Below are 44,254 nucleotides of genomic sequence, written 5' to 3'. Positions count from 1 at the left end.
GGTTGATAGGCCGGATATGGAAGCCCAGTAATGGGTGGAGTTGACCGGTACTAATAGGCCGAGGGCTTGTCCTCAGTTGCTCGCGTCCACTGTGTGGTTCCCGGGTTGCGAACAGTCGCACCGGTTGAACCAGTTTCACTTACTTAATTGAAGAGTGTGCTTGTTCGCTAGAACCCGATAGGGTTTCGGTGGTCATAGCGTTAGGGAAACGCCCGGTTACATTCCGAACCCGGAAGCTAAGCCTTTCAGCGCCGATGGTACTGCAGGGGGGACCCTGTGGGAGAGTAGGACGCCGCCGAACAATCTTTCAAGGACCCTTGGTCCCAGCGTGCATGCTGGGACCAAGGGTCCTTTTGTAATTGTGCGGGATTTTCCCGAAGCGTGTCGGACGGCCGACTGCGCGAGAATGACTGCGGTACCCGAATGACAGGAGCCATGCCCATGTCCACCAACTCCTCCGACGATCGTCCGGAGCGCGAGCCGCGTCGCAGGGACGGTGGCGAGCGGGGCGGCTTCCGGCGCGATGACCGCGGGCCGCGTCGTGATGACAACCGTGGCGGCGGCGGTGGCTTCCGCCGCGACGAACGACGCGATGACCGCCCGGCGTTCCGGCGGGATGACCGGCGTGACGCTCCGCGTGACGACCGTCGCGACGACCGTGACCGTGGGCCCCGTCGTACCGACGACCGGGGCGGCTTCGGGCGCCGTGACGACCGGGGCGCGGCGCGTCCTTCCGGCGGTGGTTTCCGCCGTGACGACCGACGGGATGAGCGTCGGGACGACAACCGTGGCGGTGGCGGTGGCTTCCGCCGCGACGACCGCCGTGACGACCGGGCGCCGCGGCGCGAGGACAACCGCGGTGGCGGCTTCCGTCGTGACGATCGGCGGGATGAGCGTCGGGACGACAACCGTGGCGGTGGCGGCGGTTTCCGCCGGGACGACCGGCGTGACGACCGGGCGCCGCGGCGCGAGGACAACCGCGGCGGCGGCTTCCGCCGGGATGACAACCGTGGTGGTGGCTTCCGTCGTGATGACCGCCGTGACGATCGGCCGGCGTACCAGCGCGATGACAATCGCGGTGGCGGTTTCCGTCGTGACGACCGGCGCGATGACCGACCGGCGTACCAGCGCGATGACAACCGTGGCGGTGGCTTCCGTCGTGACGACCGGCGAGACGAGCGCCCGGCGTTCCGTCGCGACGACCGCCGTGATGCTCCGCGCGACGACCGCGACCGTGGCGGGTTCCGTCGCGATGACCGGCGTGACGACAACCGTGGCGCCGGTTTCCGTCGGGACGACCGGCCGGCGTTCCCCAGGGACGACCGGGCTCCGCGGCGTGACGACCGGGACCGTGGTGGGTTCCGTCGCGATGACCGGCGCGACGACCGCGACCGTGACCGCGGCACCTTCCCGCGCGACGACCGCATGCAGCGGCGGGACGACCGGCGCGATGACCGTCGTGACGACCGGCCCGGGTTCCGGCGGGACGACCGGGCGCGTGGGCCCCGTCGGGATGACCGGCGTGACGACCGGCGTGGTGGCGGCGGTGGCGGCTACCGGGGGCGGGACGACCGCGGTGGGTTCCGGCGCGAGGACCGGGACCGGGAGCCCATCAAGCGGCTGCCCATCCCGGCGGACGTCACCGGCGACGAGATCGACAAGGACGTGCGGCAGGAGCTCATGAGCCTGCCGAAGACGCTCGCCGAGGACGTCGCCAGGAACCTCGTGATGGTCGCCAAGCTCATCGACGAGGACCCGGAGCAGGCGTACGCGTACTCGCGCATCGCGCTGCGGCTCGCCTCGCGCGTGGCCGCGGTGCGGGAGGCCGCCGGCTTCGCCGCGTACGCCACGCAGAAGTACGCCGAGGCCCTGGCCGAGTTCCGGGCGGCGCGGCGGATGACCGGCAGCGTGGAGCTGTGGCCCGTCATGGCGGACTGCGAGCGTGGGCTGGGCCGGCCGGAGCGGGCCATGGCGATGGCCGGTGAGCCCGAGGTGCAGAAGCTCGACAAGGCCGGCCAGGTCGAGATGCGGCTCGTGGCCGCCGGGGCCCGCCGGGACATGGGGCAGCTCGACGCCGCCATCGTGACCCTGCAGAGCCCCGAGCTGGCCTCGAACTCCATCCAGCCGTGGACCGCGCGCCTGCGGTACGCCTACGCCGACGCGCTGCTGGAGGCGGGCCGCGAGGACGAGGCGCGGGAGTGGTTCGCCAAGGCGCTGGAGGCCGACAAGGACGGCAGCACCGACGCCTCCGACCGGCTCGCCGAGATGGACGGCGTCGAGTTCGTCGACGCAGCCGTGACCGACGAGGACCTCGACGAGGACGCGGAGAACGACGCGGACGAGCCGGACGCCGAGGACGACGGGGACGGCGACCAGAGCGACCAGCGCTGATGACGAAAGGGCGGCACCCCATCCCGGGGTGCCGCCCTTTTTCGCGTTTCAGCCCAGTGTGAGGCTGCGGAGCACCAGGCCCGTCGCGGGCTTCGGGCCGAACGACGTCGACTTGCGGGGCATCGTGACGCCCTGGCGGGCGAGGTCGCGTACGACCTCTTCGCGTACCGGATGCATCAGGACCGCCGTGCCGCCGCCTCGACGGGCGGCGAGGGTGACGGCGGCCTCGGTGTCGTGGATGTACGCGATGTGTTCCGGCGTGTCCGGGACCCGCCAGATGTGGTCGATCAGGGTGGCGTGCAGGACCGTGGCGTCGAGCGTGCGCCATGCCTCCGGGCGGTCGGCGGGCACCGTCCGGGCCAGTAGGGCGGGGTCCGGGCGGTCGATGAGGTGAAGGCGGCCGTCGTCGCCGGTGAGGAGGAAGGCGTTGCCCTCGGCGGCGGCGGAGGCGAGGGCCTCCATGGCCGCCGGAAGCGGGGTTCCTTCGTCCAGGGTGCGTATCCGGAAGTGGGCGTCGAGGGCGGCGAGCGCGTCGGTGACGGGCAGGCGGTTCAGCAGGCGGTGGATGGCGCGGACCTGGAGAGGGTAGCGGGCCGTGTCGACGAGGAGGACCAGGCCGTAGTTCCAGGGGCCGGGGGAGGGGTGTTCCTCGCGCAGGCGCAGATAGGTCGCCCAGCGGTGGTGGCCGTCCGCGATCAGGGCCTGGTGCTGGGCGAGGTCGGCGGCGATGCGGTCCATGTCGGCCGGGTCGGTGATGGCCCACAGGCGGTGGCTGAAGCCGTCCTCCGTGGTGGTGGCGAGGAGGGGGGCGCGCAGGGTGGTGCGTTCGATGACGGCGGTCGCGCCGGTGGCACTGCCGTTGCCGCGGTAGGTGAGGAGCAGGGGCTCCAGGTTGGCGGCGGTCGTGCGCATCAGGGCCGCGCGGTCCTCGATGACGTGCGGCATCACGTCCTCGTGCGGCAGGACGACGCCCTCGGCGGGGGCGGAGAGCTCCAGGGCGCCGATGAGGCCGCGTTGGAGGAGGTCGCCCTTGCGCTGCTCGTACACGTACAGGGCGGGCTCGGTCTCCGGGGCGAGGACGCCGTCGGCGAGCCACGCGTCGAGGGTCTCGGCGGCCTGGCGGTGGCGGGCGCCGTTGGTGGCGGCCTGCGGGAGGATCAGCCGGACGATGTTGTGGGGGTCGGCCGACTCCAGGTGGTTCAGGCCGTCGGGCCGTACGACGACGTCGTACGGCGGGGAGGTCACCGCGGCGAGGCTGCCGACCCGTTGGGCGTCGTAGCGCAGCCCACGGAAGGGGAGCAGGTGCAGACCGTCGTTGGCCGCAGGACCTGTGCTGTTCATCCCAGCATCGTATGTGGGACGCGCCATGAGCGATGATCGAGGGAGTGGATTCGCAGGGAGGACGACGGACATGGCGCAGCAGCGGCACGGCGACGGCACGGACGGAACGGACGGCACGGACCGGGCGGCGCAGGCTCCGGCGGCCGGGGCGGCCCGGACGCGGCCGAGCGGAAGCGCGACCGCGCTGAGCGAGGCGTACGACACCGCGCTGCTGGACCTGGACGGGGTGGTGTACGCGGGCGGAGAGGCGATCGCGTACGCCGTCGACGCGTTGGAGGCGGCACGGGCCGGTGGCATGCACCTGGCGTACGTCACCAACAACGCGTTGCGGACCCCGGAAGCCGTGGCGGCGCACCTGACGGAGCTGGGCGTGCCGGCGGAGGCGACGGACGTGGTCACCTCCGCGCAGGCCGTCGCGCGGCTGATCGCCGAGCAGGTGCCGCAGGGGTCGCGGGTGCTGGTGATCGGCGGTGAGGGGCTGCGGGTCGCGCTGCGCGAGCGCGGGCTGGTGCCCGTGGAGTCCGCGGACGACGACCCGGCGGCGGTGGTGCAGGGGTACGGGGGGCCGGAGCTGCCGTGGGGGCGGTTCGCGGAGGCGGCGTACGCCGTCGCGCGCGGGGTTCCGTGGTTCGCGTCCAACACCGACCTCACCATCCCCGGCCCGCGGGGCATCGCGCCCGGGAACGGCGCGGCGGTGGAGGTCGTCCGCATCGCGACGGGCGCGGAGCCGCAGGTCGCCGGCAAGCCGCTGACGCCGATGCACCGCGAGACGATCCTGCGGACGGGCGCGGAGCGTCCGCTGGTGGTCGGGGACCGGCTCGACACGGACATCGAGGGCGCCGTCAACGGGGGCGTGGACTCGCTGCTCGTGCTGACCGGCGTGACCGACCCGGCGCAGCTGCTCGCGGCCGTGCCGGAGCACCGGCCGACGTACGTGGACGCGGATCTGCGAGGGCTGCTCACCGGGCAGCCCGAGGTGACGGGGTCGGCGGCGGACGGGTTCGCCTGCGGGGACTGGACCGCGTCGGTGAGCGGGGGCGGCGCGCTGGCCCTGGAGGGCGAGGGCGAGAACCTGGACGGGCTGCGGGCCCTGTGCGCGGCGGCGTGGGCGCAGGCGGGTGCGGGTGCGTGCGGGCTGGACGCCGGGAAGGCGCTGGCGCGGCTGGGGTGGTGAGGGTTCGTCAGGGGAACGATCCCTCGCGGGGCGGGCGGTCGCGTGAGCGGCCGGACGTGGGACCGGGGCTCTTCGGCGCGGCCCCGCCGTGGCCCGCCGGTCCGGGTGGTCCGGTCGGCGGCCGTTCGTTGTTCCGGTGGTCCGGTGGTCCGGTGGTCCGGTCGGCGGCCGTTCTTCGTGCCGCCGGTGGTCCGGTGGCCCGGTCGGCGGCCGTTCGTTGTTCCGGTGGCCGGTGGTCCGGCCGTCGGCCGTTCTTCGTGCCGCCGGTGGGACGGTGGTTCGGTCGGCGGCCGTTCGTTGTTCCGGTGGTCCGGGGGCCCGGTCGGCGGCCGTTCTTCGTGCCGCCGGTGGTGCGCCGGTTCCGCCGTGCGTCCCTTCCGTCTGTTTCCAGGCGTTGGTTCCGTATTCCCCTCGGCTGCCACGTCGCGGCTGTGCAGGTCAGGGGGCTGGTGGCGAAAGGAGGATAGGCTAACCTAACCGGGTGTTGGTCGAGAGTCCTTCCGAAGTGAGCGCGGAGCCGATACCCGCCGCCCAGCCGCGCAGGCGCCATTCGGTGCGTGCGCTGGGGCTGCTGGGGGCCGTCGGTGTCCTGCTGCTGGTGTGTGTCGCGAGCATCGTGATCGGTGCCAAACCGGTTCCCGTCGGGGATGTGTGGCACGGCGTGTTCCATAACTCCGGTACCGGCAACGACGTCGTCATCGCCGAGCTGCGTGTGCCGCGCACCCTGATGGGACTGCTCGTCGGTGTCGCGCTCGGGCTGTCCGGGGCCGTCATGCAGGCGCTGACCCGCAACCCGCTCGCCGAGCCGGGACTCATGGGCGTCAACGCGGGCGCCGCCGCCGCCGTCGTCACCGCCATCAGCTTCTTCGGGATCACCTCCCTGTCCGGGTACGTGTGGTTCGCGTTCGCCGGGGCGGCGCTCGTCTCCGTCGTCGTGTACGTCCTCGGCGGCAGCCGCAGCGCCACGCCCGTGCGCCTCGCGCTCGCCGGGACCGCCGCCACCTTCGCGCTGTACGGCTACGTCAACGCCGTACAGCTGCTGGATTCGGCGGCGCTGGACCGGCTGCGGTTCTGGACCGTGGGTTCGCTGGCCACCGCCGACATGGCGACCGTCGGCAAGGTCGCGCCGTTCGTCGTGGTCGGGGTCGTCCTCGCGCTGCTGATCGCGCGGCCGCTCAACGCCATGGAGATGGGCGACGACACCGCCCGCGCGCTGGGCGCGAACCTCAACCGCACGCGCGTGCTCGCGATGGTCGCGGTGACGCTGCTGTGCGGCGCCGCGACCGCCGCCTGCGGGCCCATCGTCTTCGTCGGGCTCGCGGTGCCGTATCTCGTACGGGCGCTCACCGGCCCGGACATGCGGTGGATCCTGCCGTACGCGGCCGTCCTCTCGCCGGTGCTGCTGCTCGGCGCCGACGTCATCGGGCGGGTCGTGGCCCGGCCGGCCGAGCTCCAGGTGGGCATCGTCACCGCGGTCATCGGCGGGCCCGTCTTCATCCACCTCGTACGCCGCAAGAGGATGGCCCAGCTGTGAAAGCGACACGCGTGATACGCATGCCCGGCGGGCTCTCCGTACGGGTCGAGCCGCGCGGCCTCGGCGTCGCCCTCGGCCTGCTCCTGGTGACGCTCGCGGCCGGCGTCGTCCTCATCGGCAGCGGTGACTTCCCCCTCGCCCCCGGCGACGTCGTCGCCACGCTCCTCGGCGACGGCACGGTGGTGCAGGACTTCGTCGTGTGGGACCTGCGGCTGCCGCGCGTCCTCGTGGCGGTCCTCGTCGGGGCGGGGCTCGGCCTGGGCGGCGCGGTGTTCCAGTCCCTCACCCGCAACCCGCTCGGCAGCCCCGACATGATCGGCTTCGGGCAGGGTGCGACCGTCGGCGCGCTCACCGTGATCGTGCTCTTCGACGGCGACTCCGCCGCCGTCGCGGCCGGGGCCGTCGTCGGCGGCCTGCTGACCGGCGCGGCCGTGTACCTGCTCGCCTGGAAGCGGGGCGTCCACGGATTCCGGCTCGTCCTCGTCGGCATCGGTGTGGCGGCCATGCTCACCGCCGTCATCCACTACCTGATCACCAAGGCGAACCTGGTGGACGCCACCCGCGCCACCGTCTGGATGACCGGCTCGCTGGAAGGGCGCGACTGGACCCAGTTCTGGCCGCTGCTCGCCGTGTCCTGCGTGCTGATCCCCGTGGTCCTCGCGTACGGGCGGCCGCTGCGGATGCTGGAGATGGGCGACGACGCGGCGTACGCCCTCGGCGTGAAGGTGGAGCGCACGCGCGTGGCGCTCACGGCCTCCGCCGTCCTGCTGGTCTCCGTCGCCACCGCCGCCGCCGGACCCATCACCTTCGTCGCGCTCAGCGCCCCGCAGGTCGCCCGCCGGCTCACCCGCTCGCCCGGGCCGAACCTGGGCGCCGCCATGCTCACCGGTGCCGCGCTGCTGCTGATCGCGGACTGGACCGCCACGAACGCCTTCGGGGACCGGCAGCTTCCGGTGGGCGTGGTGACCGGCGTCGTCGGCGGCGTGTACCTGCTGTGGCTGCTGGTCACGGAGCGCAGGGCAGGCCGGATATGACCCCCACGAACCACGAGAACGCCAGGAGTACGTCCATGCAGCGCCAGCACCAGCGGCTCAGCGCCGAGTCGGTCACGCTCGCCTACGAGCAGCGGACCATCGCCCGCGACCTGTCGGTCGAGATCCCGGACAACTCCTTCACGGTGATCGTCGGCCCCAACGCCTGCGGCAAGTCGACGCTGCTGCGCGCGCTGTCCCGGATGCTGAAGCCCACCGAGGGCCGTGTGCTCCTCGACGGCCAGGCCATCCACTCCATGCCCGCCAAGAAGGTCGCCCGCACGCTGGGCCTGCTGCCGCAGTCGTCCATCGCGCCCGACGGCATCACCGTCGCCGACCTCGTCGCCCGGGGCCGCTACCCGCACCAGGGGCTGCTGCGGCAGTGGTCCCCGGAGGACGAGCGGATCGTCCAGGAGTCGATGGACGCGACCGGCGTCGGCGAGCTCGGCGACCGGTACGTCGACGAGCTCTCCGGCGGCCAGCGCCAGCGCGTGTGGATCGCGATGGCGCTCGCCCAGCAGACGCCGCTGCTGCTGCTCGACGAGCCCACGACGTTCCTCGACATCCAGCACCAGATCGACGTGCTGGACCTGTGTGCCGAGCTGCACGAGACGCAGGGCCGCACCCTGGTCGCCGTCCTGCACGACCTGAACCACGCGGCGCGGTACGCCACGCACCTCATCGCCGTACGCGGCGGGGAGATCATCGCCGAGGGCCCGCCGAGCGAGATCGTCACCGCGGAGCTGGTCGAGCGGGTCTTCGGCCTGCGCTGCCAGGTCATCGAGGACCCGGAGACCGGGACTCCGCTGGTGGTGCCGGCCGCCCGCAAGGCCCGGGTGGCGCCCGCGCTACAGAAGTGAGCGCAGCCGCAGCACGTCGCGGAAGCCGGCCTCCAGCCTGACGCGGCCGGAGGCCCAGGCCCTGGCGAAGTTCAGCCCGCCGTCCACCAGCGCCACCAGGTCGTCACCGGTCATCGCCAGCCGGATCTCGGCGCGCTCCTGTGGCGGCCCTTCGACCTGGTCGCCGACCTCGATCCGGCCGCCCGCGAGGCGGCCGGTGAAGGTGACGTCGAGGTCCGTGATGTGGCAGCTGAGCGTGCGGTCGAGGGCGGTGGCGTCGCGCACCTCGCCGTTCGCCCGCGTGAGGCTGTCGGAAAGTCTGTCGAGTGCGCTGCGGCACTCCTCGATCGTGGCCATCGCCACCGACCGTACCCCAGCGCTTCGCGGTAGCGTCTGGGCATGAGCGACGTGATGCCCGAGGAGGGGGACCCGGGGACGGCCCCGGCGACGGGCCCGGTGACGCCCGCGCCGGTGGTGACGCCCGCGCCGGCGGAGGCGTACGAGCCCGACGCGCACGACTCCGGCGCGCACGACCCCGAGGCGCAGGACCCGGAGGCGTACGAGCCGGCGGCGCCCGCGCCGCTCGGCGTGGAGCGCGTGCCCACCGGCCATCCCGGGGTCGACGCCGGTCTCGAGCGGCTGGGCGACGCCGACCACCTCCCTGCGGACGGTCACCTCGAGGTGTACGAGGATGTACACAGGGGGCTGCGGGACGCGCTGACCGCGCTCGACGCGCGCCCGCCGATGCCTTCGCCGTACGAACACAGGAGCTGAACCGAACGTGGCAGGAGTCGCACGCCGCCGTCTCGACGCCGAGCTGGTACGCCGCAAGCTCGCCCGCTCGCGCGAGCACGCGAGCCAGCTGATCGCGGCGGGGCGGGTGACCGTCGGCGGCGCCACCGCCACCAAGGCCGCCACCCAGGTGGAGACCGCGGCCGCGATCGTGGTCGCCCAGGACGACACCGACCCCGACTACGTCTCGCGCGGCGGGCACAAGCTGGCCGGGGCGCTGGAGGCGTTCGTACCGCGCGGGCTGAAGGTCGAGGGACGGCGGGCGCTGGACGCCGGCGCGTCCACCGGCGGCTTCACCGACGTGCTGCTGCGCGCCGGGGCCGCGCACGTCGTCGCCGTCGACGTCGGGTACGGGCAGCTCGCCTGGTCGCTGCAGAGCGATGAACGCGTCACCGTCAAGGACCGTACGAACGTACGTGAGCTGACGCTGGACGCGATCGACGGAGAGCCGGTGGACCTGGTCGTGGGAGACCTCTCCTTCATTCCCCTGGGGCTCGTGCTGCCCGCCCTGGTGCGGGTCTGCGCGCCCGACGCCGACCTGGTGCTGATGGTGAAGCCGCAGTTCGAGGTGGGCAAGGAGCGGCTGGGCAGCGGGGGAGTGGTCCGCAGCCCGGAGCTGCGCGCGGAGGCGGTGCGGGGCGTGGCGCGCCACGCCGCCGAACTGGGGCTCGGTGTGCTGGGCGTGACGGCGAGCCCGCTGCCCGGGCCGTCCGGCAACGTCGAGTACTTTCTGTGGCTGCGGGCGGGGGCGCCCGCCCTGGATCCGGCGGATGTGGACCGGGCTGTGGCGGAGGGACCTCGGTGACATCGACGACAGCGGCACCGCAAGCGACGACCGGACGGACCGTCTTCCTGCTCGCGCACACCGGCCGGCCGGCTGCGGTGCGCAGCGCCGAGCTGGTCGTCCTCGGGCTGCTGCGCAGCGGCATCGGCGTACGCGTCCTGGCGGCGGAGGCGGCGGACCTGCCGCTGCCACCGACGGTGGAGACCGTCCCCGAGGCGACACCCGGCGTGCTCGACGGCTGCGAGCTGCTGATCGTGCTCGGCGGTGACGGGACGCTGCTGCGCGGCGCCGAGTTCGCGCGCGCCTCCGGCGTGCCGATGCTCGGCGTCAACCTGGGGCGGGTCGGCTTCCTCGCCGAGGCCGAGCGCGACGACCTCGACAAGGTCGTGGACCGGGTGGTGACACGGGCGTACGAGGTCGAGGAGCGCATGACCCTCGACGTCGCCGTGTACGAGAACGGCGACGTGCTGCACACCGACTGGGCGCTCAACGAGGCCGCCGTCCAGAAGGTGTCGGCCGAGCGCATGCTGGAGGTCGTCCTCGCGATCGACGGGCGGCCGGTGACCGGGTTCGGCTGCGACGGCGTGATCTGCGCGACGCCGACCGGCTCGACTGCGTACGCCTTCTCTGCGGGTGGGCCGGTGATCTGGCCCGAGGTGGAGGCGCTGCTGATGGTGCCGATCGGGGCGCACGCGCTCTTCGCCAAGCCGCTGGTGACCACGCCCGACTCGGTGCTCGCGGTGGAGGTCGAGCCGCACACGCCGCACGGCGTGCTGTGGTGCGACGGGCGCCGCACCGTCGAACTGCCCGCCGGCGCGCGGGTGGAGGTCCGCCGGGGCGCCGTGCCCGTACGGCTGGCGCGGCTGCACCACGCGTCGTTCACCGACCGGCTGGTGGCGAAGTTCGCCCTGCCGGTGTCGGGGTGGCGGGGGGCGCCGCACTAGCGCCTGATCCGGAAGACGGGTCCCAGGGGGCGGCGGCCCTGTCCGGGGCCTGCTCCGGGCCCGTGCCGGATGTCCCGGAGATCGCGGCTCCCGGCTGCGCGGAGGCGTGCCACCGGGGCGGCGGCGGGACTGCCTCGGGCGGGTGTGCGCCGCGCGAGGGCGATGGCGCAGACTTTCGGGCGGGCGCGGTCGTACGAGCGAAGTGAGGATCCGATGGCGAAGGTCGCCGTGGTGGGCGTGGGCATCATGGGCGGGGGCATGGCCGAGAACCTGCTCCGGCACGGGCACGAGGTGGTGGTGTGGAACCGCAGCCCCCGGCGCGTCGAAGGACTCGCCGCCGCCGGCGCGGTGATCGCCGCCACCCCGGCCGAGGCCGCCGCCCGGGCCGACGTCGTCTTCGAGGTGACGGCCGACGACGCCTCGTCCCGGCAGGTGTGGCAGGGGCCGGACGGCATCCTGGCGGGAGCGCGGGAGGACGCGGTGCTCGTCGCCTCGGCGACGCTCTCCGTGGGCTGGGTGGAGGAGTTGGCCGCCGTGTGCGAGCGGCAGGGCGCGGTCTTCTTCGACATGCCGCTGACGGGCGGGGCCGCCGGCGCCAGGACCGGGAACCTGGTGCTGCTCGCCGGAGGGGACGCCTCCCGGCTCCCCGGGCTGCAGGAGGTGTTCGACGCCATCGCCAAGGAGGTCAAGCACTTCGGCCCGGCCGGTGCGGGCACCCGCTTCAAGCTGGTCCTCAACGCCCTCCAGGCCGTCCACCTCGCCGGACTGGGCGAGGCCCTGCGTCTGGCGGAGGCGGTGGGCCTCGACCCGCTCCAGGTCGGGCCCGCGCTGGTGGAGCGCCCCGGCGGTGTGGTCACCCGGCTCGCCTGGGACAGCTACCTCAGCCCGCCGGAGCCCGCCAACTTCCAGGTGGAGTGGGCCCACAAGGACCTCACCTACGCCGCCCGCATGGCCGGGGAAGCCGGTGAGGACCGGCACCCGCTCCTCGACGGCGTGCTGGCGCAGTTCGACGCCGCGCTCGCCGCGGGCCGCGGACAGCGCGACTGGAGCGCGGTCAACCCGGTGCACTCCGGTGGCGCCGCCGGCCCCCGCCACTCCGTGGAGTGACATCCGGGGAGCACGTGGGTTGACCGGGGCCCGGATGACGCGGGCGCGACCTGCGGGATCGGCGACGCGGGGCGGGGGCCGTCGCACTCCGGGCTCCGGACCTCGTAAGGTCTTCTCCGTGCTGGAGGAGATGCGGATACGGTCGCTCGGAGTCATCGACGACGCGGTGGTCGAGCTGTCACCCGGTTTCACCGCGGTGACCGGCGAGACCGGTGCGGGCAAGACCATGGTGGTGACGAGCCTCGGGCTGCTGCTCGGCGGGCGCGCCGACCCGGCCCTGGTGCGGATCGGCTCGCCGTCGGCCGTCGTCGAGGGCCGGATCAGCGTGGCGCCGGGCGACGCCGCGGCGGTACGGGCCGAGGAGGCGGGCGCCGAGCTCGACGACGGCACCCTCATCGTCAGCCGCACCATCTCGGCGGAGGGCCGCTCGCGGGCGCACCTGGGCGGGCGCTCCGTGCCCGTCGGCGTCCTCGCCGAGCTCGCCGACGACCTCGTCGCCGTACACGGCCAGACCGACCAGCAGGGCCTGCTCAAGCCGGCCCGGCAGCGGGGCGCGCTCGACCGGTACGCGGGGGAGGCGGTCGCCGGGCCGCTCGCCACGTACAGCGCTGCGTACCGGCGGCTGCGGGCCGTCTCCGCCGAGCTGGAGGAGCTGACCACGCGGGCGCGGGAGCGGGCCCAGGAGGCCGATCTGCTGCGCTTCGGGCTCGCCGAGATCGAGGCGGTCGAGCCCCGCGCCGGTGAGGACGCCGAGCTGGCCGCCGAGGCCGAGCGGCTCGGCCACGCCGAGGCCCTCGCGTCCGCCGCCGCGCTCGCGCACGGCGCGCTCGCCGGCAACCCGGAGGACCCGGAGGCGGTCGACGCGACCACCCTCGTCGCGGGCGCGGGCCGGGCCCTGGAGGCCGTACGGTCGCACGACCCCGCGCTGGCGGCGCTCGCCGACCGGATCGGCGAGATCTCGATCCTCCTCGCGGACGTGGCGGGCGAGCTCGCCGGATACGCCGACAACCTGGACGCCGACCCGCGGCGGCTGGCCGCCGTCGAGGAGCGGCGGGCCGCGCTCACCTCGCTCACCCGCAAGTACGGCGAGAACATCGACGCCGTACTGGCGTGGGCGGAGGACGGTGTCGCCCGGCTCACCGAACTGGACGGCGACGACGACCGGATCGGCGAGCTGACGGCCGAGCGGGACGCCCTGCGCGACGAGCTCTCCGGGCTGGCGCAGGCGCTCACGGACGCGCGCACCGAGGCGGCGGCGCGGTTCGCCGACGCGGTCACGGCGGAGCTGGCGTCGCTCGCCATGCCGCACGCGCGGGTGTCCTTCGCCATCCGGCAGACCGAGGATCCGGAGGGCGTGGAGGTCAACGGCCGGACGGTGGCGTACGGGCCGCACGGCGCCGACGAGGTCGAGCTGCTGCTCGCCCCGCACCCGGGCGCGCCGCCCCGGCCGATCGCCAAGGGCGCCTCGGGCGGTGAGCTCTCGCGCGTGATGCTCGCGGTCGAGGTGGTCTTCGCCGGCACGGACCCGGTGCCGACGTACCTCTTCGACGAGGTCGACGCGGGCGTCGGCGGTAAGGCGGCGGTGGAGATCGGGCGGCGGCTGGCCAAGCTCGCCAAGTCGGCGCAGGTCGTGGTCGTCACGCACCTGCCGCAGGTGGCGGCCTTCGCCGACCGCCAGCTGCTGGTCGAGAAGACCAACGACGGCTCCGTGACCCGCTCCGGCGTCACCGTCCTGGAGGGCGAGGACCGGGTGCGGGAGCTGTCGCGGATGCTGGCCGGCCAGGAGGACTCCGAGACGGCGCGGGCGCACGCGGAGGAGCTGCTGGCGGCGGCACGGGTGGACGGCTGAGCGGCGCCCGGCGGGGCCTGCGGGTCCCGCCGGGCCCGCCCGGCCTCCTGCCGCGCCGACGACAGGTGCTTCCTTGAACTGAACCGCGTCATGGTGGGTCCTCCTCACGGACCGATCGGTACGTTACAGAGAGTGACAGACGCCACTGACAACGGGCCCTGGCCGGGTCCTAGGCTGGCACTCATGATCGAGAACTTGCGCAGGAGCGCCGTCGCGTTCGGGCTCGCCGCCGGGGCCACCCGTGCCGTCTACGCCGGGCTGCGGCGCCGCCGGGGCGGCGACCGGCGGTGGGAGCGGACCAACTACGCCGGACGGGCCGTCGATCTGTACGCCGGGCCCGCGGTGGCCGTGGGCGCCGCCCTCGGCGCGCTGCCCGCCCCCACGCGCGCCGCCGCCGCGCCGGCCGTTCTCGCGGCCGGGGTCTGCGGCGCGTACGACGACCACAACGGCGACCACCGGCGCGGCTTCCGCGCCCACCTCGGGGCCCTGCGGGACGGGGAGGTCACCAGCGGCGCCGTCAAACTCTTCGGGATCGGGGCCGCCGGGCTCGCCGCGGGCGCACTGCTCAAGGCGCGGCCCGTCGACAAGGTCCTCGCGGGCGTGGTCATCGCCGGTACCGCGCACCTCGTCAACCTCATCGACGTACGCCCCGGGCGGGCCGCCCTCGCCGTGCTCACGCTCAGTACGCCGGGGCTGCTGCGCGGGCCCGAACCGCTCGCCCTCGCGTCCATGGGGGCCGCCGCGGCCATCGTCGGCGACGACCTGGGGGAGCGCACCATGCTCGGCGACGCGGGCGCCCACGCGCTGGGCGCGACGCTCGGCACCGCGATCGCCGCCGCCAACGGCCGGGTGGGGCTGGTGATCCACGCGGCCGGAGTCGTCGCGGCGGCGGTCTACGGGGACCAAGTCAGCCGACGTATCGCAGGTTCACCCATGTGAGTGATACGGGCTGCGGGGTTACGCCACCGGACACGGGAACGGGGCCTCGCTGGTGCCGGAACGCGCGTACGGACTGGCATTCTTGGGCGCGTGACACAGCTGCGTACGGTCCAAGTGCTCGGCGGCGGCAGCGCGGGCAGCAGCGCTCATGTCAGATCACTGGCCGCCGGGCTGGTGGCGAGGGGCGTGCGGGTGACCGTGTGCGCCCCGGCCGAACTCGACCACGACTACGACTACCTCGGCACCGGCGCGCACTTCGTGCCCGTGCCGCGGCGCAGTGACCCCCTCGCCATCGCGGTGCTGCGCGCCGCGTGCGCCGGCGCGGACGTGGTGCACGCGCACGGCGTGCACGCCGGAGTGCGGGCGGCGCTGGCGCTCGGCTCGCAGGCCCAGCAGCGCCGCGGCGTGCCGCTCGTCGTCACTTGGCACACGCGTACGCTCGCGGACGGACCCGCCCGGGCGAGGCTGCTCCGGCTGATGGAGCGCAAGGCCGTGCGAGCGGCGGCCGTCGTGCTCGGTACGTCGTCCGAGCTGGTGGACCGCGCGCGGCGGCGGGGCGCCCGCGACGCCCGCCTCGGTCCCGTTTCGATCCCCGCGCCCCGGCGCGGCTCCGACGCCGTGGACGGCAAGGCCCGCGCGGACCTCGGCGCGATGGACCGGCCGCTGCTCATGGCGGTCGGCGCGCTCGAAGCCCACCGGGGCTACGGCACCCTGCTGGACGCGTCCCGGCTGTGGCTGCGCCACGACCCCGTGCCGCTGGTCGCCGTCGCCGGCGAGGGGCGGCAGCGGGGCGCGCTGCAGCGGCGCATCGACACCGACGGCCTGCCGGTACGGCTGCTCGGGCGCCGCGACGACGTCACGTCCCTGCTCGCCGCCGCGGACGTGGCGCTCCTCCCCAGCCGCTGGGAGGCCCGCGCCCCGCTGGCCCAGGAGGCCCTGCGCCTCGGCGTCCCGCTGGTCGCGACGGCGGTGGGCGGAGTGCCGGAACTCGTTGGCGACGCGGCGGTCCTGGTGCCGTACGGGGACGCGGGCGCGCTGGCCGAGGCGGTGTCGGGGCTCCTCGCCGACCCGGTGCGGCGGGCGGAGCTGGCGGCGGCGGGGCGGGTGCAGGCGGGGACGTGGCCGACGGAGGACGAGACGGTGGTGCAGGTGCTGAGCGTGTACGACGAGCTGTGCGCGGGTTCATGAATACGTAGAGAGCGCCCCTAGAGCCCCTGACGAGGGCGCGCGCCCCCGCTGTGCGCCCCTGCCCTGTGCGCCGCGGGCGGGCGGGGCGAGGGCGGTCCGCACCGGCGGGACGGGCAGGACCGAGGACCGCGTGGGGATACGCCCTCCCCCAGGGGGCACATGGCAGGCACCAATCCATGCGGTGCGGACTGCCGCACGCGGGAAGACTGCCGGCGCCTCGGCGGAAGGGACGACATGGGCACGGTCGTGCATGTGCCGCAGACGCGGGACATGGTCGGGGAGGAGCTCTCCGGTGACGAGGCGTTCACCGCGCTGCGACACTACGGAGGACGCGAGCTGTTCCTCGACGCCTTCGTTCGTTTCCGGTACGCGGACGGCTTCAGCTTCGCCCGTTCCCTGGGGTACCAGGTCGTTCTCGGCATCGTGCCGTTCACCATCGCCCTGGTGGGAGTGGCCACGACCATGCACACGGAGGGCCTCGGGCAGGCCATCGAACTGGCGTTGGCGAGGATCGTGCCGGGAAGCAGTGCGGACCTGGTCCGGCAGGCCCTGAGCGACACCCGGCGCAGCGCCGGGGCGGACATCGCGGGCGCCGTCGCCATGTGGCTGGGGCTCGGTTTCGCCATCCTCAACCTCGCCTCCGCCATGGGGCAGATCGAGCGTGGCTGCAACCGGATCTACGGCATCGAACGCGATCGCCCCTTCCTCGCCAAGTACGGCCGGGGTGTGCTGCTGGCCGTGTGCGCGGGGCTCCCCCTGGGCGGCGGCTTCCTGGCCATCGTCGCCGGCCGGGACATCGGCGAGTCGGTGGTCCAGGCGTTGCACTGGTCCCCGTCGCTGCTCGACTGGTGGCGGCCACTGCACATTCCGGTCGGGGTACTGCTCGCGGCGCTGGCCTCGGCCGTGATCTTCCGCTGGGCACCCCGCCGCGACCAGCCCGGCTACACCTGGCTCGTCTTCGGTTCGGGTGTCCACCTGCTGCTCTGGGTCGTTGCCACCTGGCTGCTCGCCCTCTACATCGGCAGGAGCGGCTCGTTCGGCGCCGTGTACGGCCCCCTCACGGCTTTCGTCGCGCTGCTGCTGTGGGCCAACGTGACCGGCATCGCCCTCTTCCTCGGTATCGCCTTCGCCGCTCAGCTCGAAGCCGCCAGGGCGGGCATCAAGGAGCCGGTCCACCCGGACCCGGGACCCGGCGCCTGACGGTACGCGGCGACTCGGCCGGGCCCCCGCCGGAGGCGCGGGACTCCCCCCGCCCTCGGGAGATGCCGCGCCGGGCCCGCATCAGGAGGTGTGCCGCCGGGCCCGCAGGGCCAGGGAGAGGGCCAGGACCGTCTGGGGGTCGTCGAGGTCCGTGCCCAGGAGGTCGCCTATGCGGGCCAGGCGGTTGTAGAGGGTCTGGCGGTTGAGGTGGAGTTCGCGGGCCGTCTCCGCCTTGCGGCCCGCGTGGGCCAGGTACGTCTCCAGGGTGGGCAGCAGGGGCGGGCGGGAGGTGCGGTCGTGGTCGCGGAGGGGGCCGATCGCGCGGTCCACGAAGGCGGCCAGGGCTGCGCCCTCGCCGTGGTGGCTCAGGCGCCACAGGAGCAGGTCGATGTCGAGGCGCCGCGCGTCGTACCAGGGGCGGTCCGGGAGGCCCTGCGCGGCCGTCGCGGTCTCGGCGGCGTGGCGCAGGCCCGCCGAGGCCGCGGCCCAGTTGCCCGGGACGCCCACCACGACGACCGGCGCCCCGGCGCCCGTGGGTTCGAGGCCCGCGCGGGAGACGCCCGCCCGCAGCGCGGCCGCCACGCGGTCGGCGACCGCCGTGCGCTCGGACTCCGTGCGCAGGCCCAGCAGCAGCGGCACCCGGCCCTCGACCGGGCGGACGCCCAGCAGTACGGGGACGCCCACCGCGCCCAGCTCCTCCAGGACGGCCCGGGTCAGCAGGGACCAGTTCCCGGCGGGCGGCGACGCCGAGGCCAGGCGCATGACGACCGGCAGCAGGGGGCCGTCGCCCGGCTTGAAGCCGAGCACCCGGGCCTGCGCCGGCGCCTCCTCGGCGGGGATCCGGCCCTCCGCGAGGTCCGTCAGGAAGTCGCCCCGGCCCCGCGCCGCGAGCTCCTCCTCCTGCCGGGCCTGCATCAGCACCACCGCCAGGATGCCCGCCGCGCGCTCGGCCGCCATGCGGTGCACGGGGGACAGCACCCCCGAGACGGACAGGATCACCAGCCGGGCCCGGACGGCCGCCGCGCCCGGGCCGCCGCCCGGCACGTCCACCAGCACCGCGCCCGCCGGCGGCTCCGCCTCCCGCGCCGCCCGCTGGCCGCGCAGCCCGTCCCACACCTGCAGCGGATCGGCGCACGAAGGGCCGGACTCGGTCCCGGCGGCGTACAGCAACTGCCCGTCCGCCGTCTCCAGGAAGACCGGGTTGGCGGCGAAGTCGGCCAGGATGGAGAGCACCTGCGGCACCCCGCCCCCGCCCAGCAGCGCCTCCGTGCACCGCCGGTGCACCTCCTCGGCCTGCCGCAGCATCGCGTAGTGGCCGTTGACGATCTCGGTGTGGACCTCCTCCGTGACGGAGACGAAGGGCACCTCCCGGTGCAGCTGCACCAGCGGCAGGCCCGCCGCCCGGGCCGTCTCCACGATCGTCGCCGGCAGTCGCGAGAACCTCGGCCCCAGCTCCACCACCAGCGCCGCGATGCCCCGCTCCGCCAGCCGCCGCACGAACGCGCGCTGCTCGGCCGGGCGCGTACCCAGGCCGAGGCCCGTCGTGAGCAGCAGCTCGCCGCCCTTCAGCAGCGACGCGATGTTCGGCACCTCACCGGCGTGCACCCAGCGCACCGTGCGGTGCAGCCGTTCCGCGCCCGCCACCACCTCCGGCAGGCCACCGCGCAGACCGGGCAGCTCCAGCGCGCGCCGCACGGTGATCCCGCCACCGTGATCGCCCCGGCTGCCCTGACCATCCATCGAGCTCATGCAGCCGGACGCTACCGGCCCCGCCGCCGCGCCGACATCACGCGCCGGTGACGACCTGCCGCACCCCTCGACAAGTCGTCGCCCCGGCACGGCATTTGTATGACCGCATGTCGCTTGTGGCGTACGTCACGTTGGAGGAGGGTCTCCCGGCATGGCAGAGAACCACACCCCCGAAGCGCACCAGGTGCAACGGCTCAAGGCGAACTCCGTCGGACTGGTCGGCGTCGTCTTCATGGCGGTCGCCACCGCCGCACCGATCACCGCGATGACCGGAAACCTCCCCATCGCGGTCGGCTTCGGCAACGGCACCGGCGCCCCGGCCGGTTACCTCTTCGCGACGCTCGTCCTGACCGTCTTCTCCGTCGGGTACGTCGCCATGGCGAAGCGGATCACCGCGGCCGGCGCCTTCTACGGCTACATCTCGCACGGCCTCGGCCGGATCGCCGGCATGGCCTCCGGCATGCTGGCCGTCCTCGCGTACATCGTCTTCGAGGCGTCCATCGTCGGCGTCTTCGCCTACTTCACCAAGACGACCGTCGCCGACCAACTGGGCGTGGACCTCCCGTGGATCCTGTACGCGGCCGGGATGCTCGCGGTCACCGCCGTCCTCGCGTACTTCGACATCAACCTCACCGCCAAGGCGCTCGGGGTGATGCTCGTCGCAGAGATCGCCGTCCTGTTCGCCGTCGCCACGGCGGTGCTCCTCGCGGGCGGCGGCCCCGACGGCATACCCACCGAGCCCATCAACCCGGCCAACGCCTTCACCGGCACCTCCGCCGGACTCGGCCTCTTCTTCGCCTTCTGGTCCTGGGTCGGCTTCGAATCCACGGCGATGTACGGCGAGGAGTCCCGCGACCCCAAGCGGGTCATCCCCCGCGCCACGCTCGTCTCCGTCATCGGCGTCGGCCTCTTCTACATCTACGTGTCCTGGATGACCATCGCGGGCAACGGCCTCAAGGGCGCCGTCGAGGTCTCCGCCTCCGCCACCCCGCTCGACCTGTTCTTCCACCCCACCCAGGCGTACATCGGCGCCTGGGCCGTCGACGCCTTCCAGTGGCTGCTGCTCACCGGCTCCTTCGCCTGCGGCATGGCCTTCCACCAGTGCGCCTCGCGCTACCTGTACGCCATCGGCCGTGAGGGCTTCCTCCACCCCGCCCTCGGCCGTACGCACGCCAAGCACGGCTCGCCGTACATCGCCTCGTACGTCCAGAGCGCCATCGCCGTCGCGCTCGTGGGCGCCTTCTGGCTCACCGGCCAGGACCCGTACATCCACCTCTACACCCTGCTCGCGATCCTCGGCACGATGGCGATCCTCATCGTCCAGACCCTCTGCTCCTTCGCCGTCATCGGCTACTTCCGCAAGAACCACCCCGAGGACCGGCACTGGTTCAAGACCTTCACCGCGCCCCTCCTCGGCGGCATCGGCATGACGGCGGTCGTCGTGCTGCTGGTACTCAACATGGAGACCGCCGCCGGCCTCGCCGCCGACTCCGTCTTCTTCACCCTCATCCCGTGGATCGTCGGCCTCGTCTTCTTCGGCGGCCTCGGTCTCGGCTGCTACCTGCGGGCCAAGCAGCCCCGGCGCTACGAGATCATCGGCCGGATCGTCCTCGAGGACGCGGCCGAGCGCGACGACGAAGACCAGCAGCACGGCGACGAACAGCACGACGGCCGGCCCGCCGCCACCGTCTGAGCCCCCGCCACCGTCTGAGCCCGCGCCACCCCCGCTACCCGCCACCCCCCGCCGTCCGAGTCACCCCGCCACCGTCCGGGCGGATCCCCCCTCCGAGGAGCCCCCATGTCCCGTACGCCCCTGATGCGCGCCCTGCGCGACATCGCCGCCCACCGCGCCGCCGCCGAGCGGCTCGACATGCCCGTCGCCGAAGTCCGCGGCTCCACCCGCCGCCAACTGCTCCAGCGCGCCGCCGCCCTCGGCCTCGCGGCGGGTGTCGGCACCGCCGTGGCCGCCAAGCCGACGCAGGCGCACGCCGCGACCACGGCCGCGACCGCGCCCCGCATCGCCGTCGTCGGCGCCGGCATCGCCGGCCTCACCGCCGCCCTCACCCTCCGCGACGCGGGCCTCAACTGCACGCTCTACGAAGCCAACCCCACCCGCGTCGGCGGCCGCATGTGGACGCAGCGCGACCACTGGGCGTACGGCCAGATCTCCGAGATCGGCGGCGAGCTGATCGACACCAGCCACAAGAAGATCCAGGAGCTCTGCCGCCGCTTCGGCCTGCCCCTGGAGGACTTCCTCGGCGGCGGCCCCACCGGCGCCGAGGAGGTGCTGTGGTTCAACGGCACCTACTACCCGCGCCACCAGGCCGACGAGGACTTCAAGGCGGTCTACCAGCAGCTCCACCGGGACCTTCAGGAAGCCGGCGAGGTGAAGTGGAACCAGACCACTCCGCACGGCACCGCCCTGGACAACATGTCGATATACGACTGGATCGAGAGCCGCGTCCCCGGCGGGCACTCCTCACCGCTCGGCCGCTTCATCGACGTCGCCTACAACGTCGAGTACGGCGCCGAGACCACCGAACAGTCGTCCCTCGCGCTCGTCCTGCTGATGGGCTACCAGACCAACCCGGGCAACTTCAACGTCTGGGGCCTGTCCAACGAGCGCTACCACATCACCGGCGGCAACGACCAACTCCCGCGCGCCATCGCCGCCTCACTGCCCTCCGGCACCCTGCGCATGGGCTGGTCGCTGACGGCCGTACGCGCCAACGCCGACGGCACCCAGACCCTCACCTTCACCGAGGGCGGCACCACCCGCACGGTCACCGCCGACCACACCGTCCTGTGCGTGCCGCTCCCGGTCCTGCAGCGGCTCGACACCACCCAGGCGGGCTTCGACCCGCGCATGCGGGACCTGCTGCGCGACGCGCGCATGGGCCACTGCACCAAGCTCAACATGCAGTTCGGCACCCGCCCCTGGCGCGGCACCGGGCCCTGGCCGGGCGTCTCCGCGGGCGACTGCTTCACCGACACCGACGTCCAGCAGACCTGGGACACCACCAAGATCCAGCCGGGCACGGGCGGCATCCTCATCCAGTACGCCGGCGGCACCCTCGCCAGGACCCTCACCCCGGCCGGGCCGTTCTCCACCGAGTCCGACCCGTACGTCCGCGACCTCGTCGCCCGCCGCCTGCGCGGCATCGACGCCTTCTTCCCCGGCACCTCCAAGGCGTGGACGGGCCGCGCCCAGCTCTCCGCCTGGCACCGCAACCCGTACACGCTCGGCGCCTACTCGATGTGGCCCGTCGGCTACCTGCACCGGTACGCGGGCTACGAGGGCACCCCCCAGGGCCCCGGCGGCCGCATCCACATCGGCGGCGAGCACTGCTCCTACGACTTCCAGGGCTTCATGGAAGGCGGCGCGACCGAGGGTGAGCGCGCCGCCCGCGAGGTGATCGCCGCCTGTTAGCCGCCGACCGGCCGCCGGGCGCCGTACGTCAACCGCCGTACGCGCCCGAGGCCGTCAGCCGCAGTGCCGTGTCGATCAGCGGCACGTGGCTGAAGGCCTGCGGGAAGTTGCCGACCTGGCGCTGCAGGCGCGGATCCCACTCCTCCGCCAGCAGCCCCAGGTCGTTCCGCAGCGCCAGCAGCTTCTCGAAGAGCCGGCGCGCCTCGTCGACCCGCCCGATCATCGCCAGGTCGTCGGCCATCCAGAACGAGCACGCCAGGAACGCGCCCTCGTCGCCGGGCAGGCCGTCCACGCCCTCCTCCGCGCCCTCGGTCGGGTAGCGCAGGATGAAGCCGTCCTCCGTGGACAGCTCCCGCTGGATCGCCTCGATGGTGCCGATGACGCGCTTGTCGTCCGGCGGCAGGAAGCCCATCTGCGGGATCAGCAGCAGCGAGGCGTCCAGCTCCTTCGAGCCGTACGACTGCGTGAAGGTGTTGCGCTCCGGGTCGTAGCCCTTCTCGCACACGTCCCGGTGGATCTCGTCGCGCAGCGCGCGCCACCGCTCCAGCGGCCCGTCCGCGTCACCCGACTCGATCAGCTTGATCGTCCGGTCCACCGCGACCCACGCCATGACCTTGGAGTGCGTGAAGTGGCGGCGCGGCCCGCGCACCTCCCAGATGCCCTCGTCGGGCTGGTCCCAGTGGTCCTCCAGGTAGCGGATCAGCTTCAGCTGGAGCAGCGAGGCGTAGTCGTTGCGCGCCAGGCCCGTCATGTGCGCCAGGTGCAGCGCCTCGGTGACCTCGCCGTACACGTCCAGCTGGAGCTGCGCCGCCGCGCCGTTGCCGACCCGGACCGGGGCGGAGTTCTCGTACCCCGGCAGCCAGTCCAGCTCGGCCTCGCCGAGCTCGCGCTCACCGGCGATGCCGTACATGATCTGCAGGTTCTCCGGGTCGCCGGCGACCGCGCGCAGCAGCCACTCGCGCCAGGCACGGGCCTCCTCGCGGTAGCCGGTGCGCAGCAGCGAGGAGAGGGTGATCGCGGCGTCCCGCAGCCAGGTGTAGCGGTAGTCCCAGTTCCGCACGCCGCCGATGTCCTCGGGCAGCGAGGTGGTCGGCGCGGCGACGATGCCGCCCGTCGGGGCGTACGTCAGCGCCTTCAGCGTGATCAGCGAGCGGACCACGGCCTCGCGGTAGGGGCCCCGGTAGGTGCAGTGCTCGACCCACTCGCGCCAGAACGCGGAGGTCGTCTCCAGCGCGCCCATCGGGTCCGCCAGCGGCGGCGGCGCGTGGTGCGAGGGCTGCCAGCTGATGGTGAAGGCGACCCGGTCGCCCTCCTTGATCGTGAAGTCCGAGTACGTGGTGAGGTCCTCGCCGTGGGTCTCCACCTCGGTGTCGAGCCAGATGGAGTCGGGACCGGCGACGGCGACGGTCCGGCCGTCCACCTGGTGCACCCACGGCACCACCCGCCCGTAGCTGAACCGCATGCGCAGCGCCGAGCGCATCCGCACCCGGCCGCTGACGCCCTCCACGATCCGCACCAGCTGCGGCGCGCCGTCGCGCGGCGGCATGAAGTCGGTGACGCGGACCGTGCCCCGGCCCGGGGTGTCCCACTCGGATTCGAGGATCAGCGAGTCGCCGACGTACCGGCGCCGGTCGGCCGTCGGCGGCTCGCCGCCGTCGGCGTACGCCGGTCCGATCCGCCAGAAGCCGTGCTCCTCGGTGCCGAGGAGGCCCGCGAAGACGGCGTGCGAATCGAAGCGCGGCAGGCACAGCCAGTCGGCCGTGCCGTCCCGGCAGACCAGCGCAGCGGTCTGCATGTCTCCGATGAGTGCGTAGTCTTCGATGCGCCCGGCCACGTGCATCTCCAGTCGAACGGCCACGTTCGCCCCGTGGGGCGCTTACTGGTCTGGGGTGTCAGGGGAGAATGTCAGAGCAGAATACGATGCTGCCAGCTCCTCCGTGTGATCGTCCTGGTGGGGCGTTCGCCTCCATCCAATGTCCTCCTTGAGCCGATCGGGTGCCCGACGGGTGGCTGACGGGTGCCCACTCTCGTGCCCGTCGCACGCCGTGCCAATCCAGGCGCCGCGCGTGGCCGGGAGCGGTCTCCCCCTGGCGCTGATACCCTGGTAGCCCGTGGACCGGTGGGCGCCGCACAACGAATCGGCGGCCCCCGAACCGCAGCGACGGCACCCCCGGAACTCCTCGGAGCACTCCGGACCGGACGCCGGTACGCACCTCCAACCGCGACCACGGGAGCCCCCTCTTGGCCATGCCGCCCAAAACAACGACGACCAAGCACATCTTCGTCACCGGGGGTGTCGCGTCCTCCCTCGGCAAGGGGCTGACCGCCTCCAGCCTGGGTGCGCTGCTCAAGGCGCGGGGCCTGCGGGTCACGATGCAGAAGCTCGACCCGTACCTGAACGTCGACCCCGGCACCATGAACCCGTTCCAGCACGGTGAGGTGTTCGTCACCAACGACGGCGCCGAGACCGACCTGGACATCGGCCACTACGAGCGCTTCCTCGACGTCGACCTCGACGGCTCGGCCAACGTCACCACCGGCCAGGTCTACTCCACGGTCATCGCCAAGGAGCGCCGCGGCGAGTACCTCGGCGACACCGTCCAGGTCATCCCGCACATCACCAACGAGATCAAGCACCGCATCCGCCGCATGGCGACGGACGACGTCGACGTCGTGATCACGGAGGTCGGCGGCACGGTCGGCGACATCGAGTCGCTGCCGTTCCTGGAGACCGTCCGCCAGGTCCGCCACGAGGTCGGCCGGGACAACGTCTTCGTCGTGCACATCTCGCTGCTGCCCTACATCGGCCCCTCCGGCGAGCTGAAGACCAAGCCGACCCAGCACTCGGTCGCCGCCCTGCGCAACATCGGCATCCAGCCGGACGCGATCGTGCTGCGCGCCGACCGCGACGTGCCGACCGCGATCAAGCGCAAGATCTCGCTGATGTGCGACGTCGACGAGGCGGCCGTGGTCGCGGCCATCGACGCCAAGTCGATCTACGACATCCCGAAGGTGCTGCACACCGAGGGCCTCGACGCGTACGTCGTGCGCAAGCTGGACCTGCCCTTCCGGGACGTCGACTGGACGACGTGGGACGACCTGCTGGACCGCGTCCACAACCCCGACCACGAGGTCACGGTCGCGCTCGTCGGCAAGTACATCGACCTGCCCGACGCGTACCTCTCGGTGACCGAGGCGATGCGCGCCGGCGGCTTCGCGAACAAGGCCCGCGTCAAGGTCAAGTGGGTCACCTCCGACGACTGCAAGACCCAGGCGGGCGCCGCCAAGCAGCTCGGCGACGTCGACGCGATCGTCATCCCCGGCGGCTTCGGCGAGCGCGGCGTCAACGGCAAGGTCGGCGCCATCCAGTACGCCCGCGAGAACAGGATCCCGCTGCTCGGCCTGTGCCTGGGCCTGCAGTGCATCGTGGTCGAGGCCGCGCGCAACCTCGCCGGCATCGCGGACGCCAACTCCACCGAGTTCGACCCCGCCACCTCGCACCCCGTCATCTCGACGATGGAGGAGCAGCTGGCGTACGTCGAGGGCGCCGGCGACCTGGGCGGCACCATGCGCCTGGGCCTGTACCCGGCGAAGCTCGCCGAGGGCTCCATCGTCCGCGAGGTCTACGGCGACCAGCCGTACGTCGACGAGCGCCACCGCCACCGCTACGAGGTGAACAACGCCTACCGCGCGGAGCTGGAGAAGAAGGCGGGCATCGTCTTCTCCGGCACCTCCCCGGACAACAAGCTCGTCGAGTACGTGGAGTACCCCCGCGAGGTGCACCCCTACCTGGTCGCCACCCAGGCGCACCCGGAGCTGCGCTCGCGCCCCACGCGCCCGCACCCGCTCTTCGCGGGCCTGGTGAAGGCGGCCGTCGAGCGGCAGCAGGCGGAGCGGAAGACGGGCAAGTAGCCCGCTAGAGATACGGTTGACCGGGGTACGGGCCTGATCAGGGCGCGTGCCCCGGTTTTCTTGTGTACGAGGGAGGACGTCTTTCATGACCATCAAGGACACACCCGAGGAGTGGCGGGTCACCGCGACCGAGGTGCCGTTCCGGGGCAACAAGACGAGTGTCCGCACCGACGACGTGGTCATGCCGGACGGGTCCGTCGTACGCCGGGACTACCAGGTCCACCCCGGCTCGGTGGCCGTCCTCGCGCTCGACGACGAGGACCGGGTCCTCGTCCTGCGCCAGTACCGCCACCCGGTGCGGCACAAGCTGTGGGAGATCCCGGCCGGTCTGCTGGACGTCCCCGGCGAGAACCCGCTGAACGCGGCGGTGCGCGAGCTGTATGAGGAGGCGCACGTCAAGGCCGACCGGTGGAACGTCCTCACCGACGTCTACACCACGCCCGGCGGCTGCGACGAAGCCGTACGGATCTTCCTGGCGCGGGGTCTGTCGGCGGCGGAGGGCGAGCGCTTCGAGGTCGCCGAGGAGGAGGCCGACATGGAGCTCGCGCGGGTGCCGCTCGACGAGCTGGCCCGCGGCGTGCTCGCCGGCGACCTGCACAACACCTGCCTGGTGGTGGGCGTCCTCTCCCTGCTGGCGGCCCGGGCGGGCGACGGCCTCGACGCCCTGCGCCCGGCGGACGCCCCCTGGCCGGCCAGGCCGTTCTCATAGAGGCTCGGTTCACTCGCCACAGGTCCCGCAGTGTGACGATCTGCTGATCCGAAAGAGGGACCTGTCCGCCCCGCTCCGCAGGGGAGGCCCACCCGGCTGAACTACGCTCGGATCACCCGTCGGAGACCCGGCGGGACAGCACGTGGCGCAGTGGACGGGAGCGTGACCCGTGGCGGAGCAGGCGGTGGACTTCGACGAGGGCGCTGAGCCGGAGAGCGGCCGGTTCTTCGGCCGCCAGCGCGAGTTGAAGGCACTGCGGGCCGACATCGAGAACGCCGGGCTCGACACCATCGCCGGGCGCACCACGCCCCGTCCCCGGGTGCTGCTCATCGCCGGGCGGCCGGGCAGCGGGCGCACCGCGCTCGCCGGTGAGCTCGTGCGCGGGCTCCTCGCGGAGGGCGCGTACGAGGACGGGGTGCTGCGGGCCCGGCTGACCGAGCCCGGCGGCGCGCCCATCCCCACCGAGCGGACCGCCCGGGACCTCCTCACCGACCTCGGCATCGACGCGCCCGCCGGGGCCGACGAGGACGAGCTGAGCCAGCTGCTGCGCGGCGCCCTCGCCCGGCGGCGCATGGTGATCCTGCTCGACGACGCCACCGACGCCGGGCAGGTCGCCCCGCTGCTGCCGGACACCTCCGCGTGCCTGGTGGTCGCCGTCGCCCAGGGGCCGCTCACCGGGCTGCCCGGCGTACGGCCCTGCACGCTGGGCGGGCTGGACGCCAAGTCGTCCATCGAGCTCCTCAACCGGTTCACCGGCTCCGTACGCATCACCGTCGACCCGCAGGCCGCCGAGACGCTCACCGAGCTGTGCGGCGGGCAGCCCGCCGCGCTCGTGCTGGCCGGCGGCTGGCTCGCCGCCCGCCCCATGTCGTCCGTCGCCGACCTCGCCAAACGGCTGCGGTCCCTGCCCGACGACCCCGGCCGGCCCGCCGCCGCGCGCCCGCTCGCCCGCGCCTTCCGCCTCGCCTACGAGGCCCTGCCGCCGCCCGCCGCCCGGTTGCTGCGGCTCCTCGCCCTCGCGCCGCTGGGCCTCGCCGACGCCCAGACCGCCTCCGCGCTGGCCGGCTGCTCGGTGTCGGCCGCCCGCTCCACGCTGGAGGGCTTCGTCGCCTTCGGGCTCGTACGGGACGGGGAGCGGGGCGGCCAGTACGAGGTCCCGGGCTGCCTGGTGCCGCTGCTGAGGGAGCTGCTGGAGAGCGAGGACCGGCCCGCCGAGGTGCAGCTGGCGCGGGCGCGGATGCTGGAACGGACCGTGCGGCTGCTCCAGTCGTGCCGGGCGGTCACCGAGCCCGAGGGCTCGGCCGCGCGGCGCCGGCTCGCCGGGCTGCCGCGCGCCCTGCGCTTTCCCAGTGTGGGCACCGCCAGCCAGTGGCTGCGCACCCGGCAGCCCGCGCTGCTGGCCTCCGCCCGGCTCGCGGTCGCCGACGGGGAGCTCGACACCCTGGCCCGCCGGCTGATCGCCGCGCTCGTCCGGGCGCTCACCGCGCACCGGGGCCCCGAGACGGCGGCGCCCGAGCTGTACGGGCTGCACCAGCTGGTGCTCGACGTCGCCGAGCGGCGCGGCCTGCACCGCGAGCGGGCAGCGGCCCTGCTGAACCTCGCCGATCTGGACGCCGCCACCGGGAGGACCCAGGACGCTTTGATGCGGTATCGCGCAGCTCTGGACGCCGGACGCGATGCAAATGACCCGTACGCGACCGGTCGCGCGATGGAATCCGTAGGTGGCGCGTACCAGGAGCTGGGGGACTGGCAGCGGGCCGCCGACTGGTACGGGCGGGCCCTCTCCCAGCGCCTCGCCCGTGACGAGCGCGCCGACCAGGCCCGGCTGTACGGCAGGCTCGGCGCCGTACACACCTATGCCGGGCGGTACGGCGAGGCGCTGCGCAGCTGGCGGGCGGCCGCGGCCGGATACCGCCGCCTCGGCGATCTCCCGGGCCACGCGCGGGCGTTGAGCGAAATCGCCCGGGTCCAGGAGTACGCGGGCCGGCCGCACGAGTCGCTGCGCACCTGCGAGGAGGCGATCGAGTGGGCCCGGCGCGCCGACGACATGCGGCTTCTCGCCGCGCTCCAGCTGCGGCTCGCCGACACGCTCGACCGGCTCGGCGATCCGGCGGCGGCCCGGCTGCACCGCGCGACCGCGGAGCGCATGCTGGGAAGCGAAAGCTCCGCCTACGAAATCCGCAGTGCTTCAGCCAAAGATTAGGTCTTTGCAAGGCTAGACAACGGGAAGTCCTTCAATAGACTGGGTGAGCCGCGATTGACCGCGGTCTATCCCGATGCGTCCACTGCATCCGGGTATGTATTGCATTGCCCCCAGTACCCCCCGAGCCAAGGACCGTGATCGACGTGAAGGTCGGCATCCCCCGCGAGGTCAAGAACAACGAGTTCCGGGTGGCCATCACCCCCGCCGGCGTGCACGAGCTCGTCCGCAACGGCCACCAGGTCTTCATCGAGCAGAACGCCGGCGTCGGCTCCTCGATCACGGACGACGAGTACGTGGCCGCCGGCGCGCAGATCCTGCCCACCGCCGACGAGGTCTGGGCCACCGCCGACCTGCTGCTCAAGGTCAAGGAGCCGATCGCGGAGGAGTACCACCGCCTCCGCAAGGACCAGACGCTCTTCACCTACCTCCACCTCGCCGCCTCCCGCGAGTGCACGGACGCGCTGCTCGCCTCCGGCACCACCGCGATCGCCTACGAGACGGTCGAGACCGCGAACCGCGCCCTTCCGCTGCTCGCCCCGATGTCCGAGGTCGCGGGCCGCCTGGCCCCGCAGGTCGGCGCCTACCACCTGATGCGCTCGGCCGGCGGCCGCGGCGTCCTGCCCGGCGGTGTCCCCGGTACGCACGCCGGCAAGGCCGTGGTCATCGGTGGCGGCGTCTCGGGCTGGAACGCCACCCAGATCGCCGTCGGCATGGGCTTCCACGTGACCCTGCTCGACCGTGACATCAACAAGCTGCGCGAGGCCGACAAGATCTTCGGCACCCAGGTGCAGACGGTCGTCTCCAACGCCTACGAGCTGGAGAAGGCCGTCGTCGAGGCCGACCTCGTCATCGGCGCCGTCCTCATCCCGGGCGCCAAGGCCCCGAAGCTGGTCACCAACGAGCTCGTCGCCAAGATGAAGCCCGGAAGTGTCCTTGTCGACATCGCGATCGACCAGGGCGGCTGCTTCGAGGACTCCCGTCCGACCACGCACGCCGAGCCGACCTTCCAGGTCCACGACTCGGTCTTCTACTGCGTCGCCAACATGCCGGGCGCCGTCCCGAACACGTCGACGTACGCGCTGACCAACGCCACGCTGCCGTACATCGTCTCGCTCGCCAACAACGGCTGGGTCGAGGCGCTGCGCCGCGACGCCTCGCTCGCCAAGGGTCTCAACACCCACGACGGCAAGGTCGTCTACAAGGAGGTCGCCGAGGCCCACGACCTGGAGTACGTGGACCCCGCCACCTTCATCGGCTGACGAGCCCGGGGCTGACGGGGACCGACCGTCAACGGTTGCCGTCATCCTCACACATCCGGCCGGACCTTGTGCGCAAGGTCCGGCCGGACGTGTGTCCGGACGCTTCCTGACCGTCGTTCAAGTCGTCTCGAACGTAACCCTTTAACCGTTTCGCACACCCGGGAAACGTGTCGATGCGTGGCCGTGCACCCTTGACAGAGGAGTGTTTCTTTGCCGACACATCGGCCCGCGTCCGGGCGATTGTGTTGCTGCGGAGCGGTGACACGCCATAGAGTCGCCAACCGTCGGCATGGTGCCACGCTGACCTATCGATAAGTCCCCTGGCCACTTCCAAGGAGGTAAGACGACTTGTGAATGAGTCGACATTTACTCCCGGAGGTGGTCAGCCAGGGTCGGTCGGCGATGCCGGTTCCGTCGCTGTCCGCCCCTTCGAGGCCGGTCAGCAGACCGGCCGGCAGCACCTGACGACAGCCCACACGATGAAGATGATGGACGGCCAACACGTGAACGCCATGGCCGGCAACGAGAGTGGCCGAGAGTCCACCCACTTCGCCGCCTACGACGAGGTGCCCGAGGGGCACTTCTACGACCCCGACGCCGAGTACGAGCCCGATCCGGAATACGCGGCCACCCTCGCCCCGGACGCTGCCCGCCAGCGCCGCGAGCGGATCGGCCCCACCGGACGGCCCCTGCCGTACTTCCCGATCCCGGGCCCGCTGACCGACCACGGCCCCGCCAAGATCATCGCGATGTGCAACCAGAAGGGCGGCGTCGGCAAGACGACGTCGACCATCAACCTGGGCGCCGCGCTCGCGGAGTACGGACGGCGGGTCCTGCTCGTCGACTTCGACCCGCAGGGCGCCCTGTCGGTCGGCCTCGGCGTCAACCCCATGGAGCTCGACCTCACCGTCTACAACCTGCTCATGGAGCGGGGCATGTCGGCGGACGAGGTGCTGCTGAAGACCGCCGTGCCCAACATGGACCTGCTGCCCAGCAATATCGATTTGTCTGCGGCGGAAGTGCAGTTGGTGAGCGAGGTCGCGCGCGAGTCCACGCTCCAGCGGGCCCTGAAGCCCCTGCTGCCGGACTACGACTACATCGTGATCGACTGTCAGCCCTCGCTCGGTCTGCTGACCGTCAACGCGCTGACGGCCGCTCACAAGGTGATAGTGCCGCTGGAGTGCGAGTTCTTCGCGCTGCGCGGGGTGGCCCTGCTGACGGAGACCATCGAGAAGGTCCAGGAGCGGCTCAACCCCGACCTGGAGCTCGACGGCATCCTCGCCACGATGTACGACTCCCGCACGGTGCACAGCCGCGAGGTGCTGGCCCGGGTCGTCGAGGCCTTCGACGACCACGTCTACCACACGGTGATCGGCCGGACCGTGCGCTTCCCGGAGACCACGGTCGCCGGTGAGCCGATCACCACGTACGCCTCGAACTCGGTCGGCGCGGCCGCCTACCGCCAGCTCGCCAGGGAGGTGCTCGCCCGGTGTCACGCCGAGTGAGTCTGCCCGGTGCCGACGAGCTGTTCCGTACGACCGGGGGCATGGCGCTGCAGGCGTCGACCCCCAGGCGCCAGGCGAGCGCGGCGAACGGCGAGCCGCGGGTGCCGGCGCCGGCGGGCGAGAGCGACCCCACGGCCGCCGTCCCCGCCCCTCCGGCGCCCGCCGAGGAGCACGCGGCCGCCGAGGCCGAGGGGGCGGCGGAGCCGCGTACCCGCGAGACCGAGCCCGCCACCGCTCCCGCGAAGCCGGCCGCCGCCGCGGCTGCGGGCGCTCCGGCGCCCCGGCGCCGCGGCCGGTCCGCGAACCGGCGGCCCAGCGGGCGCGAACGCCACGACGAGAAGATCACGGTGTACGTCTCCGCCGAGGAGCTCATGGACCTGGAGCACGCGCGCCTGGTCCTGCGCGGTGAGCACGGCCTGGCCGTCGACCGCGGCCGCATCGTCCGCGAGGCGGTCGCCGTGGTCCTGGCGGACCTGGAGTCGCGCGGCGACGCGAGCATCCTCGTACGGCGGCTGCGCGGGCGCTGACGGCGGCCCCGGCGGTAGCCTGCGCGAGCCGCCCTGGCCCGCCGGTTCCCCCGGCCGGGCCCCGCTCGCCACGCTCCTGGACCACGATGCCCCCGACCGACGACCCGCCCCGCCGCACACGCCGCCCCCTGGGCCGCGGCCCGGGGGCCTCGCCCACGCAGCCGCCCGAGGAACCGGAGCAGCCGGTACGGCCCGGGGCGCCGGAGCAGCCCGCGCCGCCGGTACGGTCGGAGCCGCCGGAGGACCCGGAGCCGCCGGTCCCGTCCGCGGAGCCCGAGGAGCCGGAGCAGCCCGCGCCGCCGGGGCCCGAGAGGGCCGGTGAGGGCGACGGGCGGTTCACCGTGCGGCTGGCGAACTTCGAGGGGCCCTTCGACCTGCTCCTGCAGCTGATCTCCAAGCACAAGCTCGACGTCACCGAGGTCGCCCTCTCCAAGGTCACCGACGAGTTCATGGCCCACATCCGCGCCATGGGCCCCGACTGGGACCTGGACCAGACCACCGAGTTCCTGGTGGTGGCCGCGACCCTGCTCGACCTCAAGGCGGCCCGCCTGCTGCCCGCCGCCGAGGTCGAGGACGAGGCGGACCTCGCGCTCCTGGAGGCGCGGGACCTGCTCTTCGCGCGGCTGCTGCAGTACCGCGCGTACAAGCAGGTCGCGGACATCTTCAGCGAGCGGCTGGAGAGCGAGGGCCGGCGCTACCCGCGTACCGTCGGGCTGGAGCCGCACCACGCCGAGCTGCTGCCGGACGTGGTGATCAGCATCGGCGCCGAGGGGTTCGCCCGGCTCGCCGTGAAGGCCATGCAGCCCCGGGCCAAGCCCCAGGTGTACGTGGAGCACATCCACGCCCCGCTGGTCAGCGTGCGCGAGCAGGCCGAGGTGGTGGTCGCGCGGCTGCGGGAGCGCGGCGAGGCGACCTTCCGGGAGCTCGCCGAGGACGCGCCCGACACCCTCACCGTCGTCGCCCGCTTCCTCGCGCTGCTGGAGCTGTACCGGGAGAAGGCCGTCGCCCTGGAGCAGGACGACGCCCTCGGGGAGCTCACCGTGCGGTGGACGGGCGCGGACGGCGGTGTCGCCGTGACGGACGAGTTCGACCAGGAGGAGACGTGATGGAGCTGAAGCCGGCCCTGGAGGCCGTCCTCATGGTCGTCGACGAGCCGGCGACCGAGGAGCACCTCGCCAAGGTGCTGGACCGCCCCCGCCGCGAGGTCGCCGACGCGCTGCGCGAGCTGGCCGACGAGTACGACGTGCAGCGGCGCGGCTTCGAGCTGCGGCTGGTGGCGGGCGGCTGGCGCTTCTACACGCGCCCCGAGTACGCCGAGGCCGTCGAGCGCTTCGTCCTCGACGGGCAGCAGGCCCGGCTCACCCAGGCCGCCCTGGAGACCCTCGCGGTCGTCGCGTACCGCCAGCCGGTCAGCCGGTCGAGGGTCTCGGCGGTGCGCGGCGTGAACTGTGACGGGGTCATGCGCACCCTCCTCCAGCGCGGTCTGGTGGAGGAGGCGGGCGCGGAACCCGAAACAGGTGCGATCCTGTACAGGACGACGAACTACTTCCTGGAGCGGATGGGCCTGCGCGGCCTGGACGAACTCCCGGAGCTCGCGCCCTTCCTCCCCGAGGCGGACGCGGTCGAGGCGGAGAGCCGGGAAGGGCTCCCGTCGTTCGATCCAGACGACGACAAGACGGAAATTTGATGCGAAGCAGCAGCGGCAGGAACAGCAGCGGAAACAACGGCGGGAGCCGTGGTGGCAACAGCGGCGGCCGCGGCAGCAGCGGCGGCCGCGGAAATTACCGGGGCGCCGGTAACAGCCGCGACGACCGCACTCCGCGCGGGAGCAACCCGCGCAAGCCCCGCCCCGAGGAGCGCAGCTACGACGTGGGCGGCCCCTCCGAGGCCCCGAAGCGCGGACGCGGCGCGGCGGCCCGCGGGGGCGCCAAGGGCGGCCCCCGGCAGTCCCCGCAGCGCGGCGGCGGCCGCACGACCCCGGCGCGCCCGCGCGAGCTGGACGCCCGGATCGAGGAGCGCAACCGCGAGCGGTACGCGAACCGGCCCGAGATCAAGACCCCGAAGACCTTCGGGGACCAGGAGGGCGAGCGCCTGCAGAAGGTGCTGGCCCGGGCGGGCATGGGCTCGCGCCGCGCCTGCGAGGAGCTGATCGACGCGGGCCGCGTCGAGGTCAACGGCAAGATCGTGATCGAGCAGGGCACGCGCGTCGACCCCGAGAAGGACGAGATCAAGGTCGACGGCCTGACCGTGGCGACCCAGTCGTACCTCTTCTTCGCCCTCAACAAGCCCGCGGGTGTGGTCTCGACCATGGAGGACCCGGACGGGCGCCAGTGCCTCGGCGACTACGTCACCAACCGCGAGACGCGCCTCTTCCACGTCGGGCGGCTCGACACCGAGACCGAGGGCATCATCCTGCTCACCAACCACGGCGAGCTGGCCCACCGCCTCACGCACCCGAAGTACGGCGTGCAGAAGACCTACCTGGCCGCGATCACCGGCCCGCTTCCGCGCGAGGTCGGCAAGCGCCTCAAGGAGGGCATCCAGCTGGAGGACGGGTACGCCCGCGCCGACCACTTCCGGGTCGTCGAGCAGACCGGCAAGAACTACCTCGTCGAGGTCACCCTCCACGAGGGCCGCAAGCACATCGTGCGCCGCATGCTCTCCGAGGCGGGCTTCCCGGTCGACAAGCTCGTCCGGACCGCGTTCGGCCCGATCCAGCTGGGCGACCAGAAGTCGGGCTGGCTGCGGCGCCTGACGAACACCGAGGTCGGCATGCTGATGAAGGAAGTCGGCCTGTAACCGCACGTTCCCGTACGAAAGCCCGCGTCTCCCCGAGGAGCGCGGGCTTTCGCGCTTGTGGGACGTACCCTCCCGCCTTTATAGTCATAGTGACTCTTAAGGAGGCGGCGTTGCGACTCCCCATCACCCCTGCCGCGCACGGGCGGCGAACCTGGACCCACGGGGGTGGCCCGGGCTCCGACACCCGCGCGGCCGGGGTGGTGCGGGTATGAGCACGCCGAAGGCGCCGAAGGCACCGGCGCCGAAGGGGCCGAAGGCACCGAAGGCGGAGCGTCCCGAGGGCTACGACCCGCACGCCTTCGAACCCTTCGCCGTCACCGTGGACCTCGCCGTCCTCACCGTCCGCGAGGAGCGGCTGCAGGTCCTGCTCGTACGGCGGGGGCAAGAGCCGTACAAGGACTGCTGGGCCCTGCCCGGCGGCTTCGTCCTGCCCCGCGAGTCCGCCGAACAGGCCGCGCGGCGCGAGCTGGCCGAGGAGACCGGAATCTCCGGCGCCACCGCCGCCGGCCTCCACCTGGAGCAGCTGCGCACCTACAGCGACCCGGACCGCGACCCGAGGATGCGGGTCGTCTCCGTCGCGTACACCGCCCTCGTACCGGACCTGCCGGAGCCCCGGGGCGGCGGCGACGCGGCGCACGCGCAGTGGCTGCCGTACGGCTCGTACGGGCCCCTCGCCTTCGACCACGACACGATCCTCGCCGACGCGCGCGAGCGCGTGGGCGCCAAGCTCGAATACACCTGCCTCGCCACCGCCTTCTGCCCGCCCGCGTTCACGCTCGGCGAGCTGCGCCAGGTGTACGAGACGGTGTGGGGCGTCGAGCTCGACCGCCCCAACTTCCGGCGCAAGGTCCTCGCCACGCCCGGCTTCGTCGAGGCCGTGGAGGGGCCGCCGCGCCTGACCGGCGGACGGGGGAAACCGGCCGCCCTGTACCGGGCGGGCGGGGCCACGGCCCTGCACCCGCCACTGCTGCGACCGGAGGGACGGCAGGCATGACGGCTGGAACGACCACCGCCAGGACCACCACCATCAAGCGGGCGGCCACCGGCTCGCTCATCGGGCTGGCGCTCGGTGACGCGCTGGGCTTCCCGACCGAGTTCAACGACGTCCCGTCCATCCTCGCGAAGTGCGGCCCCTGGCGGGAGATGGAGCTGCCCCGGCCCGCCTTCGTCACGGACGACACCCAGATGACGCTGGCGCTGGCGCGGGGCATCCGCACCGCGATGGACCGCGGGCCGTTCACCCCGCAGCGGCTGACCCAGCCCGTGCGGGACGAGTTCGTCGCCTGGTACCACTCGCCGGAGAACAACCGGGCCCCCGGCCGTACGTGCCTGGTGGCCTGCGGCAGGCTCGACAGCGGCCTGCCCTGGCAGCAGGCCAGCCAGATCGGCTCCAAGGGCTGCGGCGCCAACATGCGGGTCGCGCCCCTCGGACTCGTACCCCGGCTGGACGCGGAACAGCGCGCCGGCGCCGCGCAGCTCCAGGCCGCCCTCACGCACGGGCACCCGACCGCGCTCGCCGCCTCGGACCTCACCGCGCGGGCGGTGTACCTGCTGTCGCACGGCGCGGACCCGGCCGGCCTGGTCGGGCAGCTGCTCGCGTACGCGCACGAGAACCGCTCCCGCTACCACGCCAAGTGGCTCGGCGACCTGTGGACGTACTCCCACGACGCCACGCCGCAGGCGTTCATCGAGCGCGGCTGGGACGAGTGCGTCGCCGCCCTCACCACCCTGGAGTCCGCCCTGCGCACCGCCGACCCGGAGGCCGACCCGTGCCTCCTGACGGGCGACGGCTGGATCGCCGAGGAGGCCCTCGCCACGGGCCTGCTGTGCTTCCTGCTGTTCCCGGAGGAGCCGCTCACGGCCCTGCGCCGGGCGGCCTGCACCAAGGGCGACTCCGACTCGATCGCGTGCCTCGCGGGCGCCTTCGCCGGGGCCCACCTGGGGGCCGGGGCGTGGCCGAGGGAGTGGGCGGACCGGATCGAGTACGGGAGCGAGCTGTCGACGCTGGGGGCGCTCTGGGACGCTTGAGCGCATGACCCACCTCGTTGACCTGCCCGACCTGGCCTCTGTCGTCGCCGAGCAGCCCGATCCGCTGCTCTTCGCGACCGTCTCCGGTGCCCACCTGTACGGCTTCCCGTCCCGCGACTCGGACGTGGACCTGCGCGGGGTGCACCTGCTGCCGGTCGACGCGGTGATCGGGCTGCGCGAGCCCGAGGAGACCCGGTCCCGGATGTGGGAGCGGGACGGCGTGGAGATGGACCTGGTCACGCACGACCTGCGCAAGTTCGTCCGGCTCATGCTGCGGCGCAACGGCTACGTACTGGAGCAGCTGCTGTCCCCGTTGGTGGCCCACACCTCGGACGCGCACGCCGAGCTGGCCGAGCTCGCGCCGGGTGTGCTCACCACCCACCACGCGCACCACTACCGTGGGTTCGCGGCCACCCAGTGGCGGCTGTTCGAGAAGAGCGGGGAGCTCAAGCCGATGCTGTACACCTTCCGGGTGCTGCTGACCGGCATCCATCTGATGCGCACGGCTGAGGTGGTGGCCCACCTGCCGACGCTGCTCGGGTCGGTACCGGCGCCGGAGTACGTGGCCGAGCTGATCGCCGCCAAGTCCGACGCCGAGCACGGACCGGCCACCGGCGTGGACACCGAGCGGGTGCGCGCGGACGTGGAGGGACTGCACGCCGTGCTGGACGAGGCGCAGGCGGCGTCGGCGCTACCGGACGCGCCCGCCTCCGGCGCGTACGACGCCCTCCACGACTTCGTCGTACGGGTGCGCCTGGAGCGTCTCCAGCCCCGGGTGGGCCTGGAGGGCTGAGGCCCGGCGGGTGCGGTAGAGGAAGTCCTCCACCGCCCGGTGGTCCGGCTCCGCCGGGAGCGGGGAGCGCACGGCCGCCTCGTCCGCCTCCGCCGCCAGGCGGGCCATCCACGCCTCGGCCTCCGGCCACGGCACCTCGCCGCCCTTGACCGCCAGCAGGCGCTCGCGGGCGTCGCCGACGTCGAGGACCAGCTCGCCCGTGCGCAGCAGGTCCCGGCAGCTCATCAGGAGCCGCAGCAGGTGCATGGCGTGCTTCCAGCGCGGGGCCCCGTGCCGGCGGACGTCCGCGTCGAGCTTCTTGCGCTGGCCCACCGCGTACCGGACGAACGTCTGGTGGGCCTGGCGGGAGAGGAACGCGCGGCGCAGCGAGAGCAGCTCGCGGCCGGTGTCGTCGACGTACTCGACGAGCGGGGAGTGCAGGCACTCCAGGATGTTCGGGTTGGCGCGCAGCGCGAGCTCGCAGAAGCGCTCCAGCTCCCAGCTGAACTGCTCCTCCGCCGGGCCCTCTATGTGCCTCGGCGGCTTGGCGAAGCGCCACTGGAGCGCCGTGGGTGCGAGGAACACACCACGACGGTCGGTGTCGCTGCCGTCCGTGGCCAGCCCGAAGGCGCGCGACCCCATGACGCACGAGTAGACGGTGTGGTCGCGCACCAGGTCTTCGGCGGTCAGTGGCATCGGCGGTGTCATGACCGCGATCATCCCAGGCGGATGGCGCCCTCCGACACCGAGATCTCCCTGGCCGGGAGCGGCCTGGTGGCCGGACCCGTCACGACCGACGCGTCCTCGACGCGGAACGTGCTGCCGTGGCAGGGGCAGCGGATGACGCCGTTCGCGACCGAGCCCACCGTGCAGCGCTGGTGTGTGCAGATCGCCGAGAAGGCCTTGAACTCGCCCTCGCTGGGCTGGGTCACGACGACCTGCCGGTCGGCGAAGATCCGGCCGCCGCCGACGGGGATGTCCGCGGTCATCGCGAGCTCCTCACCGGCCGGTGACCCCCCGTCCGTGGGGCCGTCACCCCCCTCGCCCCCGCCGCCGCAGGCGGTGAGCAGCGCGGCGGCACCCGAGGCTGCCAGGACGGTACGGCGGGGCGTGGTGGCCGGGTTCGCTGTGTTCATGCGCCGCATCCTGACGCCCCGGCCGCACCGCGCGAAGGAGCCGCGCGGTCGCCCGGGCCGCCGGTTACGCCCGCGGGAGCAGCCCCGTCGCCGTGCCGTCCGCCTCCCGGCGTACCTCCAGGACCCCGGTCACGGCGGCGCGGTCGACCGGCCCGTACACATGCGGGAACCCGCCCTCCCAGCGGACCTCCGACGACAGCCGCTCCTCGTCGATCCGCAGCACCAGCAGCGTGCCGGGCGCGTCCCGGTAGTGGGCGTCGGCGATGGCGAGCGCGGCCGCCTCGTCGGGCGAGCAGTGTACGAAGCCCTCGGCGGCGAGTGAGCCGGGCGCGTACGGGCCCTCCGGATCGGCGGACCACTGGGCGAGGGGGACGACGTGAAAGAGCATGCGGACAGTTCTAACCCACCGTGCCTGACTAGGCTGATCACAGCAGCACCCAAGCCGACGAAGGAGCGGGACGTGGCGGTACGAGCGGTCCGAGGGGCCGTCCAGCTGGAGCGGGACGACGCCGGGCACATGCGGGACCAGGTCGGCGAGCTGCTCACCGCCGTACTGGAGCGCAACAGCCTCACCACGGACGACCTGATCAGCATCTGGTTCACGGCCACGCCGGACCTGCACAGCGACTTCCCCGCCGCCGCGGTGCGCGACCTCGGCATCGTGGACGTGCCGCTCATCTGCGCGCAGGAGCTGGACGTCGACGGCGCCATGCCACGTGTCGTACGGCTGCTCGCGCACGTCGAGACCGATCTGCCCAAATCCGCCGTCGCGCACGTGTACCTCGGTGCCGCGGCCGCCCTGCGCAAGGACATCGCCCAGTGAGAACCGCACTCGTCATCGGAACCGGCCTGATCGGCACCTCGGCCGCCCTCGCGCTGACCGGGCGCGGCGTCACCGTCCACCTCGTGGACCACGATCCGGCCCGCGCGCGCACCGCCGCGGCGCGCGGCGCCGGCACCGAGGAGGCGCCCGAGGGCCCGGTCGACCTCGCGGTCGTCGCCGTACCGCCCGCGCACATCGCCGCCACGCTCGCCGACGCGATGCGCCGGGGCGTGGCCCGCGCGTACCTGGACGTGGGCAGCGTCAAGGGCGGGCCCAAGCGCGAGCTGGAGGAGATGGGCCTCGACCTGACGGCGTACATCGGTACGCACCCGATGTCCGGCAAGGAGCAGTCGGGGCCGATGGCCGCGACCGCCGACCTCTTCGAGGGCCGCCCCTGGGTGCTGACGCCCACCCGCGACACCGACACCGAGGTGCTGAACCTGGCGCTGGAGCTCGTCGCGCTGTGCCGGGCCGTGCCGGTCGTCATGGACGCGGACGCCCACGACCGGGCCGTCGCGCTCGTCTCCCACACCCCGCAGCTGGTCTCGTCGATGGTCGCCGCACGGCTGGCGGACGCCGACGAGACGGCGGTACGGCTCTGCGGGCAGGGCATCCGGGACGTGACGCGCATCGCGGCGTCCGACCCGCGCATGTGGGTGGAGATCCTCTCGGCGAACCCGGGCCCGGTCGCCGACGTCCTCGCGGGCGTCGCCGCCGACCTGGAGGAGACGGTCCAGGCCCTGCGCTCGCTCCAGTCCGCCGACGACGACAAGCGGCGCGACGGCGCGAGCGGCGTCGAGGACGTCCTGCGCCGCGGCAACGCCGGCCGCGCCCGCGTGCCGGGCAAGCACGGCGGCGGGCCGGTGGCGTACGAGACGGTGGCGGTCCTGCTCAGCGACCAGCCGGGCGAGCTGGCCCGGATCTTCGCCGACGCGGGCCGGGCGGGCGTCAACATCGAGGACGTCCGCATCGAGCACGCCACAGGCCAGCAGGCCGGCCTCATCCAGCTCATGGTCGAACCGAGCGCGGCCCCGGTCCTCGCGGCGGCCCTGCGGGAGCAGGGCTGGGCGCTGCGGCCGTAGCGACGACCCGGCGGAGGACGGAGTCCGGCGCCCGGTGCCCGGGCGGCTCCCGTACGGGGGTGGCTCCCGAGCCCGGGTGGCCCTCGTGCCGGGGGGACGCCCGTGCCCGGCGGCCCTGTGCCCGGGCGGGCGCCCGGCACGAGGGGTCCTCCGAACGGGTGCAAGGGGTTCGGCCCGCAGTCGGTAACCTTGTGCCGGGCCCCTTGGCAACCGGCCGGCCCCTCTCCCGCGTACCAGGAAGGTGTCCGACACCGTGGAAACCGTGATCGTCGCCATCGACGGGCCCTCCGGCACGGGCAAGTCGAGCACCTCCAAGGCGGTCGCCGCCAAGCTGGGGCTCAGCTACCTGGACACCGGCGCGCAGTACCGCGCGATCACCTGGTGGATGATCAGCAACGGCGTGGACACCGACGACCCCGAGGCCATCGCCTCGGCCGCCGGCAAGCCCACCATCCTCTCCGGGACCGACCCGTCCCACCCCACCATCACGGTCGACGGCGTGGACGCCTCCGGGCCCATCCGCACCCAGGAGGTCACCTCCAAGGTCAGCGCCGTCAGCGCGGTCCCCGAGGTGCGCACCCGGATCACCGAGCTCCAGCGCAGCATCGCGGCGAGCGCCGTGGAGGGCATCGTCGTCGAGGGCCGCGACATCGGCACGACCGTCCTCCCGGACGCCGACCTCAAGATCTTCCTGACCGCGTCCCCCGAGGCCCGCGCCGCCCGCCGCTCCGGCGAGCTCAAGGGCGCGGACGTCCACGCCACCCGCGAGGCGCTCATCAAGCGGGACGCGGCCGACTCCAGCCGCAAGACGTCGCCGCTCGCCAAGGCGGACGACGCGGTCGAGGTCGACACCACCGACCTCACCCTCCAGCAGGTCATCGAGTGCGTCGTCACCCTCGTCGAGGAGAAGCGAGCCGCCAAGTGACCCCGTCCGAGAAGGGCGCCGCGGTCGGCCGGGGCATCGGCATCGGCCTGATGTACGGGCTGTGGAAGCCCCGCGTCCTCGGCGCCTGGCGCGTCCCGGCCTCCGGGCCCGTGATCCTCGCCGTCAACCACGCGCACAACCTCGACGGCCCCATGCTCATGGGCACCGCGCCCCGGCCCGTGCACTTCCTGATCAAGAAGGAGGCCTTCATAGGGCCTCTGGGCCCGTTCCTGGAGGGCATCGGGCAGCTGAAGGTGGACCGCTCGGCGCCCGACCGCACCGCCATCACCGGCGCCCTGGAGGTGCTGGCGGGCGGCGGTGTGCTGGGCATCTTCCCGGAGGGCACGAGGGGCGAGGGCGACTTCGCCTCGCTGCGCGCCGGGCTGGCGTACTTCGCCGTGCGCAGCGGCGCGCCGATCGTCCCGGTCGCCGTGCTGGGAAGCACCGAGCGCCGCGGGCGGTTGATAAAGGCGCTGCCGCCGCTGCGCAGCCGCGTGGACGTCGTCTTCGGCGACGCCTTCGAGGCGGGGGAGCCCGGTGGCCGCCGCACCCGCAAGGCGCTGGACGACGCCACCGTACGCATCCAGGAGCGGCTCACCGCCCACCTGGAAAACGCCAAGCGCCTCACCGGGCGCTGAGCGAGACTTGAGTAGCGGATCACTCGATCCGCCGATGATGATGAACGAGGAACGGACTTCATGAACGACCAGCACGACCACGGGGCACTCGGCGACACCGAGTACGCGGAGTTCATGGAGCTCGCCGCCGAAGAGGGCTTCGACATCGAGGACGTCGAAGGCGCGATCGAGGAGGCCGGGCACGGCCCGCTCCCGGTCCTCGCCGTCGTCGGCCGGCCGAACGTCGGCAAGTCGACCCTCGTCAACCGCATCATCGGCCGTCGCGAGGCCGTCGTCGAGGACAAGCCCGGCGTCACCCGGGACCGCGTCACGTACGAGGCCGAGTGGGCCGGCCGCCGCTTCAAGGTCGTCGACACCGGCGGCTGGGAGCAGGACGTCCTCGGCATCGACGCCTCCGTCGCCGCCCAGGCCGAGTACGCCATCGAAGCCGCCGACGCCGTCGTCTTCGTCGTGGACGCCACCGTGGGCGCCACGGACACCGACGAGGCCGTCGTCAAGCTGCTCCGCCGGGCCGGGAAGCCCGTCGTCCTCGCCGCCAACAAGGTCGACGGCCCCTCCGCCGAGGCCGACGCCGCCATGCTGTGGTCCCTGGGCCTCGGCGAGCCGTTCCCGGTCTCCGCGCTGCACGGCCGCGGCACCGGCGACCTGCTGGACGAGGTGCTGAAGGCGCTGCCGGAGGCCCCGGAGCAGACGTTCGGCGCCGCCGTGGGCGGCCCGCGCCGCATCGCGCTCATCGGCCGTCCGAACGTCGGCAAGTCGTCCCTGCTGAACAAGCTCGCGGGCGAGGAGCGGGTCGTCGTCAACGAGATGGCCGGCACCACCCGCGACCCGGTCGACGAGCTGATCGAGCTCGGCGGCACGACGTGGAAGTTCGTCGACACCGCCGGTATCCGCAAGAAGGTCCACCTCCAGGAGGGCGCGGACTACTACGCCTCGCTGCGTACCGCCGCCGCCGTGGAGAAGGCCGAGGTGGCCGTCGTCCTGATCGACACCACCGAGTCCATCTCCGTCCAGGACCAGCGGATCATCACCATGGCCGTCGAGGCGGGCCGCGCGCTCGTCATCGCGTACAACAAGTGGGACGACCTCGACGAGGAGCGCCGCTACTACCTCGAGCGCGAGATCGAGACCGAGATGCAGCAGGTCTCCTGGGCCCCGCGCGTCAACGTCTCCGCCCGCACCGGCCGCCACATGGACCGGCTGGTCCCGGCGATCGAGACGGCGCTCGCGGGCTGGGAGACCCGCGTGCCGACCGGCAGGCTCAACGCCTTCCTCGGCGAGCTCGTCGCGGCCCACCCGCACCCGATCCGCGGCGGCAAGCAGCCCCGCATCCTCTTCGGTACGCAGGCGGGCACCAAGCCGCCCCGGTTCGTGCTCTTCGCCTCCGGCTTCCTGGAGCACGGCTACCGGCGCTTCGTCGAGCGGCGCCTGCGCGAGGAGTTCGGCTTCGAGGGCACGCCGATCCACATCTCGGTGCGGGTGCGCGAGAAGCGCGGCCGGAAGAAGTAGCGACACATAGCGGCATATGACGACGGCGGGGGGGGGGAGGGGGAGGTTGGTCCGGCCCCCCCCTCAGCCCCGGCCACACTCCACGCACTCCCCCTTGCTAAGGTGTCCGCTCCGCCAGGGAGGGGGAGGGGGAGG

General features: G+C 73.3%; 39 protein-coding genes, 1 rRNA gene and 1 pseudogene. 34 read left to right on the top strand and 7 right to left on the bottom strand.

Annotation, left to right across the window (positions count from 1 at the left end):
- The first annotated feature begins 184 nt into the window (after nt 1–184).
- The 3 genes and pseudogenes from rrf to AC07FJ_RS25070 all read left to right on the top strand — a co-directional run bounded on the left by rrf (nt 185) and on the right by AC07FJ_RS25070 (nt 2,391).
- Nucleotides 185–301 (top strand): 5S ribosomal RNA (rrf, locus tag AC07FJ_RS25080).
- Between the two features lie 134 nt (nt 302–435).
- Nucleotides 436–1,359: pseudogene (locus AC07FJ_RS25075) on the top strand (tetratricopeptide repeat protein); the annotation flags it as partial.
- Between the two features lie 261 nt (nt 1,360–1,620).
- Nucleotides 1,621–2,391, top strand: coding sequence for a tetratricopeptide repeat protein (locus AC07FJ_RS25070; RefSeq protein ID WP_479051533.1), 771 nt, complete (start codon nt 1,621–1,623; stop codon nt 2,389–2,391).
- Between the two features lie 48 nt (nt 2,392–2,439).
- On the opposite strand, the gene AC07FJ_RS25065 is transcribed toward AC07FJ_RS25070, so the two are convergent.
- Nucleotides 2,440–3,732, bottom strand: a complete 1,293-nt coding sequence (locus AC07FJ_RS25065) for a DUF1015 domain-containing protein (protein WP_479051519.1) — start codon at nt 3,730–3,732, stop codon at nt 2,440–2,442.
- Nucleotides 3,733–3,802: 70 nt separating this feature from the next.
- On the opposite strand from AC07FJ_RS25065, the gene AC07FJ_RS25060 reads away from it, so the two are divergent.
- The 4 genes from AC07FJ_RS25060 to AC07FJ_RS25045 all read left to right on the top strand — a co-directional run bounded on the left by AC07FJ_RS25060 (nt 3,803) and on the right by AC07FJ_RS25045 (nt 8,331).
- Nucleotides 3,803–4,906, top strand: a complete 1,104-nt coding sequence (locus AC07FJ_RS25060; protein ID WP_479051518.1) for an HAD-IIA family hydrolase — start codon at nt 3,803–3,805, stop codon at nt 4,904–4,906.
- 520 nt (nt 4,907–5,426) lie between these two features.
- Nucleotides 5,427–6,440, top strand: coding sequence for a FecCD family ABC transporter permease (locus tag AC07FJ_RS25055; RefSeq protein WP_479051532.1), 1,014 nt, complete (start codon nt 5,427–5,429; stop codon nt 6,438–6,440).
- 20 nt (nt 6,441–6,460) lie between these two features.
- A complete protein-coding gene (locus tag AC07FJ_RS25050; RefSeq protein ID WP_361422439.1) occupies nt 6,461–7,474 on the top strand; it encodes a FecCD family ABC transporter permease in 1,014 nt (337 codons plus the stop codon).
- 35 nt (nt 7,475–7,509) lie between these two features.
- The gene (locus AC07FJ_RS25045) at nt 7,510–8,331 is read left to right on the top strand and encodes an ABC transporter ATP-binding protein (RefSeq protein ID WP_479051517.1); all 822 of its coding nucleotides are present in this window, start codon (nt 7,510–7,512) and stop codon (nt 8,329–8,331) included.
- Here the strand turns inward: AC07FJ_RS25045 and AC07FJ_RS25040 are convergent.
- Nucleotides 8,320–8,667 (bottom strand): SCP2 sterol-binding domain-containing protein, encoded by a 348-nt coding sequence (locus AC07FJ_RS25040; protein WP_361421709.1) that lies wholly within the window; start codon nt 8,665–8,667, stop codon nt 8,320–8,322. The genes AC07FJ_RS25045 and AC07FJ_RS25040 overlap by 12 nt on opposite strands.
- A gap of 42 nt (nt 8,668–8,709) precedes the next feature.
- Between AC07FJ_RS25040 and AC07FJ_RS25035 the strand changes: the two genes are divergently transcribed.
- The 8 genes from AC07FJ_RS25035 (at nt 8,710) to AC07FJ_RS25000 (ending at nt 17,113) form a co-directional block, all read left to right on the top strand.
- Nucleotides 8,710–9,084, top strand: a complete 375-nt coding sequence (locus AC07FJ_RS25035; RefSeq protein WP_479051516.1) for a hypothetical protein — start codon at nt 8,710–8,712, stop codon at nt 9,082–9,084.
- 7 nt (nt 9,085–9,091) lie between these two features.
- A complete protein-coding gene (locus AC07FJ_RS25030) occupies nt 9,092–9,907 on the top strand; it encodes a TlyA family RNA methyltransferase (RefSeq protein WP_479051515.1) in 816 nt (271 codons plus the stop codon).
- Nucleotides 9,904–10,830 carry an NAD kinase gene (locus AC07FJ_RS25025; protein ID WP_468297691.1) on the top strand — a complete coding sequence of 309 codons (927 nt, stop codon included), beginning with the start codon at nt 9,904–9,906 and terminating at the stop codon, nt 10,828–10,830. The genes AC07FJ_RS25030 and AC07FJ_RS25025 overlap by 4 nt, the downstream gene beginning before the upstream one ends.
- Nucleotides 10,831–11,043: 213 nt before the next feature.
- Nucleotides 11,044–11,937: an NAD(P)-dependent oxidoreductase gene (locus AC07FJ_RS25020; protein WP_479051514.1), complete on the top strand. Its 894-nt coding sequence runs from the start codon at nt 11,044–11,046 to the stop codon at nt 11,935–11,937.
- A gap of 130 nt (nt 11,938–12,067) precedes the next feature.
- Entirely contained in the window at nt 12,068–13,786 is a 1,719-nt protein-coding gene (gene recN / locus AC07FJ_RS25015) for a DNA repair protein RecN (RefSeq protein WP_479051531.1), read from the top strand.
- A 183-nt stretch (nt 13,787–13,969) separates the two neighbouring features.
- A complete protein-coding gene (locus AC07FJ_RS25010; RefSeq protein WP_479051513.1) occupies nt 13,970–14,725 on the top strand; it encodes a hypothetical protein in 756 nt (251 codons plus the stop codon).
- Nucleotides 14,726–14,815: 90 nt separating this feature from the next.
- Nucleotides 14,816–15,913 (top strand): glycosyltransferase family 4 protein, encoded by a 1,098-nt coding sequence (locus tag AC07FJ_RS25005; RefSeq protein ID WP_479051512.1) that lies wholly within the window; start codon nt 14,816–14,818, stop codon nt 15,911–15,913.
- 234 nt (nt 15,914–16,147) lie between these two features.
- A complete protein-coding gene (locus AC07FJ_RS25000; protein ID WP_479051511.1) occupies nt 16,148–17,113 on the top strand; it encodes a YihY/virulence factor BrkB family protein in 966 nt (321 codons plus the stop codon).
- A gap of 81 nt (nt 17,114–17,194) precedes the next feature.
- Here AC07FJ_RS25000 and AC07FJ_RS24995 read toward each other — a convergent pair whose 3' ends face one another.
- Nucleotides 17,195–18,853 (bottom strand): PucR family transcriptional regulator, encoded by a 1,659-nt coding sequence (locus AC07FJ_RS24995; RefSeq protein WP_468297765.1) that lies wholly within the window; start codon nt 18,851–18,853, stop codon nt 17,195–17,197.
- A gap of 160 nt (nt 18,854–19,013) precedes the next feature.
- Here AC07FJ_RS24995 and AC07FJ_RS24990 point away from each other — a divergent pair, with 160 nt between their 5' ends.
- Both AC07FJ_RS24990 and AC07FJ_RS24985 read left to right on the top strand, forming a co-directional pair.
- Nucleotides 19,014–20,555: an APC family permease gene (locus AC07FJ_RS24990; RefSeq protein WP_479051510.1), complete on the top strand. Its 1,542-nt coding sequence runs from the start codon at nt 19,014–19,016 to the stop codon at nt 20,553–20,555.
- A 105-nt stretch (nt 20,556–20,660) separates the two neighbouring features.
- Nucleotides 20,661–22,292 carry a flavin monoamine oxidase family protein gene (locus AC07FJ_RS24985; RefSeq protein ID WP_479051509.1) on the top strand — a complete coding sequence of 544 codons (1,632 nt, stop codon included), beginning with the start codon at nt 20,661–20,663 and terminating at the stop codon, nt 22,290–22,292.
- Between the two features lie 28 nt (nt 22,293–22,320).
- Here AC07FJ_RS24985 and AC07FJ_RS24980 read toward each other — a convergent pair whose 3' ends face one another.
- On the bottom strand, nt 22,321–24,126 hold the full coding sequence (locus tag AC07FJ_RS24980) for a glycoside hydrolase family 15 protein (RefSeq protein WP_479051530.1): 1,806 nt from the start codon (nt 24,124–24,126) through the stop codon (nt 22,321–22,323).
- 413 nt (nt 24,127–24,539) lie between these two features.
- Between AC07FJ_RS24980 and AC07FJ_RS24975 the strand changes: the two genes are divergently transcribed.
- The 12 genes from AC07FJ_RS24975 (at nt 24,540) to AC07FJ_RS24920 (ending at nt 38,027) form a co-directional block, all read left to right on the top strand.
- On the top strand, nt 24,540–26,204 hold the full coding sequence (locus AC07FJ_RS24975) for a CTP synthase (RefSeq protein ID WP_479051508.1): 1,665 nt from the start codon (nt 24,540–24,542) through the stop codon (nt 26,202–26,204).
- An 85-nt stretch (nt 26,205–26,289) separates the two neighbouring features.
- On the top strand, nt 26,290–26,913 hold the full coding sequence (locus tag AC07FJ_RS24970) for an NUDIX domain-containing protein (RefSeq protein WP_479051507.1): 624 nt from the start codon (nt 26,290–26,292) through the stop codon (nt 26,911–26,913).
- 169 nt (nt 26,914–27,082) lie between these two features.
- Nucleotides 27,083–29,116, top strand: coding sequence for a tetratricopeptide repeat protein (locus tag AC07FJ_RS24965; RefSeq protein ID WP_479051506.1), 2,034 nt, complete (start codon nt 27,083–27,085; stop codon nt 29,114–29,116).
- A 143-nt stretch (nt 29,117–29,259) separates the two neighbouring features.
- The gene (gene ald / locus AC07FJ_RS24960) at nt 29,260–30,375 is read left to right on the top strand and encodes an alanine dehydrogenase (protein WP_355357283.1); all 1,116 of its coding nucleotides are present in this window, start codon (nt 29,260–29,262) and stop codon (nt 30,373–30,375) included.
- A 479-nt stretch (nt 30,376–30,854) separates the two neighbouring features.
- Nucleotides 30,855–31,880 carry a ParA family protein gene (locus AC07FJ_RS24955; protein WP_355357000.1) on the top strand — a complete coding sequence of 342 codons (1,026 nt, stop codon included), beginning with the start codon at nt 30,855–30,857 and terminating at the stop codon, nt 31,878–31,880.
- Complete coding sequence (locus AC07FJ_RS24950; protein ID WP_479051505.1) at nt 31,865–32,407, top strand: hypothetical protein; 543 nt, start codon at nt 31,865–31,867, stop codon at nt 32,405–32,407. The genes AC07FJ_RS24955 and AC07FJ_RS24950 overlap by 16 nt, the downstream gene beginning before the upstream one ends.
- 86 nt (nt 32,408–32,493) lie before the next feature.
- Nucleotides 32,494–33,513, top strand: a complete 1,020-nt coding sequence (locus AC07FJ_RS24945) for a segregation and condensation protein A (protein WP_479051504.1) — start codon at nt 32,494–32,496, stop codon at nt 33,511–33,513.
- Nucleotides 33,513–34,094, top strand: a complete 582-nt coding sequence (scpB, locus tag AC07FJ_RS24940; protein WP_479051503.1) for an SMC-Scp complex subunit ScpB — start codon at nt 33,513–33,515, stop codon at nt 34,092–34,094. Before AC07FJ_RS24945 ends, scpB begins: the two co-directional genes overlap by 1 nt.
- Nucleotides 34,094–35,206: a pseudouridine synthase gene (locus tag AC07FJ_RS24935; RefSeq protein ID WP_361421757.1), complete on the top strand. Its 1,113-nt coding sequence runs from the start codon at nt 34,094–34,096 to the stop codon at nt 35,204–35,206. Before scpB ends, AC07FJ_RS24935 begins: the two co-directional genes overlap by 1 nt.
- A gap of 208 nt (nt 35,207–35,414) precedes the next feature.
- Nucleotides 35,415–36,200, top strand: a complete 786-nt coding sequence (locus AC07FJ_RS24930) for an NUDIX hydrolase (protein ID WP_479051502.1) — start codon at nt 35,415–35,417, stop codon at nt 36,198–36,200.
- On the top strand, nt 36,197–37,234 hold the full coding sequence (locus tag AC07FJ_RS24925; protein ID WP_479051501.1) for an ADP-ribosylglycohydrolase family protein: 1,038 nt from the start codon (nt 36,197–36,199) through the stop codon (nt 37,232–37,234). Before AC07FJ_RS24930 ends, AC07FJ_RS24925 begins: the two co-directional genes overlap by 4 nt.
- 4 nt (nt 37,235–37,238) lie before the next feature.
- Nucleotides 37,239–38,027, top strand: coding sequence for a nucleotidyltransferase domain-containing protein (locus tag AC07FJ_RS24920; RefSeq protein ID WP_479051500.1), 789 nt, complete (start codon nt 37,239–37,241; stop codon nt 38,025–38,027).
- On the opposite strand, the gene AC07FJ_RS24915 is transcribed toward AC07FJ_RS24920, so the two are convergent.
- The 3 genes from AC07FJ_RS24915 to AC07FJ_RS24905 all read right to left on the bottom strand — a co-directional run bounded on the left by AC07FJ_RS24915 (nt 37,926) and on the right by AC07FJ_RS24905 (nt 39,530).
- Nucleotides 37,926–38,714 (bottom strand): nucleotidyltransferase domain-containing protein, encoded by a 789-nt coding sequence (locus AC07FJ_RS24915; protein WP_479051499.1) that lies wholly within the window; start codon nt 38,712–38,714, stop codon nt 37,926–37,928. The two genes, AC07FJ_RS24920 and AC07FJ_RS24915, sit on opposite strands and share 102 nt — an antisense overlap.
- A gap of 8 nt (nt 38,715–38,722) precedes the next feature.
- A complete protein-coding gene (locus AC07FJ_RS24910; RefSeq protein WP_479051498.1) occupies nt 38,723–39,142 on the bottom strand; it encodes a Rieske (2Fe-2S) protein in 420 nt (139 codons plus the stop codon).
- Nucleotides 39,143–39,206: 64 nt separating this feature from the next.
- Nucleotides 39,207–39,530 carry a DUF952 domain-containing protein gene (locus tag AC07FJ_RS24905; protein ID WP_479051497.1) on the bottom strand — a complete coding sequence of 108 codons (324 nt, stop codon included), beginning with the start codon at nt 39,528–39,530 and terminating at the stop codon, nt 39,207–39,209.
- 72 nt (nt 39,531–39,602) lie between these two features.
- Between AC07FJ_RS24905 and aroH the strand changes: the two genes are divergently transcribed.
- From aroH to der, 5 genes are all read left to right on the top strand, one after another.
- Nucleotides 39,603–39,965: a chorismate mutase gene (gene aroH / locus AC07FJ_RS24900; protein ID WP_468297745.1), complete on the top strand. Its 363-nt coding sequence runs from the start codon at nt 39,603–39,605 to the stop codon at nt 39,963–39,965.
- Nucleotides 39,962–41,047 (top strand): prephenate dehydrogenase, encoded by a 1,086-nt coding sequence (locus AC07FJ_RS24895; RefSeq protein WP_479051496.1) that lies wholly within the window; start codon nt 39,962–39,964, stop codon nt 41,045–41,047. The genes aroH and AC07FJ_RS24895 overlap by 4 nt, the downstream gene beginning before the upstream one ends.
- Nucleotides 41,048–41,309: 262 nt before the next feature.
- The gene (gene cmk, locus AC07FJ_RS24890; RefSeq protein ID WP_361422460.1) at nt 41,310–41,972 is read left to right on the top strand and encodes a (d)CMP kinase; all 663 of its coding nucleotides are present in this window, start codon (nt 41,310–41,312) and stop codon (nt 41,970–41,972) included.
- On the top strand, nt 41,930–42,610 hold the full coding sequence (locus AC07FJ_RS24885) for a lysophospholipid acyltransferase family protein (protein ID WP_479051495.1): 681 nt from the start codon (nt 41,930–41,932) through the stop codon (nt 42,608–42,610). The genes cmk and AC07FJ_RS24885 overlap by 43 nt, the downstream gene beginning before the upstream one ends.
- Before the next feature lie 60 nt (nt 42,611–42,670).
- Nucleotides 42,671–44,119, top strand: a complete 1,449-nt coding sequence (gene der, locus AC07FJ_RS24880) for a ribosome biogenesis GTPase Der (protein ID WP_355357025.1) — start codon at nt 42,671–42,673, stop codon at nt 44,117–44,119.
- Nucleotides 44,120–44,254: the final 135 nt, after the last annotated feature.

This window comes from Streptomyces sp. NPDC045998 (genome assembly GCF_056430285.1).
This window is presented reverse-complemented; position numbering and strand designations above follow the sequence as displayed.

Coding starts and splice junctions, on each gene's coding strand:
- AC07FJ_RS25020 (WP_479051514.1), top strand. CDS start 11,044: ATGGCGAAGGTCGCCGTGGTGGGCGTGGGCATCATGGGCGGGGGCATG.
- AC07FJ_RS25000 (WP_479051511.1), top strand. CDS start 16,148: ATGGGCACGGTCGTGCATGTGCCGCAGACGCGGGACATGGTCGGGGAG.
- AC07FJ_RS24945 (WP_479051504.1), top strand. CDS start 32,494: ATGCCCCCGACCGACGACCCGCCCCGCCGCACACGCCGCCCCCTGGGC.
- AC07FJ_RS24935 (WP_361421757.1), top strand. CDS start 34,094: ATGCGAAGCAGCAGCGGCAGGAACAGCAGCGGAAACAACGGCGGGAGC.
- AC07FJ_RS25040 (WP_361421709.1), bottom strand. CDS start 8,667: ATGGCCACGATCGAGGAGTGCCGCAGCGCACTCGACAGACTTTCCGAC.
- AC07FJ_RS25050 (WP_361422439.1), top strand. CDS start 6,461: ATGCCCGGCGGGCTCTCCGTACGGGTCGAGCCGCGCGGCCTCGGCGTC.
- AC07FJ_RS24930 (WP_479051502.1), top strand. CDS start 35,415: ATGAGCACGCCGAAGGCGCCGAAGGCACCGGCGCCGAAGGGGCCGAAG.
- AC07FJ_RS24915 (WP_479051499.1), bottom strand. CDS start 38,714: ATGACACCGCCGATGCCACTGACCGCCGAAGACCTGGTGCGCGACCAC.
- AC07FJ_RS24985 (WP_479051509.1), top strand. CDS start 20,661: ATGTCCCGTACGCCCCTGATGCGCGCCCTGCGCGACATCGCCGCCCAC.
- AC07FJ_RS24910 (WP_479051498.1), bottom strand. CDS start 39,142: ATGAACACAGCGAACCCGGCCACCACGCCCCGCCGTACCGTCCTGGCA.
- recN (WP_479051531.1), top strand. CDS start 12,068: ATGCGGATACGGTCGCTCGGAGTCATCGACGACGCGGTGGTCGAGCTG.
- der (WP_355357025.1), top strand. CDS start 42,671: ATGAACGACCAGCACGACCACGGGGCACTCGGCGACACCGAGTACGCG.
- AC07FJ_RS24990 (WP_479051510.1), top strand. CDS start 19,014: ATGGCAGAGAACCACACCCCCGAAGCGCACCAGGTGCAACGGCTCAAG.
- AC07FJ_RS24920 (WP_479051500.1), top strand. CDS start 37,239: ATGACCCACCTCGTTGACCTGCCCGACCTGGCCTCTGTCGTCGCCGAG.
- AC07FJ_RS24975 (WP_479051508.1), top strand. CDS start 24,540: ATGCCGCCCAAAACAACGACGACCAAGCACATCTTCGTCACCGGGGGT.
- AC07FJ_RS25010 (WP_479051513.1), top strand. CDS start 13,970: ATGATCGAGAACTTGCGCAGGAGCGCCGTCGCGTTCGGGCTCGCCGCC.
- AC07FJ_RS25045 (WP_479051517.1), top strand. CDS start 7,510: ATGCAGCGCCAGCACCAGCGGCTCAGCGCCGAGTCGGTCACGCTCGCC.
- AC07FJ_RS24955 (WP_355357000.1), top strand. CDS start 30,855: ATGAAGATGATGGACGGCCAACACGTGAACGCCATGGCCGGCAACGAG.
- AC07FJ_RS25060 (WP_479051518.1), top strand. CDS start 3,803: ATGGCGCAGCAGCGGCACGGCGACGGCACGGACGGAACGGACGGCACG.
- AC07FJ_RS24905 (WP_479051497.1), bottom strand. CDS start 39,530: ATGCTCTTTCACGTCGTCCCCCTCGCCCAGTGGTCCGCCGATCCGGAG.
- AC07FJ_RS25065 (WP_479051519.1), bottom strand. CDS start 3,732: ATGAACAGCACAGGTCCTGCGGCCAACGACGGTCTGCACCTGCTCCCC.
- AC07FJ_RS24925 (WP_479051501.1), top strand. CDS start 36,197: ATGACGGCTGGAACGACCACCGCCAGGACCACCACCATCAAGCGGGCG.
- AC07FJ_RS24970 (WP_479051507.1), top strand. CDS start 26,290: ATGACCATCAAGGACACACCCGAGGAGTGGCGGGTCACCGCGACCGAG.
- AC07FJ_RS25035 (WP_479051516.1), top strand. CDS start 8,710: ATGAGCGACGTGATGCCCGAGGAGGGGGACCCGGGGACGGCCCCGGCG.
- scpB (WP_479051503.1), top strand. CDS start 33,513: ATGGAGCTGAAGCCGGCCCTGGAGGCCGTCCTCATGGTCGTCGACGAG.
- AC07FJ_RS24995 (WP_468297765.1), bottom strand. CDS start 18,853: ATGGATGGTCAGGGCAGCCGGGGCGATCACGGTGGCGGGATCACCGTG.